The sequence below is a fragment of the Geothrix sp. SG200 genome, assembly GCF_022808935.1.
Taxonomy (GTDB): Bacteria; Acidobacteriota; Holophagae; order Holophagales; family Holophagaceae; genus Geothrix; species Geothrix alkalitolerans.
On sequence record NZ_JAKZFR010000002.1, the window covers coordinates 1 to 57,345 of the forward strand.

The 57,345-nt window shown below is 67.3% G+C and carries 50 protein-coding genes and 1 other RNA gene (1 of these 51 only partly in view); 23 read left to right on the forward strand and 28 right to left on the reverse strand.

The genetic code is table 11. From position 1 onward, the window contains the following. Positions 1–116: 116 nt before the first annotated feature. From ML539_RS05345 to ML539_RS05365, 5 genes are all read right to left on the reverse strand, one after another. Complete coding sequence (locus ML539_RS05345) at positions 117–638, reverse strand: hypothetical protein (RefSeq protein ID WP_243321384.1); 522 nt, start codon at positions 636–638, stop codon at positions 117–119. A 122-nt stretch (positions 639–760) separates the two neighbouring features. Beyond that, positions 761–1,261 (reverse strand): ankyrin repeat domain-containing protein, encoded by a 501-nt coding sequence (locus ML539_RS05350; RefSeq protein WP_243321386.1) that lies wholly within the window; start codon positions 1,259–1,261, stop codon positions 761–763. Positions 1,262–1,414: 153 nt separating this feature from the next. Further along, positions 1,415–1,921, reverse strand: coding sequence for a hypothetical protein (locus ML539_RS05355; RefSeq protein WP_243321388.1), 507 nt, complete (start codon positions 1,919–1,921; stop codon positions 1,415–1,417). Between the two features lie 144 nt (positions 1,922–2,065). Further along, positions 2,066–2,713: a hypothetical protein gene (locus tag ML539_RS05360; RefSeq protein ID WP_243321389.1), complete on the reverse strand. Its 648-nt coding sequence runs from the start codon at positions 2,711–2,713 to the stop codon at positions 2,066–2,068. Positions 2,714–2,948: 235 nt separating this feature from the next. Continuing rightward, a complete protein-coding gene (locus ML539_RS05365; RefSeq protein ID WP_243321392.1) occupies positions 2,949–4,850 on the reverse strand; it encodes a serine/threonine-protein kinase in 1,902 nt (633 codons plus the stop codon). 126 nt (positions 4,851–4,976) lie between these two features. Here ML539_RS05365 and ML539_RS05370 point away from each other — a divergent pair, with 126 nt between their 5' ends. From ML539_RS05370 to ML539_RS05390, 5 genes are all read left to right on the forward strand, one after another. After that, complete coding sequence (locus ML539_RS05370) at positions 4,977–6,500, forward strand: cellulose synthase family protein (RefSeq protein WP_243322259.1); 1,524 nt, start codon at positions 4,977–4,979, stop codon at positions 6,498–6,500. A 115-nt stretch (positions 6,501–6,615) separates the two neighbouring features. Next, the gene (locus tag ML539_RS05375) at positions 6,616–7,467 is read left to right on the forward strand and encodes a PHP domain-containing protein (protein ID WP_243321394.1); all 852 of its coding nucleotides are present in this window, start codon (positions 6,616–6,618) and stop codon (positions 7,465–7,467) included. A 31-nt stretch (positions 7,468–7,498) separates the two neighbouring features. Continuing rightward, entirely contained in the window at positions 7,499–7,897 is a 399-nt protein-coding gene (locus ML539_RS05380) for a response regulator (RefSeq protein ID WP_243321396.1), read from the forward strand. Between the two features lie 2 nt (positions 7,898–7,899). Further along, positions 7,900–8,730: a tRNA pseudouridine synthase A gene (locus ML539_RS05385; protein ID WP_243315461.1), complete on the forward strand. Its 831-nt coding sequence runs from the start codon at positions 7,900–7,902 to the stop codon at positions 8,728–8,730. A gap of 8 nt (positions 8,731–8,738) precedes the next feature. After that, positions 8,739–9,296, forward strand: a complete 558-nt coding sequence (locus ML539_RS05390; protein ID WP_243321398.1) for an HD domain-containing protein — start codon at positions 8,739–8,741, stop codon at positions 9,294–9,296. On the opposite strand, the gene ML539_RS05395 is transcribed toward ML539_RS05390, so the two are convergent. From ML539_RS05395 to sucC, 6 genes are all read right to left on the reverse strand, one after another. Next, the gene (locus ML539_RS05395) at positions 9,293–10,513 is read right to left on the reverse strand and encodes a CapA family protein (RefSeq protein WP_243321400.1); all 1,221 of its coding nucleotides are present in this window, start codon (positions 10,511–10,513) and stop codon (positions 9,293–9,295) included. The genes ML539_RS05390 and ML539_RS05395 overlap by 4 nt on opposite strands. Continuing rightward, positions 10,513–11,391 (reverse strand): hypothetical protein, encoded by an 879-nt coding sequence (locus tag ML539_RS05400; protein WP_243321402.1) that lies wholly within the window; start codon positions 11,389–11,391, stop codon positions 10,513–10,515. Before ML539_RS05400 ends, ML539_RS05395 begins: the two co-directional genes overlap by 1 nt. 18 nt (positions 11,392–11,409) lie before the next feature. Then, complete coding sequence (locus ML539_RS05405; RefSeq protein WP_243321403.1) at positions 11,410–11,826, reverse strand: hotdog domain-containing protein; 417 nt, start codon at positions 11,824–11,826, stop codon at positions 11,410–11,412. A gap of 27 nt (positions 11,827–11,853) precedes the next feature. After that, positions 11,854–12,498, reverse strand: coding sequence for a PepSY-associated TM helix domain-containing protein (locus ML539_RS05410; protein ID WP_243321405.1), 645 nt, complete (start codon positions 12,496–12,498; stop codon positions 11,854–11,856). A gap of 94 nt (positions 12,499–12,592) precedes the next feature. Next, positions 12,593–13,465 carry a succinate--CoA ligase subunit alpha gene (sucD, locus tag ML539_RS05415; RefSeq protein ID WP_243321408.1) on the reverse strand — a complete coding sequence of 291 codons (873 nt, stop codon included), beginning with the start codon at positions 13,463–13,465 and terminating at the stop codon, positions 12,593–12,595. A gap of 43 nt (positions 13,466–13,508) precedes the next feature. Further along, entirely contained in the window at positions 13,509–14,666 is a 1,158-nt protein-coding gene (gene sucC / locus ML539_RS05420; RefSeq protein ID WP_243321410.1) for an ADP-forming succinate--CoA ligase subunit beta, read from the reverse strand. Positions 14,667–14,766: 100 nt separating this feature from the next. Between sucC and ML539_RS05425 the strand changes: the two genes are divergently transcribed. Together ML539_RS05425 and ML539_RS05430 are read left to right on the forward strand one after the other, a co-directional pair. Further along, complete coding sequence (locus ML539_RS05425; RefSeq protein WP_243321412.1) at positions 14,767–16,248, forward strand: PilT/PilU family type 4a pilus ATPase; 1,482 nt, start codon at positions 14,767–14,769, stop codon at positions 16,246–16,248. Positions 16,249–16,442: 194 nt separating this feature from the next. Next, a complete protein-coding gene (locus tag ML539_RS05430; RefSeq protein ID WP_243321415.1) occupies positions 16,443–17,798 on the forward strand; it encodes a tetratricopeptide repeat protein in 1,356 nt (451 codons plus the stop codon). A gap of 10 nt (positions 17,799–17,808) precedes the next feature. Here the strand turns inward: ML539_RS05430 and ML539_RS05435 are convergent, their stop codons facing one another. The 5 genes from ML539_RS05435 to udk all read right to left on the reverse strand — a co-directional run bounded on the left by ML539_RS05435 (position 17,809) and on the right by udk (position 21,038). Continuing rightward, positions 17,809–18,804: a polyprenyl synthetase family protein gene (locus ML539_RS05435; protein WP_243321417.1), complete on the reverse strand. Its 996-nt coding sequence runs from the start codon at positions 18,802–18,804 to the stop codon at positions 17,809–17,811. Positions 18,805–18,814: 10 nt separating this feature from the next. Further along, on the reverse strand, positions 18,815–19,312 hold the full coding sequence (locus tag ML539_RS05440) for a YajQ family cyclic di-GMP-binding protein (RefSeq protein ID WP_243321418.1): 498 nt from the start codon (positions 19,310–19,312) through the stop codon (positions 18,815–18,817). Positions 19,313–19,445: 133 nt separating this feature from the next. Then, complete coding sequence (locus tag ML539_RS05445) at positions 19,446–20,075, reverse strand: NUDIX hydrolase (RefSeq protein ID WP_243321421.1); 630 nt, start codon at positions 20,073–20,075, stop codon at positions 19,446–19,448. Then, positions 20,075–20,392 carry a rhodanese-like domain-containing protein gene (locus ML539_RS05450; protein ID WP_243321424.1) on the reverse strand — a complete coding sequence of 106 codons (318 nt, stop codon included), beginning with the start codon at positions 20,390–20,392 and terminating at the stop codon, positions 20,075–20,077. The genes ML539_RS05445 and ML539_RS05450 overlap by 1 nt, the downstream gene beginning before the upstream one ends. Further along, positions 20,385–21,038 carry a uridine kinase gene (udk, locus tag ML539_RS05455; RefSeq protein ID WP_243321426.1) on the reverse strand — a complete coding sequence of 218 codons (654 nt, stop codon included), beginning with the start codon at positions 21,036–21,038 and terminating at the stop codon, positions 20,385–20,387. Before udk ends, ML539_RS05450 begins: the two co-directional genes overlap by 8 nt. 55 nt (positions 21,039–21,093) lie before the next feature. Between udk and ML539_RS05460 the strand changes: the two genes are divergently transcribed. Continuing rightward, positions 21,094–21,717, forward strand: a complete 624-nt coding sequence (locus ML539_RS05460; RefSeq protein ID WP_243293629.1) for a type II secretion system protein GspG — start codon at positions 21,094–21,096, stop codon at positions 21,715–21,717. A gap of 268 nt (positions 21,718–21,985) precedes the next feature. Here ML539_RS05460 and tdh read toward each other — a convergent pair whose 3' ends face one another. Beyond that, positions 21,986–23,017 (reverse strand): L-threonine 3-dehydrogenase, encoded by a 1,032-nt coding sequence (gene tdh, locus ML539_RS05465; RefSeq protein WP_243321428.1) that lies wholly within the window; start codon positions 23,015–23,017, stop codon positions 21,986–21,988. Between the two features lie 272 nt (positions 23,018–23,289). Here tdh and asnB point away from each other — a divergent pair, with 272 nt between their 5' ends. The 3 genes from asnB to ML539_RS05480 are packed head-to-tail and all read left to right on the forward strand — an operon-like array spanning position 23,290 to position 25,697. Next, positions 23,290–25,029 carry an asparagine synthase B gene (gene asnB / locus ML539_RS05470; RefSeq protein ID WP_243321430.1) on the forward strand — a complete coding sequence of 580 codons (1,740 nt, stop codon included), beginning with the start codon at positions 23,290–23,292 and terminating at the stop codon, positions 25,027–25,029. Beyond that, on the forward strand, positions 25,029–25,400 hold the full coding sequence (locus tag ML539_RS05475; RefSeq protein ID WP_243321432.1) for a PilZ domain-containing protein: 372 nt from the start codon (positions 25,029–25,031) through the stop codon (positions 25,398–25,400). The genes asnB and ML539_RS05475 overlap by 1 nt, the downstream gene beginning before the upstream one ends. A gap of 51 nt (positions 25,401–25,451) precedes the next feature. Further along, positions 25,452–25,697, forward strand: coding sequence for a hypothetical protein (locus tag ML539_RS05480; protein WP_243321434.1), 246 nt, complete (start codon positions 25,452–25,454; stop codon positions 25,695–25,697). Between the two features lies 1 nt (position 25,698). On the opposite strand, the gene ML539_RS05485 is transcribed toward ML539_RS05480, so the two are convergent. Next, positions 25,699–26,892: a glycine C-acetyltransferase gene (locus tag ML539_RS05485; protein ID WP_243321436.1), complete on the reverse strand. Its 1,194-nt coding sequence runs from the start codon at positions 26,890–26,892 to the stop codon at positions 25,699–25,701. Between the two features lie 100 nt (positions 26,893–26,992). On the opposite strand from ML539_RS05485, the gene ML539_RS05490 reads away from it, so the two are divergent. Together ML539_RS05490 and ML539_RS05495 are read left to right on the forward strand one after the other, a co-directional pair. Next, positions 26,993–27,538 carry a hypothetical protein gene (locus tag ML539_RS05490; protein WP_243321437.1) on the forward strand — a complete coding sequence of 182 codons (546 nt, stop codon included), beginning with the start codon at positions 26,993–26,995 and terminating at the stop codon, positions 27,536–27,538. A 69-nt stretch (positions 27,539–27,607) separates the two neighbouring features. Then, entirely contained in the window at positions 27,608–28,966 is a 1,359-nt protein-coding gene (locus tag ML539_RS05495) for an MFS transporter (RefSeq protein ID WP_243321439.1), read from the forward strand. Between the two features lie 89 nt (positions 28,967–29,055). On the opposite strand, the gene ML539_RS05500 is transcribed toward ML539_RS05495, so the two are convergent. Next, positions 29,056–30,045 (reverse strand): hypothetical protein, encoded by a 990-nt coding sequence (locus tag ML539_RS05500; protein WP_243321442.1) that lies wholly within the window; start codon positions 30,043–30,045, stop codon positions 29,056–29,058. Positions 30,046–30,113: 68 nt separating this feature from the next. On the opposite strand from ML539_RS05500, the gene dnaG reads away from it, so the two are divergent. From dnaG to ML539_RS05535, 6 genes are all read left to right on the forward strand, one after another. Further along, positions 30,114–31,853: a DNA primase gene (gene dnaG, locus ML539_RS05505; protein ID WP_243321445.1), complete on the forward strand. Its 1,740-nt coding sequence runs from the start codon at positions 30,114–30,116 to the stop codon at positions 31,851–31,853. Positions 31,854–32,000: 147 nt separating this feature from the next. Continuing rightward, positions 32,001–33,722, forward strand: coding sequence for an RNA polymerase sigma factor RpoD (rpoD, locus tag ML539_RS15645; RefSeq protein ID WP_347710740.1), 1,722 nt, complete (start codon positions 32,001–32,003; stop codon positions 33,720–33,722). Positions 33,723–33,855: 133 nt separating this feature from the next. Beyond that, positions 33,856–35,475, forward strand: a complete 1,620-nt coding sequence (locus ML539_RS05520) for an MFS transporter (protein ID WP_243321447.1) — start codon at positions 33,856–33,858, stop codon at positions 35,473–35,475. A gap of 53 nt (positions 35,476–35,528) precedes the next feature. Further along, positions 35,529–36,503, forward strand: a complete 975-nt coding sequence (locus ML539_RS05525) for a serine/threonine-protein kinase (RefSeq protein WP_243321450.1) — start codon at positions 35,529–35,531, stop codon at positions 36,501–36,503. Next, positions 36,503–40,600: a translocation/assembly module TamB domain-containing protein gene (locus ML539_RS05530; RefSeq protein WP_243321452.1), complete on the forward strand. Its 4,098-nt coding sequence runs from the start codon at positions 36,503–36,505 to the stop codon at positions 40,598–40,600. Before ML539_RS05525 ends, ML539_RS05530 begins: the two co-directional genes overlap by 1 nt. Before the next feature lie 45 nt (positions 40,601–40,645). Continuing rightward, positions 40,646–40,867, forward strand: a complete 222-nt coding sequence (locus ML539_RS05535) for a MoaD/ThiS family protein (protein WP_243321454.1) — start codon at positions 40,646–40,648, stop codon at positions 40,865–40,867. On the opposite strand, the gene dnaX is transcribed toward ML539_RS05535, so the two are convergent. Continuing rightward, positions 40,868–42,490 (reverse strand): DNA polymerase III subunit gamma/tau, encoded by a 1,623-nt coding sequence (dnaX, locus tag ML539_RS05540; protein ID WP_243321456.1) that lies wholly within the window; start codon positions 42,488–42,490, stop codon positions 40,868–40,870. 134 nt (positions 42,491–42,624) lie between these two features. Between dnaX and gltB the strand changes: the two genes are divergently transcribed. After that, entirely contained in the window at positions 42,625–47,022 is a 4,398-nt protein-coding gene (gene gltB / locus ML539_RS05545; RefSeq protein ID WP_243321458.1) for a glutamate synthase large subunit, read from the forward strand. Between the two features lie 47 nt (positions 47,023–47,069). Here gltB and ML539_RS05550 read toward each other — a convergent pair whose 3' ends face one another. The 6 genes from ML539_RS05550 to hemH form a co-directional block, all read right to left on the reverse strand. Beyond that, positions 47,070–47,957, reverse strand: coding sequence for a radical SAM protein (locus ML539_RS05550; protein WP_243321460.1), 888 nt, complete (start codon positions 47,955–47,957; stop codon positions 47,070–47,072). A gap of 30 nt (positions 47,958–47,987) precedes the next feature. Next, positions 47,988–48,509 (reverse strand): YetF domain-containing protein, encoded by a 522-nt coding sequence (locus ML539_RS05555; protein WP_243321463.1) that lies wholly within the window; start codon positions 48,507–48,509, stop codon positions 47,988–47,990. Between the two features lie 73 nt (positions 48,510–48,582). After that, positions 48,583–48,990 carry a DUF2914 domain-containing protein gene (locus ML539_RS05560; protein WP_243321466.1) on the reverse strand — a complete coding sequence of 136 codons (408 nt, stop codon included), beginning with the start codon at positions 48,988–48,990 and terminating at the stop codon, positions 48,583–48,585. Positions 48,991–49,049: 59 nt separating this feature from the next. After that, a complete protein-coding gene (locus ML539_RS05565; RefSeq protein ID WP_243321467.1) occupies positions 49,050–49,913 on the reverse strand; it encodes a DUF481 domain-containing protein in 864 nt (287 codons plus the stop codon). Positions 49,914–49,957: 44 nt separating this feature from the next. Then, positions 49,958–51,217, reverse strand: coding sequence for a protoporphyrinogen oxidase (hemG, locus tag ML539_RS05570; protein ID WP_243321469.1), 1,260 nt, complete (start codon positions 51,215–51,217; stop codon positions 49,958–49,960). Further along, positions 51,214–52,161, reverse strand: a complete 948-nt coding sequence (gene hemH / locus ML539_RS05575) for a ferrochelatase (RefSeq protein WP_243321471.1) — start codon at positions 52,159–52,161, stop codon at positions 51,214–51,216. Before hemH ends, hemG begins: the two co-directional genes overlap by 4 nt. Positions 52,162–52,272: 111 nt before the next feature. On the opposite strand from hemH, the gene ML539_RS05580 reads away from it, so the two are divergent. Continuing rightward, complete coding sequence (locus ML539_RS05580; protein ID WP_243321473.1) at positions 52,273–52,788, forward strand: hypothetical protein; 516 nt, start codon at positions 52,273–52,275, stop codon at positions 52,786–52,788. Positions 52,789–52,861: 73 nt separating this feature from the next. Here ML539_RS05580 and ML539_RS05585 read toward each other — a convergent pair whose 3' ends face one another. After that, positions 52,862–53,194, reverse strand: coding sequence for a hypothetical protein (locus ML539_RS05585; RefSeq protein ID WP_243321475.1), 333 nt, complete (start codon positions 53,192–53,194; stop codon positions 52,862–52,864). A 205-nt stretch (positions 53,195–53,399) separates the two neighbouring features. Here ML539_RS05585 and ML539_RS05590 point away from each other — a divergent pair, with 205 nt between their 5' ends. Beyond that, a complete protein-coding gene (locus ML539_RS05590) occupies positions 53,400–54,272 on the forward strand; it encodes a TIGR02757 family protein (RefSeq protein ID WP_243321477.1) in 873 nt (290 codons plus the stop codon). Positions 54,273–54,475: 203 nt separating this feature from the next. Here the strand turns inward: ML539_RS05590 and ffs are convergent. Further along, positions 54,476–54,571: signal recognition particle sRNA small type (gene ffs / locus ML539_RS05595), an RNA gene on the reverse strand. A gap of 285 nt (positions 54,572–54,856) precedes the next feature. On the opposite strand from ffs, the gene ML539_RS05600 reads away from it, so the two are divergent. Continuing rightward, on the forward strand, positions 54,857–57,345 hold the 5' portion of the coding sequence (locus ML539_RS05600; protein ID WP_243321479.1) for an adenosylcobalamin-dependent ribonucleoside-diphosphate reductase. 916 nt of this gene lie beyond the right edge of the window; only the first 2,489 of its 3,405 coding nucleotides appear in the window; the start codon lies at positions 54,857–54,859; the stop codon falls past the right edge of the window.

Consider the following 57,345-nt stretch of genomic DNA (forward strand, 5'->3'; position numbering starts at 1 on the left):
CGGGGACAGCCCCGGGGGGCTGTCCCCGGCGGTCTGGCGCAGCCGGAGGCCCGTGCGCAGCCAGCCCTGCGGCCTCCGCGTCACCCACAGGATGACGTGAAGGGAATCCTTCCTCCCTAGGCCGCGTCGTGAGGTCCGACCGGAGGGTGGAAGGACCGCGAATCGTTCCAGACTTTGATGAGATGGGGCTTGGCGTGCTGGTACCAGTAGCGGATCAGGTCGGTCCTCCGGCGATCGGATTCACCGGCCAGGAAGGCCCCGTCGGCCATGGCGAAGGAGGCGTCGACGCCCGGACCCAGGACGTGGAAGCGGGAAGCCCCGCGTTCATCCAGCCCGATCACGATCCGCAGGCCGCTCACGGCGCCCGCGGTGCCCTGCCCAGCCAACAGCAGAGGCTCCGCGCCATCGAAGAACACGCACACGCCGCTGTTCAGCACCGTGGCGAGGTGCTCCTCGAACGCCTCGAAGCTGCAGAGCTCCGGCAGCCGATCGAACCGGAGAACCCGCCTGGCCTCCTCTGCCGCGGTCCCCGCCAGGGGGACCTGCCACCCCGCCCGCTTCGGCCTGAGCCACGGGGCGTAGGCCGCCACGCGCGCGGGCGCCGGATGCGGCTGGAGGTCACTGGAAAGGAATGGCACGGGGTGGGCTCCTCGCGGGACTCACCCATGAAACCGGACCTGAGGTCGGTCAGCAGCAGAAACCGCCGAACGGTCGTTTCTGGGGGCCGAATGGTTGAAACGGCCTGAAGCCTGCCGCAGGTTCAGGCGTGCGCCCCATGTCGGCGCAGGGCGTCGACGCCCATGGAATGTCCAAACCGCTGCCCTTCCTCGAGCGGCGTGGCGTAATGATCGATGCGGGTCCGGGCGGAAGCATCCGCGCCTCGGGAAAGCAGGAGCGTCACCGCGTCCCCATCGTCGTTTGAGACGGCAAAGTGCAAGGGGGTGTAATCGTTCACCCCCCGCTGCTGGATATCTGCGCCGAAATCGAGAAGCAGCTGGATTCGACTGCATCGATCCTGGTGATTGGATGTGAGCGCGGCAAACAAGGATGGAAAACCAGAACCCGGGTAATTCGGGTCAGCCCCTAATTGTAAAAGTTCCTTCACCAGAGATATCGGTGAATGATAGAGCGCGTAATCAAGGCAGTAATCCCCACATTCACCCCATGGTGAGTTGGGGAAGTCGACAGGGTCCCCGAGCTCGCTGCGAATCGCCCGCAGGTCACCTTCAAGAAAAGCAGAATGAATTCGGTTGTGGTTCATGTCTGGGTGATGGTGGATGTCGGACGAAGGAGATTCATGGAATCGCTCGTATCAAGATTCTGAACGGAAACAAGTAAATGATTAACTTAGACAGAGTTAGGCAATACAGACAGGGGCCCTGTTGAGCGAAGGGTTAGGCCCGGTGTTCACGACTCAGAACAAGGATTGATAATCTTGTTTGATTGAAGCGATAAGGAGATCGTAGTTGCGGTGAATACTTTGTTCAATCGATCTGTCACCAGAAATATTTGCCTCGATTGCGGTCGGAACACTTTGCAGTGAAAGCAAGAAAATGTGAGCGCAATTGGATGAGTTTGTTAGGCCAAGGATGTCTAATTGAAACCCGATAGACATTGACTCTTTCCACCTAGAGTCAAAATTTGCTTCAGCGGTTGAGTAGCGGTTCATATCTTTATGAATAGGCGTGGATGAACCAACCACAAGATAGTTGACTATGGACGCGTGAAGTTTTCCAAGAATGTCTACAATTTCAAATATTTTCTTTCGATATTCTTCTTTTTTGGATTTTTGCATGAGTTGATTCTGGACATACCGTTGGGTAAAAAAACTTATGGTGCCACCGATTAAGGCACCAAGTCCGATTTTGATTGCGCTGTCTATCACCTGGATTGAGGTCAGTGGCTGAGCGTCCATCATCATCAATCACCTTTGGATAGGTTGGGTAAGGCCTAACGAAGGAAGCTAACCGGCCCCGCCTGCACCGGGGCAATGAGCGGAGTCGAGGAAGCAGGAAGCTGAGAGAGAGCGAAAGGCAATGCAGGCGGGTCCGAGTTGAGCGAAAGGTTAGGCTTCTGGCATTTGTTTTATGTATGATTTTGAAAGATGGTCTATTTCAATCCAGTTGGTAGTTAATTTAATAAGATTTACAAGATCATCAATGTCATGTGATTCCCATTTCCTCAAATAGTGAGTTTCATCATTACCGAGCCACAAAGATCGTTTGGCCACAGCCTGAATCCTTGGATCAGGAATGTAATCGTTCACTACGGCACCCGAAAATTTTGTTTTAATTTCTGCGGCCTTTTCTGGAGCGAGTGAGATTGCATAGTCCTTGATTAAAAATTCAAAAGATTTTCGGTAACCAGGGCCCGCGATCTGTGTGAGCCCAATTTGAAGAGCTTCCTCCGATTCATTAAAGATGCTTATAAAAAGCGGTGATAACTCAATAATACATTCTGGAAATGAGGATGAATTAGGTTTGATAGGTGATGTTCGAATAAGTGTCGGATCACCGATTTTGCTGTAATAGCCGAAAAAGAATTGTCGACAATTTTGATATGCACATCGATAAATGACCTGAACACCCTTTCCAGAATCAATGAGATCTGCCCGAGTAACTTCGATCTCACTGTGTCTGTGGCAGATTGGGCAGGGATCTGGTGCATCAACCTGGTACCCGTGATTGGCGAAACTGATTTGGCGTTTGATCATTCGGCTGACTCCAGATGCCTAACTGCAAATTGGACGGCGATCTTATTCAGTTTCGAAATCACCTAATTTTATTGCGAGATAACCGTTAATATCGAAATAACCACGAATTCAGGAAACAAGCATGGTGAGATGGGCACCTGAATGGCCTAGATGGTTGTGGATGACTGCAGGTTTGGAATAGCAATGCCGGTTAAAGGAGGCCAAGAGGGCCCGAGGCCCTCCCTCCTTCCCTCGTTCACAGCGGGAACCTCAACCCCTTGTCTCCCCGCACCTCCACGGTCTCGCTCTTGGTGCCTTTGGGGCCCCGGACGGTGACGGTGTGGCGGCCTTCGGCGAGCTTGACGCCGCTGCCGTCGCTTTCGATGCCGGTGTCCTGGCCGTCCACGAGGACTTTGCCGGTGCCGGGGAAGGTTTCAACGGTGAGGGTGGCGAGGGCGGGCAGGTTCAGGGGCAGGGTCTGGCCGGCGGTGACGCTGAGGTTTCGGCTGTCCCTGAAGTAGTGCCGGGCGCTGGACAGCTCCACCTTGTGGGCGCCGGGAGGCAGGGGCAGCTTGGCGCCGGGAGCCAGGTCGCCCATGTCCTTGCCATCCACCTTCACGCGCACGCCGAAGCCGCCGGCCAGCTTCAGGTTCCCGGGGGCGTTGGGGTCCAGGGCCGGCTCCTGGCGGGTATCGGCGGTGGTGGCCTCCTTCAATTCGAAGGCACGGCCGGCCGGAACCTCGCCGGGGGCGAAGTCCGAGGCGAAGCCCAGCTGCTCCTTGGTGAGGGTCAGGCGGTGGGGCTGGCCCTGGTTCCAGCGCACCTTCAGCGGCGTCACGCCCTCCTGGGCCTTCTCATCCAGCACCACCGTGGCCCCGGAAGGCACGGAATCGATGACCTCCTCGCTGATGATGGCCTCCAACGGAAAGACGGGCGGGGCCTCGCCGGGCTTGAAGGCATAGGTCAGAGGCCGGAAGCCCTTGAGCTCGAGCCGCAGGGTGTCGCCTGCCTGGAGCGGCTGGTTCATGGGCGTGGCGCCCACGGCCAGATCGTTCACGAAGACCTTGGCGCCCGTGGGCTGGGAATTGATCTGGAGGCGGGCGGCCCTCGGGCCCCGGAACAGGAGCCAGCCGCCCACGGCCAGGGCGGCCACGGCGGCTGCGGCGATCCAGATCCGGCCGGTGCCGCGGGGCTCGGGACGGGCCACCACCATGGTCTCGTCGTAGGCGGTGGAGCGGATCGCGGGAATGGGCGCCTCGCCGTTCATCTTGAGGATGCCCAGGAGCTCGCGGCGGTCCTCCTTGGCGATGTCTGTCACCGCGTCCAGCAGGTCGCGCACGAAGGCCGTGCAGGTGGGGTGGCGCTCCTCGGGGCGCTTGGCCAGCACCCTGTCGAAGACCCGGTGCCAGCCGTCGGGCAGGACGCCCAGCACCGGCGGCTGCACCTCCGCGGGCGGCTCGTTGACGATGCGGTAGAGGATGGTGTTGATGGAGGTGCCGGGGAACGGGGACTGGCCGCTCATCAGCTCGAAGGCCAGCACGCCGAAGCTGAAGATGTCCGAGCGGCTGTCCACCTTGCCTTCGCGGATCTGCTCAGGGCTGGCGTAGCTGGGCGTGCCGAGGAAGGTGCCCGTCTGGGTGAGGCTGGCGTCCTCGCGCTTGGCGATGCCGAAGTCCATGAGCTTGGTGCGTCCGTCCTCGCCCACCATGACATTCCCGGGCTTCACGTCCCGGTGGACGATGCCCTTGGCATGGGCGTGGTCGAGCGCTTCGGCGATGCCCGCGGCGATGCGGAGCTTCTCCTTGTTCGGCAGCGGGCCGCCTTCCTTCATCAGCCCGTCCAGGGGCTTGCCGGGCACGTACTCCATGGCCAGGAAGGGTCCGTGGCCCTCCTCTTCGCCCACGTCATAGATGGCCACGATGCCGGGATGGTTAAGCAGGCCGGACACCTCGGCCTCGCGCTGGAAGCGCATCAGGTGCTCGTGCTGATCGGCCTCGGTCCGCACCGCGTCCAGCTTCATGAGCTTGATGGCCACCTTGCGCTTGATGCGGGGATCCTCGGCGAGCACCACGCTGCCCATGGCCCCCGAGCCCAGGAGGCGGAGGACCTGGTAGCGACCGATGGTCCTGGGGAGGTTCAAGTTGTCGAGATCGGCCATGCCAGCATCCTACCGGACGCATCGGGATGAAGTGGTAGATTGTCATGTTTTTCGTGGTTTTTCCGACTCTCCATGGCACAATAACGGCAGGTCCGCTGGCCCGGGCCCTGGGAGGCTTATTCCGTGATGGAAGTCGTCAAGACCATCGTGCTCGGCACCTACTTCACGCTGCTCACCATCCTGAGCATCTACGGGGCGCACCGCCTCTGGATGCTGCTGCTCTACTACCGCCACAAGAAGGACGTGCCGCAGCCCGTGGGCGACGCGACCTACCTGCCGGTGGTCACGGTGCAGCTGGCGGTGTTCAACGAGATGAACGTCATCGAGCGCCTCATGGACCACGTCGTGAAGATGGACTGGCCCAAGGAGAAGCTCGAGATCCAGGTGCTGGACGACTCCACCGACGAGACCGTCAAGGTGGCCAGCGCCGTCTGTGACCGCTACAAGGCCCTGGGCTTCGACATCCACTACCTGCACCGTACGGATCGCACGGGCTTCAAGGCGGGCGCCCTCTCGGAAGGCCTGAAGGTCGCCAAGGGCGAGCTGGTGGCCATGTTCGACGCCGACTTCCTGCCCACGGAGGACTTCCTCCGCAAGGCCGTGCCCCACTTCGCCGACGGCAAGGTCGCCTTCGTCCAGGGCTGCTGGGCCCACCTGAACCGCGAATTCTCCCTGCTGACCCAGGTGCAGGCCATCCTGCTCGACGGCCACTTCGTCTTCGAACACACGGCCCGTCACCGGTCCCACGCCTTCTTCAACTTCAGCGGCACCGCCGGCATGTGGCGCGTGGCCGCCATCGCCGATGCGGGCGGCTGGGAGCACGACACCATCACCGAGGACGCCGACCTGTCCTACCGCGCCCAGCTCAAGGGCTGGAAGGGCGTCTACCTCAAGGACCTCGTCGTCCCCGCCGAGCTGCCCGTGGAGGTCAACGCCTTCAAGAGCCAGCAGCACCGCTGGGCCAAGGGCAATGCCCAGGTCATCCGCAAGCTCATGAAGACCATCTGGAAGTCCGACGAGAGCCTGCACACCAAGCTGGAGTGCTGGTTCCACCTGACCGCCAACTGCAACTACATCCTGATGGTGATCCTCAGCATCATCATGGTGCCGAGCATGATCTTCCGGGCCGGGACCCCCGTGCACGTCCTGCTGCTCACGGACGGTCCCTTCTTCCTGCTCAACGCGGTGAGCGTGGGCCTCTACTTCGGCCTCTCCCAGAAGGAACTTACCGACAACACCGGCTGGAAGACCCGCCTCAAGTACATCCCCGGCCTCATGGGCCTGGGCATCGGCCTCGCCCTGAACCAGGCCAAGGCCGTGATGGAAGGCTTCTTCACGGACGACAAGGAATTCAAGCGCACCCCCAAGTACGGCGTGGACGCCAACGGCAAGTCCGTCACCAAGCGGGCCTACAAGGTGCCCAAGAGCCTGCTGACCTTCCTGGAGCTGGGCTTCGCGGTCTACTACTTCGTCGCCCTCTTCGTGGCCATCTACATCCGCAAGTGGGCCTCGGTGCCCTTCCTCTGGCTGTTCTTCAGCGGTTTCGCCTACATGAGCATCCTGTCCCTGGCCGACGTGAAGCTGTTCCGCCGCCTGGCCATGGATGAGCCTGTGGACGACGCCCAGAGCGCCTCGAACTTCGTCCAGTAGCGCGAGCTTTCGAGCTGGGGCCCTGCCCCGCCCCGGGTCCTCGTTCCGGTCCGTGCCGGAGGCGTCCCCGGGGCGAGCCCATCCACCTGGTACCCACCCATCTCCCTGGCACCCATTGATCGATCTCCACTGCCACACCCTCCACTCGGACGGCACTGATACGCCGGAGCGCCTGGCGCTGCTTGGCGAGGAGGCCGGGCTGGCGGCCCTCTGCCTCACGGACCACGACACCCTGGGCGGCATCCCGGAGTTCCTGGCCATGCAGCCGAAGGTGAAAGTTCGCCTCCTGGTGGGCACCGAGCTGAGCTGCCGCTTCCTGGGCCGCTCGTTGCACGTGCTGGGCCTCCTGGTGGATCCCGCCGACGCCCGGTTCCAGGGGCGCCTGGACGAGCTGCGGCTGCGCCGGGATGACCGCAATCGCCGCATGCTCGCCCGCCTGGCCGAGCTGGGCTGCCCCATCACCTACGACGATGTCCAGGCCCAGGCCGAGACCCCCCTCATCTCCCGGGTCCACTTCGCCAAGGCCCTCGCGGCCCGGGGCTTCGTCAAGCGGGCGCCAGAGGCCTTCGAGCGCCTCATCGGAGACGACTGCCCGGGCTTCGTGCCCCGGGAGGAGCTGAGCCCCGCGGAGGCGGCGCGCTGGATCCGCGAGGCCGGCGGCGTGCCCGTCGTGGCCCATCCGGGACGCTTCGCGGGCGGTTCCTTCCGCTGGGACGAAGCCATGAAGGATCTCCAGCACGAAGGCATGGAGGGCCTGGAGGGCTACTACGGCGAATACCGGGCGGCGGAGCAGAAGCACTTCGTGGCCTTGGCGGCGCGGCTTGGCATGGTGGTCACCGGCGGCAGCGACTACCACGGCGCCAACAAGCCGGGTCTGCGCCTGGGTTCGGGCCGCGGCGGGCTCAAGGTGCCGGACAGCCTCCTGGACACCCTGGAAAGACAGCAAAAAGAGGGCACTTACCACTAATTGCCGATAGGCTGGTGCAAACGAGGCAGCCATGGCAGAGCGAATCCTCCTGGTGGAGGACGACCCGATCAACATCAAGTTCATCCAGACCGTGCTGATCAAGAAGGGCGGTTACGAGGTGCTGGTGTCGGAGGAGGTTGATGAGATCCTCCGGCTCGCCCGGGAGGCCGACCTGAAAGCCATCATCATGGACGTGAGCCTCTCCCGCTCGAGCTACCAGGGCCAGAAGGTGGACGGGATCTTCATCACCAAACTGCTCAAGACCGACGAAGCCACCCGTCGGATCCCCGTGCTGCTGGCCACCGCCCACGCCATGTTCGGAGACCGGGAGAAGTACCTGGAGCTGACGGGCGCGGAAGGCTACATCTCGAAGCCGATCCACGATCCCGCGACCCTCATCGAGGCGGTGAAATCCGTCGCCGGAGCCTGACGGTGGCCGCGAAACCCGTGCCCTACACCGCATTCCGCCTGCTGGTGGAATACGACGGCAGCCGCTTCCACGGCTGGCAGAAACAAGGCCCCAAGCAGACCCGCGAGGGGGTTCGCACCGTGGCGGGCAGCCTGGAGCACGCGATCCACGAGGCGGGCCTGCGGCTCGTCTACCTGGGCGGCGCGGGGCGCACGGATGCCGGCGTGCACGCCCTGGGCCAGGTCGCCCATCTGCACCTGGAGACCAAGGGCGCGCCGCGGCCCGGCGAGCTGCGCAGGATCTTCGACGCCACCCTCCCCCAGGACATCGCCATCCGTGACGTCCGATCCTGCGCGCCGCGCTTCCACGCCAGGTTCGACGCCGTCGACCGCACCTACCTCTACCAGATCAGCCGGCGGCGGAGCGCCTTCGGCAAGCCCTGGATCTGGTGGGTGAAGCGCAGCCTGGACCTGGACCGGCTGCGGAAGACCTGGACCGCCTTCGAGGGCGACCAGGACCTGGGCTCCTTCGCGGACCTGGATGCCGAGGAGGATGGGCTGAGCCGGATCCTCCGCTGCGAGGTCGCCGAATCCGGATCCCTCGTGCTGTTGCGGGTCCGCGCCACCCACTTCTTCCGTCGTCAGGTGCGGCGCATGGTCGGCGCCTCAGTGGCCTGCGCCCTGGGCGAAGAGGAACCCCGTCGGGTGCTGGAGGATCTCCATGCGCCCACCGAGGCGGCGAACCTGTACTGGGCGGCCAAGGCGGCCCCGGCCTCGGGGCTGTTCCTGGAGTCCGTGCGCTATCCCGGGGATCCCGAACCCGCGCCGCTCAGCCCGGCCATCCCCATCTACTGAGGCCTGTGATGCTCACCCGCGACGAAGCCTGGACCCTGCTCTGCCAATGGACGCCCTCCGAGAAGTTGCGGACCCACGCCCGGGCCGTGGAGCTGGTGATGCGCGACCTCGCGGAGAAGCTGGGAGATGATACCGGGCGCTTCGGCCTGGCGGGCCTGCTGCACGACGCGGACTACGACAGCTGGCCCGAGGAGCACCCCAAGCGCATCGTCGCCTGGCTCCGCGAGCGGGGCGAGACAGAGCTGGCCCACGCCATCAGCGCCCACTACACCCGCTGGAACGTCCCCTACGACCATCTGTTGGACAAGGCCCTGCTGGCCTCGGACGAGATCACGGGCTTCGTCATGGCCTGTGCCCTGGTGCGCCCCACCCGCACCGAGGGCCTGGAGCCGAAGAGCGTGAAGAAGAAGCTCAAGGACAAGGCCTTCGCCGCGGGCGTGGACCGCTTCGAGGTGGCCGAAGGTTTCCGCATGCTCCTGGAGGCCGTGGGAGGCACCGAGGAGGAGCACCTGGCCCGCATCATCGCCGTGCTGCACGAGAACCGGGCTGAACTGGGACTGGGCTAGCGGACGAACGCCTCGCCCAAGGTCTCGGTGATCCGCCGGCGCCGGAGGATGAGTGTCCTGAGGTATTCCTGCTTCTCCAGCAGCGCTGCCCGTCGAGCCTGGGCCTCCGGGCCCTCCTGAGGCGTCGAGAGGGCTTCGACCTCGGCCCGGGCCCGGGCCTCGGCCGCAGCCACGCGGATGACGCGGATCTCCCGCTTCGCGGCGGGGGCTCCCCAGTTGTTCTCGGTCCACAGAGGCTCGAAGGAGGCCTCGGACAGGGCCACATGCGTCCGCCCATCCAGGTCCCGGCGCTGCTCGAAGATGGCCTGGAGCGCCGCGCCGTCGCGGCTATCGCCCCCCGCCACCGGGAACAGGTCGGCCCGGTACATGCGGTCCTGGTTGCTGATGAAGTTGCCGAGGGAATAGGCCACCAGGGCCTTGCGGCCGCCTGCCTCCAGGATTTCCGCGGGCTGAAGAACGTGGGGGTGGTGGCCCAGCACCAGGTCGCAGCCCGCCTCCACCAGCCGCCTGGCGATGTCCCGCTGGCGCTTGGTGGGCTGGCGTTGGTACTCGTTGCCCCAGTGGACGCTCACCACCACCAGGTCGGCCCGGGAACGCGCGTCCCGCACAGCGGCCATGGCAGGTTCCAGGTCCAGGGGGCGCACCCAGGGTTCGGTGGCCTTGCGGTCGAGGTTCACGTTGAAGATGTCCGTGAAACCCAGGAACGCCACTTTCAGCCCCTGCCGTTCCACGATCTGGAGCGCCTCCGCCCTGGGCCGGTCCTCCCCGCTGCCCACCGCGAGCAGCTGCTCGGCCCGCAGTCGGTCCAGGGTCTCGCGAACGCCCTTCGCCCCCTGATCGAAGGCATGGTTGTTGGCCGTGGAGAGCACGGTGAACCCGCTCGCCCGAAGGGCGCCCGGCAGGGCCGCCGGGGCATTGAACTGGAAGGGCACGCCAGGGCGGCCGGTGGTGGGCGCCACGGGCGTCTCCAGGTTGCCGAAGGCCAGGTCCGCGTCTCGGAAGAGGGGCACAAGATCTGCCCAGAGCGCCGGAAAGCCCTGCGGCGCATGCTCTGCGGAGGCCTTGACGTCCTGGTGCATGAGGATGTCCCCCACGGCCACCAGGCGGAGGCGCGGCGGGGGTGGTGGTGGGGGGGGCGTGCGGCGGGACCGGCAGCCCACCAGGCTGCCCAGCCCCGCCGCCAGGAACGCGGCAGCGAATGGCCATCGGGAGCGCATCAGTCCCAGGCCTCCGGCCCGTAGTAGACCTCGATCGGCAGGCTGGGCAGCCGGGCGCTAACCTGCGCCGCGAGGTCGTCCATCTCCTGCCGGGACAGGGGGCGGGCCTCGGCTTCCGGCGTGGGCCGGGCCACCGTGTAGAGCTGGATGGCCCGGAGCCGGCCGCCCTGGGTCTGGATGGCCTCCAGCCGGTCGCAGTAGGCGGCCACCTCGGCGGCGGAGGGTCCCTGCCCCTTCCAGCTGAGGAAGAGGGTCTGGATGAGGATGGGCCAGCGCCGGGCCGTGGCCAGGAGGTTGTCGAGGATCTTCTGGAAGGGCACCTGGCTGCGGCAGATCTCCCGGTAGAAGGCTTCGGTGCCTGCGTCGAGCTTGGCCCAGATCTCGCCCTGGTTCGCCATGAGCGTCTCCAGGCCCTTCACCACCTCGGGGGCCTGCAGGCGGCTCGAATCCGTGATGAGCACGAGCTTCACCAGGTCGAGACCGCGCTGCTTCTTGCGGCTGGCGACCCTCGCCACCACCTCGGCGAACTCGCGGGCCGTGGTGGGTTCGCCGTCGCCGCTGAAGGCGATGTCGTTGAGCCGCCGCTGCTCCGGGCGGGCTGAATCGAAGGGCGGGATGTCATAGATCTCGCCGCTGGTGGCCAGGTCCAGCAGCAGGCCCAGCTCCTTGTCCAGCAGGTCCAGGTCCAGATCCTTCCGCTTGGGGGGCGTGAGCCGGTCCACCTCGCAGTAGACGCAATCGAAGTTGCAGACCTTGTCCGGGTTCAGGTTCACACCCAGGCTCACCCCACGGCTCCGCCGTGAAATCACAGGGTAGCAATAGTCGAAATCCCGCCAGACGCGGCGGTGGTCCAGATGGGCCTTGATGAGATCCGTCATGGCACCAGGATACGCCCTTCAGGCCTGGCCGCTCCGGGCCTGGTGGGCCTCCGCGGCGGCCAGGACCGCCTCGGGTTTCCACAGGATGGGCTCGGGATGCTGCCCTTCGTCCACGGCCACCATGACGAATTCGCCGCTGGTGACGGCCCGCCGGGCATCAGACACGGGCTGGTAGACCTGCACCTCGATCTGGAGCGTCATGCTGGTGCGGCCCTGCCGGGCGACCGCTACGTAGAACTCGATGATCTCCCCGGCCCGCACGGGGCTGTGGAAGACCAGCTCGGAGACCTTGAGGGTGAGGAATCGGCGGTTCCGGGACATGAGCGAGGCGGTGATCCCCGCCACCTTGTCCATGCGGGACATCATGTCGCCGCCAAACAGCGTGGCGTTGAGGCCGATGTCCTGGTCCAGGACCATCTCTCTGGATATCAGCATGAACCCTCCGTCCCCAGCATAGCGGCGCTACCACGCCCTGGAGGCGACGAGGATGGCCGTGGCCAGACCACCCAGGGCCAGGCTGGCGGACAGGAGGCGCGGGCCCGCCAGCCGGGTCCAGAGCAGCGTCCCGCTCAGGGCAAGGAAGACCAGCGCCCCGGCGAAACAGTCCGTGAGCAGGATCCAGCCAGCCTGTCCGGCCTCGGCCTTGTGCAGCCGCTGGAAGGTCTCGACGAGGTTCGCATCGCTCCGCTCCACCTCCACCGTCCGGTTGCCCGGCAGGTAGATGGCGCGGGAAAAGTGGGCGTGGCCGCCCACCTGGATCAGCCACTGGACGGGGGCCTTCACGTCCTGGCCGCCGAACCGCGCGGGTCTGGGAGGCAGCACCCGCGAGCGGATGCGGCTCATGGGAACCCCGAACCGGGTGGCCAGGATGCCCGCCAGGTCCTCGATGGTCGCCGGCGGCTGATCCAGCTCCAGCTGCACCTTGTGAGCCTCCACCTGCCCGGCCTCGATCCTCATGACGGCGCGGTGGTTCTGGAGGAACCCCGTCAATCCGAACAGCAGGCCGAAGGCCGCTCCGCTCAGGCCCACCCAGGCATGGAAGCGGCGGAGATGGCGCAGAAACGCGCTCCGACGGGATTCGGATCGGGAACCGGTGATTGGCGTCATGACAGTCATCATGCAGCCACCGGACCCGCTCCGTGAAGGCGCAATAACAAGGCGGCCTCCGGGAGGCCGCCTTGTTCCGGTCAGGATCGAAGGGCTACTTCAGCCGCTCGGCCAGAGCCTTGCCCATGTCGGCGGGGCTCTGCACCACGGTGATGCCCGCGGCGGTGAGGGCCTTCATCTTCTCGGCGGCGGTGCCCTTGCCCCCGGAGATGATGGCGCCGGCGTGGCCCATGCGGCGCCCCGGAGGGGCCGTCTGGCCGGCGATGAATGCCACCACCGGCTTCTTCATGTTGGCCTTCACCCAGGCAGCGGCGTCTTCCTCGGCGCTGCCGCCGATCTCGCCGATCATGATGACGGCGTGGGTGTCGGGGTCGTTGTTGAACATCTCCAGCGCGTCGATGTGACTGGTGCCGCTGACGGGATCGCCGCCGATGCCGATGCAGGTGCTCTGGCCGATGCCCAGGGCGGTGAGCTGGCCCACGGCCTCATAGGTCAGGGTGCCGGAGCGGCTGACGACGCCCACATGGCCCTGCTTGTGGATGCGGCCGGGCATGATGCCGATCTTGGCCAGGCCGGGGCTGATGATGCCGGGGCAGTTGGGGCCGATGAGGCGGCTCTTGGGGTAGTTGGGAAGTACCCGCTTGACCTTGACCATGTCGAGGACGGGGATGCCCTCGGTGATGCAGACGACCAGCTCGATGCCCGCGTCGAGGGCTTCGAGGATGGCGTCCGCCGCGGCCACGGGGGGCACGAAGATCATGGTGGCGTTGGCGCCGGTCTTGGCCACGGCATCCTTGACGGTGTTGAAGACGGGGAAGCCTTCGATCTCCGTGCCGCCCTTGCCGGGGGTCACGCCGCCGACCACGTTCGTGCCATAGTCGCGGCAGCCCTTGGCATGAAAGAGGCCTTCGCGGCCCGTGATGCCCTGGACGATGAGTTTGGTGTGGTTGCCCACGAGAACAGCCATGTCATACCTCTCGAAAATGTGATTCCGGGTTCCGTGGATGGACCTACTTGATGGAGGCGACCACCTTCTCGGCGGCATCCCTCAGGTCGGCTCCGACAATGAGGTTCAGGCCGCTTTCCGCCAGGATCTTCTTGCCCTCCTCGACGTTGGTGCCCTCGAGGCGCACAACCACCGGCACCTTGATGCCGATCTCCTTCGCGGCGTTCACGATGCCGGAGGCCACGATGTCGCAGCGCATGATGCCGCCGAAGATGTTCACCAGCACGGCCTTCACGGACTTGTCCTGGAGGATGATGCGGAAGGCGTTCTTCACCGCGTCCTCGGTGGCGCTGCCGCCCACATCCAGGAAGTTGGCCGGGGAGCTGCCGCAGTACTTGATGATGTCCATGGTGGCCATGGCCAGGCCCGCGCCGTTCACCATGCAGCCGATGCTGCCGTCCAGCTTGATGAAGTTCAGGTTGTACTTGCTGGCTTCCACTTCTTCTTCCGCTTCCTCGTTGAGGTCGCGGTAGGCCAGGACATCCGGGTGACGGACGAGGCCGTTGTCATCGAAGCCGATCTTGGCGTCGAGCGCAGTCACATCGCCCTGCTTGGTGACGACCAGGGGGTTGATCTCCACCATGGAGCAGTCCTTCTCCACGAAGAGCCGGTAGAGGTTCTGGAGGAAGACCACGCCCTTCTTGAAGGCGTCGCCTTCGAGGCCCAGGGCGAAGGCCACCTGGCGTGCCTGGAAGCCGCTGAGGCCCAGGGCCGGATCGATGGCGACCTTGACGATCTTCTCGGGAGTCTTCTCGGCCACTTCCTCGATTTCCACGCCGCCTTCGGTGGAGGCCAGGATGGTGACCCGGCTGGTGACGCGGTCCACGAGGAAGCTCAGGTAGAGTTCGCGCTCGATGTCGATGGGCTTGGAGATGAACACCGTGCGGACCTTGCGGCCTTCGGCGCCGGTCTGCTTGGTGACGAGCTGCATGCCGATCATGGCCTTGAACAGCTCCGCGGCCTTGTCGGGATCCGTCGCGAACTTCACGCCACCGCCCTTGCCACGGCCGCCCGCGTGGATCTGCGCCTTGACGACGCTGGCCCCGCCGAACTCCTTGGTGATCATGCGGGCTTCTTCAGCGTCCTGGGCGACCTTCCCATCGGGCGTGGCCACCTTGTACTGCCGCAGCAGCTCTTTGGCTTGGTATTCGTGGATATTCATGCTCACTCCCGAAAAGGTCGCCTTCCAGTCTACCGCCCGGGCCGGCGCCGCCGAACCCTGAAGGCTGTGACTCGTGGCATCCTTTAAGCAGGAGCTGTCCATGCCCCAGATCGACCGGCTGCTGTCCCACGTCATCGCTCGCGGAGGTCGCCGCCTCCACCTGGTGGCCGACCAGAAACCCCACCTCGAGCTCAAGACCGGCGAGGTCATGGACCTTCTGCCCAACGCCCTCCCCGCGCTGATGGTGGAGGTTCTGGCTGGCGAAGTGGTTCCCGGGGACCTCAAAGCCTCCTGGCAGATGGAAGGAAAGGCCCAGTTCCAGCACGAACTGGACGGCCAGATCTTCGGAATCCGGCTCGATCGGGAAGGCGGGATTCCGGTCCTCATCGCGGAATGGCAGGGCCCGGTGTCTCCCCGTCCATCCACCCCCCCGCCCGCTTCAGCGGCCTCGCCCCTGCGGACCGAGCGAGGCCAGGGCCATCCCCTGGCGGAACGCCTGTTCTCGGCGCTTCTCTCGAAGCAGGGCTCCGACCTCCACTGCACGTCCATGGAGCCCCCCCTGGTCCGCGTCCATGGGGACATGAAGGAAATCGAGGGCTTCGATCGCCTGGAACCCGCCACCCTGCTGGAGATGATGGAGGCCCTGGCCACGCCGGCGGCCTGGCATCACTTCCAGGAACACCACGATGCGGACTTCGCGTATGCCTACGAGGCGGGCGGCTGCCGCCTGCGCGTGAACTACTTCATGGATCGCGTCGGCCCTGGTCTGGTCTGCCGCGTCATCCCGAACCAGCTCCCCGACCCCGACAAGCTGGGCCTTCCGGACCCCGTGCGGCGCCTCTGCGACCTCTCCAAGGGGCTGGTGCTGGTGACCGGTCCCACAGGCAGCGGCAAGTCCACCACTCTGGCGGCCATCATCGACCTGGCCAACCAGAAGCGCCATGACCACATCCTCACCATCGAGGACCCCATCGAGTTCGTGCATCCCCGCAAGGGTTGCCTGGTGAACCAGCGCGAAGTGGGGACTCATACGGACGGGTTCAAGAACGGCCTTCGTGCGGCCCTGCGCGAGGATCCCGACATCATCCTCGTGGGCGAGATGCGCGACCTGGAGACCATCGCCATCGCCCTGGAGACCGCCATCACGGGCCACCTGGTCTTCGGCACCCTGCATACCAGCAGTGCCATCGGCACCATCGACCGCATCGTGGACCAGTTCCCGGCGGACCGGCAGCAGCAGATCCGCGTGATGCTGGCGGATGCCCTCAAGTGCGTGGTGAGCCAGACTCTGCTCAAGAAGATCGGCGGGGGCCGCATCGCCGCCCTGGAGACCCTCTTCATCAGCCCCGCCATCGCCAACCTTATCCGCGAGGGCAAGAACTTCCAGATACCCAGCGCCATGCAGACGGGCCGGAGCTACGGCCAGAGGCTCATGAACGATGCCCTGGTCGAGCTCATCAAGGACAAGAAGGTGGAGCCCATGGAGGCCTACCTCAAGTGCCCCGACAAGGAGAGCTTCATCGCGGCCTGCAAGCGGGCCGGGATCCCGTTCGATCTGCGGTTGGGGGAAGTCGAGAGCTAGAACCAGCCCCTTGCGCGGCTGACCCTGCATCCCATGCTGGATACCACCTGCGGGTGAGGGTGCGTGTGTCCATCCACCTCGACCTCCGGTTTCCGATCCCGCCGACGGGGACACGCCAAAAGTCTTTTCTATTCACAATGATGCATCCGGGAAGCCGCACCCTCACGCCATGACATCCGCCCTGGAGGTGGAACATGACCCTGCACCTGGGCAAGTCCCCCCGTTCGTATGGATCGGCCGCCGCGAAGGGCTCCCTGCTCCATCCGAAAGCGCGAAGAGGATTGGCGGTGGTCGCGGTCCTGCCCTTCCTGAATCCGCGACCGGATGGTGTCGACGACCACCTCGGCGAGGGCACCGCCGATGAGGTGCTTCAGGGCCTCAACCGGATCGAAGGTCTCCAGGTCCTGTCCCGGACCACCTCCTTCCGGTATGGAGACTCACCCTTCTCGCCCGCGGAGGTCGGCCGGCGGCTGCACGCCACCGCCATCCTGGCCGGCTCGCTCATGCAGGAAGGGACCCTCCTGACCCTGAACACGACCCTGGTGGATGTGAAATCGGGCAAGGTGGCCTGGGCCAAGCCCTATGTCTTCAGCCGCCAGGAGCTTTTCGCCACCCTCGACGATGTCATCCGGTGCGTGGCCTCGGCCCTGCATGTGCCCTCTCCCGGGCAGGCCAGGCACGCGGTGGGACTGGACGCCTACGACTACTACCTGAGGGGCCGCCAGTACTATTTCCGCTTCAGCCGCCAGGGCATGGGTTTCGCGGCGCAGATGTTCCGGCATTCCCTGGACCTGGATCCGGCCTTCCCCTCCGCCTGGGCAGGTTTGGCCAACTGCGCGGCCTACAGCTACATCTACCTCGATCGTGCCGAGACGCAGAGGGAGTTGGCAGAGTCCTGCAGCCGGAAGGCCCTGGAGCTGGATCCCGGCCTGGCTGAGGCCCATGCTTCCCGGGGAGTGGCTCTCTCGGCAGCCGGCCTGGCTGACGAGGCGGAGGAGGCCTTCGAGACGGCCCTCCGGCTGGATCCCAACCTCTACGAGGCGGCCTATTTCTACGCCCGCCACTGTTTCGCCAACGGCAAGCCGGAGCGGGCCATCGAGTTCTTCGAATGGGCGGCGGCCCTCCGCCCGGAGGACTTCCAGGCCATCCTGCTCGTGGCGCAGGTCTACCACAGCCTGGGCCTGGAGGATGAGGCGGAACGCGCCCGCAGGGCCGGCCTCGCCCTCGTGGAGGAGCGCCTGGAGCGGGTGCCCGACGATGTGCGGGCCCGCTACCTGGGGGCCAACGCCCTGGTCGCGCTGGGCGATCGGGAGAAGGGCCTGGCCTGGGCCCGGATGGCCAGGAGCCTGGACCCCGACGACCCCATGCTCCTCTACAACCTGGGCTGCATTCACGCCCTGGCTGATGCCTCGGAGGAGAGCCTGGACTGCCTTGAACGCGCGGTGGCCGGGGGGCTGACCCAGAAGGGCTGGTTCCTCCACGACGGCGACCTGGACTCCGTGCGGTCGCACCCGCGGTTCCAGGCCCTGATGGTCCGCCTCGGGAACTGAGCGGGGAGCCTCACATGCTCCGCGACAGAAGGGCTTCGGGGATCTCCCGCAGCAGGGCCCCGGTGGCCTCGTCCCCCTTCACGGCCGACACCTGGACCACGGCGTTCCGGGAGGCCTTGAGCGCCAGCTCCCTCGTTTCGGAGAGCGCGTCATGCCGCGTGATGAGATCCCGGAGCCGGGCCTCCTCGTCGGGCGGGATGGGCACTTCCTCGCCCCGATCCCAGATGGTCCGGACCAGGGATCGGGCCTCGTCCGGTGCCTTCTCCAGCAGGGTGAGCATGGGCAGGGTGAGCTTGCCCTCGCGCAGGTCGCTGAAGGCCGGCTTGCCCAGCTGCTCGCTGGTGGCGGTGTAGTCCAGGAGGTCATCCACCAGCTGGAAAGCCCGGCCCACTTCAAGGCCGTACTGGCGCATGGCGACACATTCCTCCTGGCTCCGGCCCGTGAGGACGGCGCCGGTCTCGGTGCAGCCGCTGAACAGCAAGGCGGTCTTCCGCTCCTGGATGTCGAAGTAGTCCTTGCGGCTGGTGTCGAGCTTGAAGAGCACATCGTTCTGGATCAGCTCACCCTCGATCATGCGGGTGGTGACCTCCGCGAAGATCTCCATCATCCGCCAGCTGCGCCCGGCGATGGCCTCGCTCATGGCCACCAGGTAGAGCAGGTCCCCGAAGAGCACCGTCAGCGTGTTGCCCCAGAGGCGGTTGAGGGTGGGCATGCCCCGCCGGAGCTGGGCGTGGTCGATGACGTCGTCATGCACCAGGGTGGCTGTGTGGATCAGCTCGAAGACGGCGCCGAAGCGCACGTCTTCGTCGTTGGGCACGCCGCAGAACCGGGACGACAGCATCACCAGGGCTGGCCGCAGGCGCTTCCCCTGCCCTCCCCGGACGTGGTCGGCCAGCTTCTGGACCACCTCCACGTCGCTCTGGAGGATGCGCTGGAGCTCCGCCTCCACGCCCGCCAGCTTGGGGGCGATGGGGAGGAAGTAGCGGGAGAGGTCGAGTCGGCTCAACGAAGAACTCCTAGCCCCGGTAGTTGGTGAACTGCAGGTCCAATCCCTGATCGTCCTTCTTGAAGAGGGCGATGACTTCCTGCAGGTCGTCGCGGCTCTTCCCGCTCACCCGGAGCTGGTCGCCCTGGATGCTGGCCTGGACCTTGATTTTCGAATCCTTCAGCGCCTTGATGAGCCCCTTGGCCTTCTCCACGGGAATGCCCTGCTGGATGGTGACCTCCTGGCGGACGGCGCCTTTCGCGGCGGGCTCGATCTTGCCGTAGGTCATGCTGCGAATGCTCACGCCCCGCTTGTGGAGCTTGGTCTGGAGCACGTCGATGACGGCCTTGAGCTTCACCTCGTCATCGCTGGTGAGCACCAGCACCTTGTCATCCTTGAGCTCGATCTTCGACACCGAACCCTTGAAGTCGTAGCGCTGCCCGATCTCCTTCATGGCCTGGGACACGGCGTTCTTCACCTCGTCCAGGTCCACCTTGCACACCACGTCGAAAGAGCATTCGCTGGCCATGGGCACTCCTCACAGGGATACACCTTTCAGACTAGCGCCTTGGCCGAACCCAGGAAAAGGCGGAGACCGGGTTCACCGGATGAAAAGCCGGATTAACAGGATGAGCGGGGCGCTGAACTTCGTTCGAACCCTGTTAATCCTGCCTGCGCTTTTCGGCCGAGGCCTCCAGCACCCCGAGCAGCGCGGGCCAGCCCTCCCAGAGGGACAGGAGCTGGAAGGCCGCCAGCACCAGGGCGTGGTGGATCTCCCCATGGGCCATGCGGGCGCGCCACTCAGGCCAGGCGCAGGCCCAGACCTGCAGTTCCTCGGCGGGATCCAGCGCCAGGGCTCCCTCCGGGTCGCAGTCCAGGGCCAGGAAGGTGTGGCAGCGATTGTTCTGGGTGGCCGGATTCGGGGTGCACGAGCCCAGGGAGACCCAGTGGTCGGATCGGAATCCCGTCTCCTCCCGCAGCTCCCGCCGGGCCGCCGACTCCGGGGCCTCCCCCGCATCGCAGCCCCCGCCCGGGATCTCCAGCGTCGGGGCATCGATGCCGTGCCGGAACTGCTCCACCACCAGCAGGTCGCCCTCCCGCGTGAAGGCCACCACGTTCACCCAGTCCGGGCCCTGCAGGCGGTAGAACGCATGCTGCCGCCCTGTGTGGGGACTGCGCCGCTGGGCCACGATCTGCCGGAATAGCCGGGAATCCTGACGCACGCTCTCGGACTCCTGGGTCCAGGCTGCGTTCGGATCGAACCCCTCCGGATGACGGTGAAGCAACCGCATCAGTACCTCGGCACGGAAGGATCCATGAGGCTGTAGGCGTCGATGCCTCCGGCCAGGTGCGCGATGTCCGTGAAGCCCGCTCCATGCAGGAACCGGAGCGCGTGGAGGCTGCGGGAGCCGTGGTGGCAGTAGGCGGCCACGGGACGGAACGGATCCAGCTCGCCCAGGCGGCTCGCCAGTTCGCCAAGCGGGATGAGGGTGGCGCCTGGAAGGTGGGCCAGGTCGTACTCCCACCGCTCTCGCACATCCAGGCGCTGCACGGTTTCAGGGAGGTCGCGGTAGCTCTCGGGAGAAAGGTGGATGCCGTGCTCAAACACGATGAGGGTCTCCCTGGTCCAGCACGCGGCTGAAGATGTGGTGGGTGATGACGTCCAGCGCCGTGCGGTTCTCCACCCCCGTCGGGACAATGAGATCCGCCCAGCGCTTGCTCGGTTCCACGAACTCCAGGTGCATGGGACGCACGCTCTGTTCGTACTGGTCCATGACGCTCTCAAGGCTGCGGCCCCGCTCCTTCGTGTCCCGCCGGATGCGGCGGAGAATGCGGATGTCGGCGTCCGTGTCCACGAACACCTTCATGTCTAGCTGGTCGCGCAGTTCCGGCAGGGCAAAGAGCAGTAGGCCCTCCAGGATGACCACCTGCCCCGGCGGAAGCGGGTCGCCCCAGCCGGTCCGGTCAGAGATGGTGAAGTCATAGATCGGCTTGCGGATGCTCTCCCCGCGGCGCATGGCAGACAGGTGCGCAGCCATGAGCTCCAGGTCGAAGGCATGGGGGTGGTCCCAGTTCACGGGCAGGCCATCGAATCGGGATTTCACCAGTTCCAGTGGGGCGTAGTAGGCGTCCATGTCCAGCAGGAGTGTGGCCACTGACCGGCGCTTCAGCCGCTCCACCAGCTCCGCCGCGACAGACGTCTTCCCGCTGCCTGACCCCCCTACGATGCCCACCAGCATCGGCCTGTCGATCATGTGCCCCCCATATCCTTCCATCCTACCGTCCCGCGCCTCTGCTAAGGTTCATGCCATGAACCGCGCGCGTTTCGTCCCTGCCCTGGCCCTTCTTGCCCTGCTCGCCGGATGCAGCTCCGAGGACCCCAGGCTCCCCGGGAACCTCTACGAAGAAGCCCGGAAGCTGAACCTGGAGGGCCGGAGCCTCGAAGCCCGGGCCATGATGAAGCAGCTGGTGGATCGCTACCCCGACTCGGACGCCGCCCACCAGGCCACCAAGGACCTCTTCCTCATCGAAGCCTTCGTGAGCCGCGACCTGGCCGACCGCCAGAAGCAGGTCCGCGCCGCCCTCAAGCGCATCACGGATGCCCTGATCCGTTACAAGGCCAAGACCGGCGAGTACCCCGAGACCCTGCAGGGCCTCGTGCCCGAATACCTCGACCAGGTTCCTGAGGCCCCCTGGGGCCATCCGTTCCTCTACCGCCCCTATGTCGCCCGACCCATCGAGGACGTCCAGGTGAAGCGGGGTCCTGCGCGGCAGAAGTTCAACACCAAGCTGGATGGCTACTACCTGGCCTGCCTCGGCACCGACGGCCTGCCCGGTGGCGAGGGGCTGGCGGGCGACATCCTCATCAAGGACGGCGCCCCCTGGACCGACGGCCCCTACCCGCCCATCCCCCAGCCTCAGCCCGTGCGCTGAGGTGCTTGCGCGCTTCGCGCGCAAGCACCGGAAATGCGGCGGCATGACCGCTTTTCGCCGTTATGTCGGGCCGGGAGGAGCTACTTCACACCCCAGTCCAGGATCACCTTCCCGCTCTGGCCGCTCCGCATGGCGTCGAAGCCCTTCTGGAAGTCGTCGATGTCCCGACCGCCGGGTGACGGAGCAGAGCCCGGTGGGCTCTGCGGAGTCGGGCCCCGGCGAGGAGGGAATCAGTCCCGAGTGGGTCGAAACCCAGCTCGGAGCCGTCCTACTTCACGCCCCAGTCCAGGATCACCTTCCCGCTCTGGCCGCTCCGCATGGCGTCGAAGCCCTTCTGGAAGTCGTCGATGCTGAAGCGGTGCGTGATGACGGGGGTGATGTCCAGGCCGCTCTGCACCATGGCGGCCATCTTGTACCAGGTCTCGAACATCTCGCGGCCGTAGATCCCCTTCAGAATCAGCCCCTTGAAGATCACCTGGCTCCAGTCGATGGCGCAGTCGCCGGGGAGGATGCCCAGGAGGGCCGCCCGGCCGCCGTGATGCATGGCTTCCAGCAGGGACTCGAAGGCGTTGCGATTGCCGCTCATCTCCAGGCCCACATCGAAGCCTTCGGTCATGCCCAGATCCTTCATGACCTCGGGCAGGCCCTTCTTCATGGGGTTCACGGCCACGGTGGCGCCCATCTTCCGGGCCAGGTCGAGGCGGTACTCGTTCACGTCGGTGATGACCACGTGCCGGGCGCCCACGTGCTTCGCGATGGCCACGGCCATGATGCCGATGGGGCCCGCGCCGGTGATCAGCACGTCCTCGCCCACCATGTCGAAGCTGAGGGCCGTATGCGTGGCGTTGCCGTAGGGATCGAAGATGGAGGCCACCTCGTCCGGCACGTTGTCCGGCACCTTGAACACGTTGAAAGCGGGGATGGAGAGGTACTCGGCGAAGGAGCCCGTGCGGTTCACACCCACACCCACGGTGTTCCTGCACAGGTGGCGCTTGCCGGCGCGGCAGTTCCGGCAGTGCCCGCAGGTGATGTGGCCCTCGCCGCTCACGCGGTCGCCGGGTTTGTAGCCCTCGACCTCGGCGCCCACCTTCTCGATGACGCCGTAGTACTCGTGGCCCACGACCATGGGCACAGGGATGGTCTTCTGGGCCCAGTCGTCCCAGTTGTAGATGTGCACGTCGGTGCCGCAAATGGCGCTCTTGTGGACCCTGATGAGCACGTCGTTGGGGCCCATCTCCGGCATGGGCACCTCGCCCATCCAGATGCCTTCCTCCCGCTTGGTCTTCAACAGGGCTTTCATGGCGCCTCCAACCGCACCATTTCACCATCAAGAGCAACACGGACCAACTTCCGCATCCGCCCTTGACGATTCGTGAAACCAGCCGCTAAGGTGCTTGCAGGCGGCCCATGACCTTCCCCTCTCTGCGGACCAACCGCAACTTCAATAATCCGCTCCCTCGCGCGAATCGCGCGTGGGCCGGAGAGGGTCTCACCTAGACACCTGAATTCCCGGACCACCCCCGATTCGCGACAGCGGATCGGGGGTTTTTCTTTATCCCCAACGGAGCTCCCATGTGCGGCATCCTCACCATCCTCGACATCGATCCCTCGCGCTCGAACGCGGCGGAGCTCCGGCGCCAGGCCCTGGCCATGGCCCGCAAGATCCGCCACCGGGGCCCGGACTGGAGCGGCATCTACAGCGACGGCCGGGCCATCCTCGTCCACGAGCGCCTCTCCATCGTGGACGTGGAGCACGGCGCCCAACCCCTCGTCGACACCCTCCAGGGCACCGTGCTGGCCGTGAACGGCGAGATCTACAACCACAAGGACCTGAGGCGAGGCCTGCGGGAGGCCCACGACTTCCAGACCCTTTCGGACTGCGAGGTGATCCTCTACCTGTACGACGAGCTGTCGCCCAGGGACTTCCTCAACCGCATGAACGGGATCTTCGCCTTCGTGCTCTACGATCCCAAGCGGGAGACCTACCTCATCGCCCGGGATCCCATCGGGGTCATCCCTCTCTACCTGGGCTGGGACCGGGAGGAGCGGCTCTACGTGGCCTCGGAGATGAAGGCCCTCGTGGGCCACTGCGAGCGGATCCGCGAGGTTCCCCCGGGCCACTACTACCTGGCCCATGAGGCGGACAAGGGCTTCCAGCGCTACTACGAGCCCGACTGGGCCCAGCCCGGCTATGTCCCCCAGGAGCCCTACGAGCCGGCGAAACTCCGCGGGGCCCTGGAGGCCGCGGTGCGGCGGCAGCTCATGTGCGACGTGCCCTACGGCGTGCTGATCTCCGGGGGCGTGGATTCCTCGCTGGTGGCGGCCATCGCCGCCCAGTACCGGGACGGCCGCGTGGAGGAGGGGGGCGCCACGCCCGCCTGGTGGCCCCGGATCCACAGCTTCGCCGTGGGCCTGAAGGGCGCGCCGGACCTGGCTCCCGCCCGCCTGGTGGCGGACCACATCGGCGCCATCCACCACGAGATCCACTTCACGGTCCAGGAGGGGCTGGATGCCCTCTCGGACGTCATCCACCACCTGGAGACCTTCGACATCACCACGATCCGGGCCTCGACGCCCATGTACCTCATGATGCGAAAGATCCGGGCCATGGGCATCAAGATGGTGCTGTCGGGCGAAGGTGCCGACGAGATCTTCGGCGGCTACCTCTACTTCCACAAGGCGCCGGACGGTCCGGAGCTGCATGCCGAGACCGTCCGCAAGCTCCAGAAGCTGCACCTCTACGACTGCGCCCGGGCCAACAAGTCCAGCGCGGCCTGGGGCGTGGAGGCCCGCGTGCCCTTCCTCGACCGGGAGTTCCTGGATGTGGCCATGCGGCTGGATCCCGCCGTGAAGCTCCCCCGGAACGCTCCGCGGCCCAGGCCCATCGAGAAGTACCCGCTGCGCCAGGCCTTCGACGGCCTCATCCCGGACGAGGTGCTCTGGCGGCAGAAGGAGCAGTTCTCGGATGGCGTGGGCTACGGGTGGATCGACAGCCTCAAGGCCACGGCGGAGCGCGAGATCAGCGACGCCATGATGCGCGGGGCGGCGGAGCGCTTCCCGGTCAAGACTCCGGAGACCAAGGAGGCCTACTTCTACCGCCAGATCTTCGAGCACCACTTCCCCAGCGCCACGGCCGTGAACTGCGTGCCCTTCGAGCGCAGCGTGGCCTGCAGCACGGAAACCGCCCTGCGGTGGGATGCATCATTCGCCAACCAGGCTGACCCCTCCGGGAGGGCCGTGACCGATGTCCACCTTCAGGGCCATGGCTCCGCGCTATCATCACCGGGCCAGCCGAACCCGGAAGCCCATTGATGAGCACGACTCCCGACCAGCGACAATACCCCCGCGTTCCCATCGCCTATCGCGTGAAGGTGGTGACCCCCGAACGCATCATCGCGTTTCCGTCCGCCATCAACATCAGCATGGGCGGCATCCTGATCGGCGGCCCGGATCGGCTGCCCGTGGGCACAGCCTGCGGCGTGGCCATTCTGCTCGAGGAGGCGGAGGCCGGCAGGCGGGTGGTGACCCGGGGAACCGTCGTCCGCTCCGATCCCAATGGGATGGCCATCCAGTTCTCGCGGGAGCTCGAGCCGAGTGGCGTCGACGCGCTGAGGGCCCTGATCCGGTCCGTCTCCCCCGAGGCCGACCAGGCCTTCGAAGCCCGGAACCATCCCCAGGGATAGCCGTTCCGCCTCGAACCGCCCTCCTGTCCGAACTGATCGCCCGGAGCCTCCATGTCGACACCCGAAGCCGCGTTGGCGCGCCTGCTGGAGTACATCAAGCCAGGATCCGCCGCCCGGGGGGCCGGAGGCGAAACCTGGGCGCCGCCCGCCTTCGAGCGCTACGAAGACATCCGGGAGTGGCTGAAAGAGTCTGTGCTGAGCGCCACGATGTACGAACGCTACCCGGACGGCCGCTGGACCATCCAGCTCCTGCTGAAGGAGCAGGAGCCGGGGATCTACCGGTACATCGTGCTGTAGGTCAGGCGATCACCTTCAATTCGCGCCCCACCTTGGTGAAGGCGGCGATGGCGTGGTCCAGATCGGCCTTCGTGTGGGCGGCGCTCATCTGGGTGCGGATGCGGGCCTGGCCCTTGGGCACCACGGGGAAGAAGAAGCCGATGACGTAGACGCCTTCGTCCAGCAGCCGCTTGGCAAACTCCTGGGCCAGAGGCGCGTCGTAGAGCATGACGGGCACGATGGGGTGCTCGCCCGGAAGCAGCTTGAAGCCGGCCTTCTCCATGCCGGCGCGGAAGTAGCGGGCGTTCTCGTGGACCTGCTTGATGAGGCCCTGGCTGTTCTTGAGCAGATCGAGCACCTTCAGCGTGGCGGCCACGATGGCGGGAGCCACGGAGTTGGAGAACAGGTAGGGACGGGCCTTCTGCCGCAGCCAGTCGATGGCCACCTGCTTGCCGGCGATGTAGCCGCCCGAGGCACCACCCAGGGCCTTGCCGAACGTTCCCGTCATGAAGTCCACGCGGCCCATGGCACCGCAGTGCTCATGGGTACCCCGGCCATTGGCGCCCATGAAGCCCACGGCGTGGCTGTCGTCCACCATCACCATGGCGCCGTACGTCTCGGCCAGATCGCAGATCTCCGCGAGCTTGGCGATGTAGCCGTCCATGCTGAAGACGCCATCGGTCACCACCAGCTTGAACCGCGCCCCGGCAGCGTCGGCGGCCTTGAGCTGGGCCTCCAGGTCGGCCATGTCGGAATTGGCGTAGCGGAAGCGCTGGGCCTTGCAGAGGCGGATGCCGTCGATGATGGAGGCGTGGTTCAGCGCGTCGCTGATGATGGCGTCCTCCTCGCCCAGGAGCCCTTCGAAGATGGCGCCGTTGGCGTCGAAGCATGAGGAATAGAGCTGGGTGTCCTCGAAGCCGAGGAAGGCCGCCAGCTTCTGCTCCAGCTCCCGGTGGATGTCCTGGGTGCCGCAGATGAATCGCACCGAGGCCATGCCGAAGCCGTGGCCGTCCATCACGGCCTTGCCGGCCGCGATCACCTCGGGATGATTCGCCAGGCCCAGGTAGTTGTTGGCGCAGAGGCAGACCACATCCTTGCCGTTCGCCTTCATCTGCGGCTGCTGGGGCGAGGTGATGACGCGCTCGGTCTTGTAGAGCCCAGCCTCCTTCAGCTGCTCGATCTCGCGGGTCAGGTGGGCCAGGTAGGCAGGGTTCACGGCGGTCTCCTCAGCATTCAGAGCCCCATAGGATACTGCGAGGTTGCGTGACAGGCGCCCGGTTGTGTCACCATCCTTGCGAACTGGAAAGGATCCATCCATGCGCCCTGCCCTGCTCCTGCCCGTTCTCCTCCTGACGCTGGCCTGCAGCTCCAGGCTGGAGCGGGCGAAGGCCGAAGACCTGATCCGCAAGGGCTACCCCGTGGTGGTGCCTGTCACGGTGCCCGAGAAGGCCTCCGCCGAGAAGGGCAGCCCCGAGCACCTGCGCCTGGTGACGTTGAAGGAGAATCTGGACAAGACCGGCTGGTTTGACAGCGCTGTCCAGGCCGAGGGTGGCCGGGAGACCTTCACCTTCCGCCTGAAACCATCCGCTCCGAAGGACATCAAGGCGGCGCCCAAGGGCTTTTCCATGCCCGCGGCCGAGGCTGTCTTCGTGCGCGCGGTCCGCATGGAGCCCACCCGCGAGGGCGCCCGCGTGACCTACGAGATCCGCCTGGACAAGCCCACCGCCCAGTTCCCGATCTTCCAGTCCCTGCACCCGGACGCCCCGATCGGCCAGACGAAGCAGCGCCACGCCACCTTCGAGCGGCGCCGGGGAGGCTGGGAGCTGACGGGCACCGACGAGGCCTTCCGAAAGGCGGAGTGATCCCCGTTACATCCTCGTTGCTTGGGTCCCGGTGGGCCCTCCATTACCCTTGAAGGCATCGAGGTTCCCTTGGATCACAGTCCCGCCTTCCGCTTCCGCCGGTTCCTGAACTGGTTCCCCCTGGGACTGACCTACGCGGCCATGTACATGGGCCGCTACAACTTCAACATCGTGAAGAACGACATCGGCGCCTGGTACCACCTGGACAAGGCGCAGATGGGCCTCATCGCCTCGGCCGGCTTCTGGACCTACGGCCTGGCCGTGGCCTTCAACGGGCCGCTGGCCGACCGCATCGGCGGACGCAAGGCCATCCTGGTGGGCGCTATCGGCGCGGCCCTCCTGAACCTGATGATCGGGTTCATGTTCCTGAACAACCATGTCACGCAGATCCTGCTGAGCATGAGCCTGCTCTGGAGCCTGAACATGTACTTCCAGAGCTTCGGCGCCCTCTCCGTGGTCAAGGTGAACAGCACCTGGTTCCACGTCAGCGAGCGCGGGGTCTTCGGCGGCATCTTCGGCATCATGATCAGCTCGGGCTACTTCCTGGCGACGACCATCGGCGCCTGGCTGCTGGCCAGCTTCCGCAGCTGGACGGTCATCTGGTTCGTGCCCGCCGCCGCGATGGCCTTCATGTTCTGCGTGGACTGGTTCCTCGTCAGGAACCGCCCCAGCCACGCCGGCCACGCGGACTTCGACACTGGCGACGGCTCCAATGCCGGCTCCGCTGACGAGACGCCCCTGCCCCTCGGGGACCTCATGCGGAAGGTCTTCCACAATCCCATCGTCGTCTCCCTCATCTTCGCGGAGTTCTGCACGGGGTTCGTCCGCCAGGGCGTCATGCTCTACTTCACCGAGTACCTGCAGGAGGTCTACCACCTCGGGAAAAAGGACCACCTCTTCTGGTGGACGGGCATCGCCTTCATGGGAGGCGGCATCCTGGGCGGCCTGCTCTGCGGCTGGATGAGCGACAAGCTGTTCCAGTCGCGCCGCCCGCCGGTGGCCTTCCTCTTCTACCTGGTGCAGGTGGTGATGCTGGGGCTGCTTGGCATGGCGCTGGGCCAGGGCACCTGGGGCGGCCAGGTCTGGGCGGTGGTGCTGCTGGGACTCACGGCCATGTTCATCTTCGGCGTCCACGGCATGCTCAGCGGCACGGCCAGCATGGACTTCGGCGGGCGCAAGGCCGCAGCTTCGGTGGCCGGCGCCCTGGACGGCATCCAGTACATCGGCTCGGGCCTCACGGGTTTCGGCCTGGGGTGGATCCTCAAGACCTACGGCTGGGACGGGACGCCGCTGGTCCTCGCAGGGGCGGGCGCCGCCGGCCACCAGCCCGGCCACGCCTGGGTGTGGGTCGGCTCCATCATCCCCTTCAGCCTCATCGGCGCCTTCATCATGACCCGCATCTGGCACGCCAAGGCCGGCGCACACTGAAACGAGTTCACCGCAGAGGACACAGAGGGCACAGAGAAAAAATACAGATCTCCTCCGCGCCCTCAGTGTCCTCTGCGGTTAGAGCCTTTTCACTTCTTCGCCAGCTGATCGAAGGCTGATTTGAGGCCGCCATGGATGGCCTGGACGTCCTCGGGCTTCCAGAGCTTCTGGTCTTCGCGGACGAAGGTGGTCAGGTCACTCCGGTTGTCGAAGCGGGCCACGGGCAGGTGGTAGACCTTGGTCTCGTGGCGGTCGCCGGCGGGAATGACTCGCTCCACGCGGATGGTGCCGGGCCGGTCGCTCTGCTCCATGAGCCAGGCCATGTCGTCCGTGCCGTACTGGCCCAGCATGACCTCCATGGGGACGCTGTGGTGCAGGATGCTGCCCTGGCCGTTCGGCCGCCCGCGCTCGATGTTCTTGCGGCGGCTCTCGGAGGGATCCACCCACACATAGAGCACGGCGGCCTTCTCGAGGATGGCGGGATCCAGGGTCTGGAAGGCGGTCTCGTAGCCGTGGGGTGGGCACAGGGGGAAGGCCGAGCCATGGGCTCCGCCCCGGGCGGCCTCGATCACCAGGGTGCGGCCGGCCTTGTCCTGGGCGTTCTGGCGATTGAGGGCGTCCAGCTCGGCTCGGCACTCGGCCTCGAGGGCCTCGGCCATGCGCACGCGGATGCGGTGGGGGAGGTCGCCCAGGTACTCGGGCAGGCCCACCTTGGCGTGGGCGGCGTCCAGGCGGTCGAAGAGGTGCTGGGCCGCGCTGGCCGCTTCGATCTGGCGGCTGGCCATGAGGTTCGCGTGGTCCTCGTTCAGCAGCTCGATGAGGACGGCCCAGGTCCAGTTGTCGCGGAAGGGGCGGCTGGGCCCGTGGTAGTAGGCGTAACCCAGGCCATTCGCCTTCAGCTCGTCGTCGATCCGGTGCATGAGGTGGACGTAGGGGTAGTCGTCCAGCTGCAGGGTGGGGCCCATGCGGAAGTCGTTCCGGCACTGGTCCGGCGTCAGGCTGGCCAGGTAGCGGCGCACCTCCGACTTGCCGGAGGCCGGCAGGCTGAAGAGGAGAATCGTGTCGAGGAGCTGGCTCATGGGATTCACCGTGCGAATCCTCAAGCATGCCACGCCATTTTCCGCCGTGCTCGTGATATGCCTGGTACATGCGTGACCGCGAGATCGTCGAGCGCGTCCGGGACGCGACGGACCTGCTGGCCCTGGTGGGCCAGGCGGTGAAGCTGCGCAAGCAGGGCTCAGCCTTCGTGGGCCTCTGCCCCTTCCACGCCGAGCGCAGCCCCAGCTTCCAGGTGGTGCCCAACCGCGGCTTCTACCACTGCTTCGGCTGCGGCAAACACGGGGATGCCTTCGCCTGGCTCATGGAGCGCGAGGGCATGACCTTCCCCGAGGCCCTGGAGCAGCTCGCCCGGGCCGCGGGCATCGACCTGCCCCAGCGCCGAGAGCGACCGGCAGCCGAGGTGGACCTGGAGACCCGGCTTCGAGCTGCCCTGGAAGCCGCCCAGGCCTTCTACGAGCGGCAGCTGGACCGCCACGAGGCGGCCCGGGCCTACCTGCGCCAGCGGGGCTACGAGGGGCCCTTCGTGACGGAGGCCGGCTTCGGGATGGCGCCGGACGGCTGGGACCCCCTGGTGACCCACCTGCGCGGCCTGAACTTCTCCGGCGAGCTGCTGGAGCAGGCGGGTCTGGCCAGCCGCAGTGAGCGCGGCACCCAGATCGACTTCCTCCGCAACCGACTGACCATCCCCATCCACGATGCGCGGGGCCGGCTGGTGGCCTTCGGCGGCCGGATCATGGGGGAGGGCCAGCCCAAGTACCTCAACACCCGAGACACGGCCCTCTTCCACAAGGGCGAGACCCTCTTCGGCTTCCATCGGGCCAAGGGCGCCATGAAGGAAGGGGCCCTGGTGGTGGAGGGCTACTTCGACGTGCTGCAGCTCCACCAGCACGGCATCCACCAGGCCGTGGCGCCTCTGGGCACGGCCCTCACCGAAGAGCACCTCAAGGCCCTGGGCCGCTTCACCCGTCGGGTCATCCTCTGCTTCGATGGCGACGCCGCCGGCCGCCGGGCCATGGAGAAGAGCCTGCGCCTGGCCCTGCCTCTGGGCTTCGAGGTGCGCCTGCTCGAGCTGCCCCAGGGCGAGGACCCCGACACCTGGTGCCTCAAGCTGGGCGGCGAGGCCTTCCAGGACCTGCTGCGGACCGCGCCGGACTGGACGGCCTTCATGATCGACCGGGCCATGGAAGGCAAGGACCTGCGCCGCATCTCTGATCGCATGGGTGCCTTCAAGGATCTGCTGGACTTCCTGCCCTACCTGCCCCGCACCACCGAGAGCCGAGACCTCTTCTCCAGCCTGGCCCACCAGCTCCAGGTGCCCCTCCAGGAACTGGATCGGGCGGTGCGTGGCCGGCAGGCTTCGGCGGGAGAAACGGAGCAGGCCCCAGCTGGCGCCGCCCCCCTGCCCGTGATGGACGACCTGATCCGCAGCTTGCTGCTCCTCAGCACCGCCGGCCACTGGCACCGGGTGCAGGAGCTGCCACCCACGTGGTGGGAAGGATTGGACGGGGCCCCCCTGCTCCAGGCTCTGCTGGATGCCGAGGGGGACCCGGCCCGCCTTCCCGAGGGGGCGTTGGCGGCGATCCGGCACCTGGAAGCTCAGGCCAGCCGGCAGGACGAGGCTGGTCGTGACGTCGATGCGCTCTTTACCAGGCTGGAGACCCGGTACGTCGATCGGGAGCTCCAGGCCAACAACCGCCTGCTGCAGGATCCACGCACCCTGGTGGATGCCGCCCTCACCAATCGGATCATGGCTCGCCAGAACGAGCTGCTGGCCCGCCAGAAGGACCTCGCGCGCCGCCGGCGGGGGGCGATGGGGGGACAGCCCTGAAGATCCGGGCCTTGCCTGAACGTACAGATCTCCTATACTGAAAAGTTCCGGACTCGGCCCGGTACATTGGCCGTGTTCTGTTTTCCCCTCGGCCCCGGGTTCCCCCGCCCCACTGGCCCGATGCATGCAGCGCTCTTTGAGGTCCGAATGGTTCCGACGCCACCACGCGATGCCTACTACGCCCTGACCAAAGCCCTGATCTCCATCGGAAGGAAAAACGGATTCCTGCTGGTCGACCAGCTCAATGACTTCCTCCCCGATACCGCTTCCAGCCCCACGGACCTGGAACAGGTCATGGGTCTGTTCGCCCGTCTGGGCGTCGGCATCGGCGCCACGGAGGAGGAGGCCCAGGCCGCCCGCGAGGCCATCGAGCCCGAATTCGTCATGGTCGAGGGCGGCAAGGGCGACAAGGACCTCGAGATCGAGATCGACAGCCCCGACAGCGACAAGTTCAATGACCCGGTCCGCATGTACCTCAAGGAGATGGGCACGGTGCCCCTCCTCAAGCGCGAGGACGAAGTCGAGATCGCCAAGCGCATCGAAGTCGGCGTCCGCAGCGTCATGCGCGCCCTCTCCCGCAGCCGCCTGGCCGCCAGCCTGCTGATCGACATCGGCAAGATGCTGAAGGAGAACCCCGGCAAGATCCGCGAGGTGGTGGGCCTTTCCGACGAGGTGGATGACGACGAGGATGCCGAGAGCACCTCCGCCACCCAGCACGTGCACCACCAGTTCGAGAAGCTGCTGGTCTACGACCAGGCGCTCCAGGACCTGCTGGAGGTGAAGTCCCAGGTGGACGCCGGGACCAAGACCCTGCCCAAGAAGCGCAAGCTCGACCGCGAGATCCTCCAGGCCCGCGGCCGCCTGTCCCGCCAGATCCGCAAGCTGGGGCTCAACAGCCTGGCCGTCACGCGGCTCATCGACAAGATCACCCACCAGCACAGCCAGGTGATGGCCGGCGAGCGGAAATGCCGCGAGCTGAGGGACCGCCTCAAGAACCCCGCCTTCGCCAAGCTCAAGGACCGCTACAAGGACGAGCTGGCCCACATCGAGAAGACGCTGGAGGATTTCTTCGCCAAGTACGAGACCACCAGCGACAACTTCCACAAGGACTTCAACGGGCTCAAGGCCGCGGAGAGCATCAGCCGCGCCGCCAAGGCCGAGCTCATCGAAGCCAACCTCCGCCTCGTGGTCAGCATCGCCAAGCGCTACACCAACCGCGGCCTGCAGTTCCTGGACCTCATCCAGGAGGGCAATATTGGCCTCATGAAGGCCGTGGACAAGTTCGAGTACAGCCGCGGCTTCAAGTTCTCGACCTACGCCACCTGGTGGATCCGGCAGGCCATCACCCGCGCCATCGCGGACCAGGCCCGCACCATCCGCATCCCCGTCCACATGATCGAGACCATCAACAAGCTCATCCGCACCCAGCGCGAGCTGGTGCAGAAGCTGGGCCGCGAGCCCTCCAGCGAGGAGATCGCCCACGCCATGGACATGCCCGTGGGCAAGGTCCGCAAGGTGATGAAGATCGCGCAGGAACCCATCTCCCTCGAAACGCCCATCGGCGAGGAGGAGGATTCCCACCTGGGCGACTTCATCGAGGACAAGACCGTCGTCTCCCCCGTGGAGCAGGTCGTCCAGCAGCGCCTCAAGGAGACCGTCCGCAACGTGCTCAACACACTCAGCGAGCGCGAAGAGCGCGTCCTTCGCATGCGCTTCGGGGTGGGCGACGACGGTTCGGAGCACACCCTGGAAGAGGTGGGCAGCGAGTTCGCCGTCACCCGCGAGCGCATCCGCCAGATCGAGTCCAAGGCTCTGAGAAAGATCCGCCACCCGCGGTATTCCAAGACCCTGAAAGCCTTCTTGGGTTAAGAACACACGCCGAGGGCGCGGAGACAGCGGAGGGTCGCAGAGGAAGAAAACATGTCGTTTTCCTCTGCGACCCTCCCCTTTCCCTGCAGCCTCTGCGAGTGTTTTCCCTTCATTCTGTGAGCAGCCTTAGCCCGTGACCGAGTCCAAAAGCGCCTTCGCCCCGCTCCGCAGCCGCATCTTCTTCGCGATCTGGATCGCGGCCATGGCCTCGAACGTGGGCACCTGGGTGCAGAGCGTCGGCGAAAAATGGCTCATGGGAGAGATCACACGGTCTCCCCTGCTCATGAGCCTCATCGAGACGGGCGCCACCCTGCCCATGCTGGTCCTCTCCATGCCGGGCGGCGCCATCGCCGACATCGTGGACCGGCGCCGGATGCTCCTGGCCACCCAGGCCTGGATGCTGCTGGCCGCGGCTGCCATGGCGGTCCTGTCGGCCCTCCACCTGGTCACGCCCGGCGTGCTCATCGGCATGTCCCTGCTGCTGGGGGTGGGGGCGGCCCTCAACTCGCCCGCCTGGCAGGCCTCGGTGCCCGACCTGGTGCCGAAGGAGCAGATCGCGGCGGGCGTCGCGCTCAACAGCGCCGGGTTCAATGTGAGCCGGGCCGTGGGTCCGGCTCTCGGGGGCCTGGTGGTGGGGTGGCTGGGGGCCACCTGGGCCTTCGCCCTCAACGCCGTCTCCTTCGTCGGGGTCCTCCTGGTCCTCAAGGGATGGAAGCGCCAACCCGTCACCACGGATCTGCCCGCGGAGCGGTTCAGCGCGGCCATGAAGGTGGGCCTGCGCTACGCCTGGCACAGCAAGCCGCTCCAGGTGATCCTCCTGCGGGGCGGCGGTTTCGTGTTCTTCGGCGGCCCGATCTTCTCGCTGCTGCCGACACTGGCCATCCACCGGCTCAACCTCGGTTCCACGGCGTTCGGCCTCCTGCTGGGCTGCACCGGGGCCGGGGCCGTGGGCATCACCCTGGTCCTCCCCGGGCTCCGCCGGCGCTTCACTCCCAACAAGCTGATGGCCCTCGCCACGGCGACCTTCGCGGCGGGGCTCCTCGCCCTCGCCTTCCTCAACCATGCCCCCGCCGTCGGCCTGGTGCTCCTGGTGGGCGGGGCCGGCTGGCTGACCGTGCTGAGCACCTGCAACACCGGCGTCCAGCTCTCGGTGCCGTCCTGGGTGCGGGCCCGGGCACTCGGGGTTTACATCACCGTCTGGGGCGGGGCCATGGCCGGAGGGGCCGCTTTCTGGGGCGCCGTGGGCGAGCGCTGGGGCATCCACGTCGCCTTCGCCGGCGCGGGCATCGGCATGCTGCTGATGCTGCTGGCCACGGCCCGCCTGAAGATCCAGGCCCTCCACCAGCCCCTGGACTTGAGCCCCCACCACCTCCAGCCCCATTCCCCCGGCCCCATTGACCCCCACGAGGGCCCCATCCTCACGGTGCTCGAGTACCGGGTCCCCGAGCCGAACAAGGTCGCCTTCCGTGAGGCCATGCGCGAGGTTCGCCGCATCCGCAACCGGGATGGCGCCGTGCGGTGGTCGCTCTTCCAGGATCTCGTGCCGCCCGATCCGGGCCAGGTGCGGTTCGTGGAGAGCTTCCTCAGCTCCAACTGGGGCGAACACCTGCGCCAGCACCACCGTGCCACCGTGGAGGACCGTGCCTTCCTGCGCAGAGCCTACAGCCTATGCGTGGAGCCGAAGCCGAGAGTCCGCCACCTCACCGCCGCCTGGGAAGGGCGGGACTCCATCCTGGACCGCATCCTGGAATAGGATTCGCAGTCCATTTCGGTCATGCTGGTTCCATCGCTTCGGAGCCCGCGCCCGTGCTTTCCAAGGACCAGACCCTGGGGAAATACCAGATCCTGGACCGCCTCGGCTCGGGCGGTTTCGGAGCTGTCTATCTGGCCATGGACACCTGGGTGAACCGCAAGGTGGCCCTGAAGGTGCCGCACCAGCAGCAGGACGAGATCGTGGACCTGCTCAAGGAACCGCGCATCATGGCGGGCCTGAAGCATCCGAACATCGTCGAGCTCATCACCGTGGAGCGGAAGAACGGGATCTTCTTCATGGTCCTGGAATACGTCGAAGGCGAGAGCCTCGACCGCATGATCCGGCGGGAACGCACGCTGCCGCCCACCCGGGCCCTGGAGATCGGCCTCGATGTCTGCAGCGCCATCGCCTTTGCCCACGGCCACCAGATCCTGCACCGGGACCTCCGCCCCGCCAACATCCTGGTGAACCGCGAGGGTGTGGCCAAGGTCACCGACTTCGGCACCTCCCGCGTGCTGGAGCTGCAGCACGTGCCCTACGCGCCCACGCGCATCGGCTCTCCCCCCTACATGGCGCCCGAGCACTTCCGCGGCCGGGCTGTGTTCCAGTCCGACCTCTGGTCTCTGGGCATCACCCTCTACGAGATGCTCACGGGCACCGTGCCCTTCTACGACGCGGATCCCCTCAAGATCGCCCAGGCCTTCACCAGCCAGCAGATCACGGCCCCCCACCTGCGCAACCCCGTGGTCCCCAAGGCCTTCTCCGAAGTCGTCATGAAGGCCCTGGCTGTGAACCTCGGCGAGCGCTACCTGTCGGCCCAGGCCTTCCTGGAGGCGCTGCGCCGGCTCCGGGACAGTGTGGCCAGAGAGACCCGGCCCCTGGGCACCGCCGTGCTCTCCACAAACAGCTCCGGCCCGCATCCGACCCTTCGCGCCACCACCCAGGCCCAGCTCTGCCCCTACTGCTTCCGCCAGCTGCCCCGCATGGCCAAGAGCTGCCCCAGCTGTCGCGAAAAGATTGAACGCTGATGGTGTGGCATCCCACCAAGGAAGCCGTGCAGCGACTCTGGGGTCGCCGCTGGGTACGGAGGATCTCCTACGTCCTGGTGGCCGGCGTCGCCACCGTGACCATCGTCCCCTGGGTGGCCACCCGGCCCGTGGTGCTGCGCTGGGCCATCTCGAAGCTGGATGGGCTGGTGCGAGAGGAGACAGGGCTCTCCCTGGAAGTGGGCCAGCTGGAGCTGCATCCGCTATTCGGATCCGCCTCCATGCGGGACGTGCGCCTGGGTGGAGACCTCCTGACGGTCCAGCGCGTGGAGGTCCAGGCGAACCTCACCTCCCTCCTCGCCCCCACGCACCGCATCTTCTCGATCCGGGTGGAACATCCCCACCTGCGCCTGACGGAGGCCGGTCTGGCGGCCATCCACCTCAAGGAGCACCCGCCCCGCAAAGGTCCCCTGCCCCAGGTGCGTCTGGACCTGCTCAGCATCACCGGGGGCGAGATCGACATTCCTGAACCGCTCCGGGGCCTGCCACCCATGCAGTACCGGTTCGAGGTGAAGGCCACTGGGACGGCTCCCAACCAGCTCCGCGTGGACGTGGCGGGTCCGCAGTGGATGGTGAAGGGTCCGAACGGATGGGAGAAGGGGCGCCTGGACCTGAACGGCGAAGTCGCCGAACAGTTCGTGGTCCTGAAGGAGGGCTACTTCCGCCTGGGGGAGAGCCAGATCCGGCTGCATGGCCGCTTCGACGTGAAGAAGCCCGGCTCCCCAGAGCGCCTGGACGCCCGGGCGACCGGCGTCATGGCCCTGGCCCAGGCGGCCCACTGGGGCGGCATGAAGCGCCCCCCGCTCACCGGCGACCTCGACCTGGACGTCTCCGCGCGAGGAACCTTCTCGGACCTCCGTTGGACCGTGAGCGCCGACGGCGCGGGGCTGCGGCCCTCGGATGGCGCCCTGGCGCCAGGCAACCTCGATCTTCGCGGCAGCGGAAACCTCGAGGGTTTCCAGCTGAGCCACCTCCGCTGGCTGTCATCCCAGGGCGACCTCTCCCTGGAAGGCGGCTGGTCCCGGAAACAGCCAGCCAAGGGCACGTTCACGGGACAGGACCTGGACCTGGAAGTTCTGGGGCGGCTCCTTCGGCTGCCGGAGCTCCAGGGGCTCCGTGGCAACCTCAAGGCCCAGGTGGAGGGGCCTGCGGATCCCGAGGTGCTCCGCCGGCCGGATCGCTGGCAGGGAACGGTCCAGCTCGGCCTAGCCCAGCACGGCCTCGAGGCCGGTAACCTGCACGCCACCCTCCGGAACGGCCAGGCCACATTGGACCAGCTCCACCTGGACCTGGAAGCCCTCAAGGCCGATGGCGCTGGATGGGCGCAGCTCGGGCCTCGTGGCCTGATCCAGCTGGAGGCCGATGGCACGGTGGAGGTCGGGGCGGGCCAGGTGGCCCAGGCCCTCCGCGCCTGGAAGGTGGTGGACCTCGACATGGAAGGCCAGACCCGGGCCAAGGCCAAGGTGCGCTGGAGCCGCGGCACCGGCCTGGAGCTGGACGGTTCCGGGGAGGTCACCCATCCGCGCTGGCACGGGGCCCGGGCCGACAGTGTCGAGGCGAAGATCCAGATCCGGGACACGGAGCTGCGCGTCACGGACATCGACCTGAAGAAGGACGAAGGCCGCGGAGGCGGCGACTTATGGCTCACCTGGGCCCGGACCGCCCCGGGCCAGAAGCAGATGGACATGTGCTACACGGCCTTCCGCCTCCCCGTGGCCGAAGGCCTCCGGGCGGCGGATGTGAAGGACGCCGACGGCCGGGAGCTGCCCATCACAGGGCTCGGCGGGGGGTGGGTCCGCCTCCAGGGCCCGTTCGATCACATCACCATGAACGGATCCGCCCAAGTCGAGTCAGGTGAAGTTTATGGGATTAAAGTTCCAGCGGCTTCCTCGGACTTCTCCATGGACCTCGACCGCCTTCGGCTGCGGCTCGATGATGTGCGCATCGGCGAACGGCTGGACCTGCTGGGCGGGCCCGGCGCCGAGCCTGAGGGAGCCCTCGCCCTGGCGGGCAAGGCCGACATGGACTTCAAGCGCTGGACCTGGTGGGTGGACCTGGCCGGGCGCCTGGACTCGCAGCTCCTGAATCTGCCCGGACCCCGGGTGCAGGCCCAGGTGGAGTCGCGCCTGCTGGGTCCCATCACAAGCCCCTTCGGCTCCCTGGATCTGCCCGAGGGCCGGGTCACGGTGAGCCGGGGCCGCATGTTCTTCGGCGGCCGCAGCCTGGAGGGCCTCGAGGGCTCCCTGAAGCTGGAGCGGGGCCACCTGGAGGGCCGGCTCGGCATCGAGGGCATGGCCCGTCCCGTGGTGGAGGCCCAGGTCCGGCGGGACGGCCCGAATCTGGCGGGCCACCTGGCCCTGACCATCGCCTCGGACAGCGCCCGCACGGACACCCTTGCGCGGAGCCTCACGGAGGATCTGCTGGAGGACCTGACCCTCGAGGCCACGGCTGATGGGCGCTGGGATGGGCGCGCCCTGGCGTGGACGGGCACCCTGAACCGGCTGGCGGCCCAGTTCAACGTCTTCGAGCTGCATCAGGCGCAGCCTTCAGCCCTTCGTGGCGATGCGGCCGGGGCAGAAGTGGACATCAGCCTGGAGGGCGGCGCACGGATGCCCGCGGACGCCTCCCAAGCCCAGGCCGCGGGGCTGCGCCTATCGGGCACCCTGCCCTTCTCCGTGGCCTCGCCTCTCGGTCTCCGGGCCCAGGGCGGGGCGAACCTGGCCCACCTCAAGACCATCTTCGATCGCGTCATGGAGGTCGACGAGTACAGCCTGCTTTCCGAAGTCCGGATCCAGGGGACGAGCCGCTTCGACCTCCTGGTCCATGGGACCTATGGCGACCCCCTGATGGATGGCCGGCTCGCTCTGGAGAAGGGGCGGCTGAACCTGAGGGGCTACCAGGGTGTCGAGGACCTCTCGGCCGAGGTGATGTTCAAGGATCACACCATCTCCATCCCGGCCGAGAAGCCCCTGCAGGGCACCCTCGCCCACGGCGACCTGAAGGTATCCGGCGGGGTCACCTGGAAGCTGGGCGGCCTGGACACTTATGCCCTGAAGGCTTCCCTGGCCAATTTCCAGCTCCGCGATGTGCCCGAGGGCCTGGAGATCCAAGGCACCCTGCGCGCCACCCTGGATGGCGACGAGGACGGGGGCGTCCTCAAGGGCCGGCTGCGCGCGGACCGGCTGAACTACCAGACCGAGGTGAAGCTGGCGGACCTCATCCTCCGCAGCGCCCTCAGCGACAGCGGTGGGCTGACGGGTCTGGACCTGGACGATCCCCTGGACCGCATCCGCCTGGACCTGGACCTGGACCTCCGGAACCCGTGGAGCTTCAACACCAACCTCCTGAAGCTCGACGGGCGCACCGAGGGCCCCTTCCAGGTGGTGGGTACCCTGGCGCACCCCATCCCCAAGGGCATCCTGCTCTTCCAGCCCGGGGGACGGGTCACCAACATCTTCCCCGCCGGCGACATGGTGGTGGACCGGGGCTCGCTGACCTTCTCCGAACTGCGCCCGCTGGACCCCGTCATCAGCCTCCAGGGCAGCGTGACCTCCATTCCCGGGTATACGGTGAACCTGGACATCCACGGCACCCTCAGCAACCTGGCCATCGTGCCCAGCTCCACGCCGAGCCTGCGCCAGGACGAGATCGTGGCCATCCTCATCAACCCCGGCAACGCCGCGAACGTGGGCACCGCCAGCGCGTCGTCCGGCGCCACCCAGGGCGCCATCACCTCGGGCCTGGCCAGTGCGGGCTCGGGCCTCATCTCCACCCTGGCCTTCGCGCCCTTCCAGGAGCAGCTGCGCCGCACCCTGGGCCTGGATCGCGTCAACGTGGCCGTGCGCACCACCAGCCTCGGCACCACGGAGACCGAGGTCACCATGGGCAAGAGCATCAACCTGTTCGGCCAGCGCAGCGCCTTCGTGGTCTCCCACAAGAAGAGCGGGAACCTGAGCATCACCTCGGGCCAGGTGGAGTGGCGCTTCGGCAACTTCATCCTCCAGCTGGGCGCCAGCAAAGGCGGCGGCGCCGGCCTGACTCCCTCGGGCGAGATCCGGCATTCCTGGAGTCCGAACTAGCTGGAGGCGAGCGGCTGGAGGCGCTAGCGTGGAGGTGGAGGCTCCATGATCACGGTGAAGTGCTTCGCCCGGTACCGCGCCCTGCTGGGCTTCAGCGACCTCAGCCTGCCCGCGCCGTCCACCCTGGGCGACCTGCTGGCGGATCCGCGCTTCGCGGCCCTGCCCAAGGACGCCCTCCTGGCGGTGAACCAGAGCTTCGCGGACCGGAGCACCGTCCTGGCGGACGGTGACGAAGTGGCCCTCATGCCCCCCGTGTCGGGCGGCTGATCACCCCTCGCGCCGGATCTCCAGCACTTCGCCCCCACTGAGCCGCAGCAGGTCCTGGAAGCCGGGCTCGCGCCGCAGCCGGTCCTCGGGGCGCTCGGGCTGGGCTTCCGCCGGCTCCTCGTCGAAACGGATCTCCAGTTCCCGCAGCCCCGGAAGCACGGCCGCCAGCGCGGCGAGCACATGGGGATTCGCCCGCTCGCGCTCCAGGTCCTGGAGGGTCTGCCGCACGTTGCCGGGGAAGCGGAGGCGCAGGACCGGCGGATCCCAGCGCAAATCCGTGGCCATCTGCGGGGCGGTGCCAAGGGAACGCAGCCCGGGCAATCCCCGCAGCGCCTCGCTGCAGGCCATGCGCAGCTGGGGCGGAGCAGACGGGTCCTGGGCCAAGGCAGCGGCCGGGCCCGGGGATGCGGCCCGGACGCGTGCAGAGGCAGGGATCTGCGGGGAGGCCGGCGTGGGCCTGCGGGGCCCCTCAGGCGCCGGCGCGGCCTGGGGACCCTTGGAAGGGACCGGCGGCGGCCCAGCCGCTGGGGTCGAAGGGCGGGCTGGAGCGCCCGACACGAGGGCATCGAGGGGCGCCAGGTGGGGCAGCTGGGCCGCGGTCACCAGGGCCAGCTCCACCACCACCCGCGGCAGGCTGCTATCCCGCAGGTCTCGCTCCCGGCTCAGCAGCAGCTGGAGCATGCGGGCCCAGCGCAGCAGGTCCTGGGGGCCGCGGGCAGCGCGAGCCTCCTGCTCCAGCCGGTCCCGGAAGGCCAGCACCAGCTCGCGCCAGAACGTGGCCCAGTCGGCGCCTTGCTCGTTCAGCTCACGGCAGGCCTCCACCAGGGCCGCCGTGTCGCCGATGGCCAGGGCGGACATCACGCCCTGAACCAGGTGAGCGCTGACGATACCCAGCTGCTCGCGGACGGACTCCTCCAGCACCTTCCCATCCCCGGCGGCGATCACGCGGTCGAGGATGGTGAGCGCATCGCGCATGGAGCCCTGCCCTGCCTCGGCCACCAGCCGCAGGCTGCCGCCCTCGGCCTCGACGCCCTCCTGCTCGCAGACGTGCTTGAGGCGGCCCTCGATGAGCCCCACGGGGATCAGCCGGAAGGGGAAGATCTGGACGCGGCTCTTGATGGTGTCCGGAACGTCCTGCAGCTCCGTCGTGGCCAGCACGAAGATGGCGTGGGGCGGCGGTTCCTCGATGACCTTCAGCAGGGCGTTGAAGGCCTCGGTGCTGAGCATGTGCACTTCGTCGATGATGTAGACCCGGTAGCGGCAGAAGGCGGGGCGCGTTTGCACCTGCTCCCGCAGCGCCCGGGCATCGGCCACGGAGGCCCGGCTGGCCGCGTCGATCTCGACGATGTCCAGGTTCTGGTCCGGCTGCTCCGCGGCCCGGCAGGGGTCGCAGACGCCGCAGGGCGTGGCCGTGGGGCCCTCCACGCAGTTCAGCGCCCGGGCCAGGATGCGGGCCGTGCTGGTCTTGCCCGTGCCCCGCACCCCGGCGAACAGGTAGGCCTGGTGGATCCGCCCGCTCTCCTTCGCCCGCTTCAGGGCATTGGCGAGCGCCTTCACGCTCCCCTCCTGCCCCACCAGGTCGGAGAGCAGGCGCGGGCGGTACTTGAGGGCGAGGGTGGTCATGGGACGTCCAGTCTCCCACAACGTCCAGGGGACCGTCAGGGGCTATAAGCGCGCCTGATAACTCCATACGGCGTTTCAAAGGCACAGGCGTTCTGATTCTCGTTAGGATGGCTTGATCCCGAAAGGAAAAGATGATGCTTGAGGGATCGCGATCCGAGCACAGCGCATGCGGGGTTGGCTTCATCGCCAGCCGGACCGGCACGGCCAGCCGCGACATCCTGGAGGACGCCCTCCACGCGCTGAAGTGCGTGGAGCATCGCGGCGGCTGCGCGGCGGACCAGGTCAGCAGCGACGGGGCTGGCGTCATGGCCGACATCCCCTTCGAGATGCTGGGCCACCAGCCTGGCGACATCGCCGTGGCCAGCCTCTTCATGCCCCAGGATCCGGACCGCCTGCGCCGGTCCATGGAGATCTTCGAATCCACCCTCGCTTTCTTCGACCTGGATGTCCTGGCCTACCGCGAGCTGCCCGTGGATCCCTCCGTCCTCGGCGAGGAGGCCCGGCGGTCCATGCCCTCCATGCGCCAGGCCGTTCTCCGACGCCCGGTGCAGTGCCGGACGGATGCCTCCTTCGACAAGCTGCTCTACTCGGCCAAGCAGGTCCTCCGGACCAAGCTGGTGGAGCAGGGCATCCAGAACGAGTTCTTCTTTGCCTCCCTCTCGGCGCGCACCATCGTCTACAAGGCCCTGACTCGCGCCGCAGACCTGGATCGCTTCTACCTGGACTTGCAGGATCCCCGGTTCGTCACGCGCTTCGCCATGATCCACCGGCGCTTCAGCACCAACACCCGGACGTCCTGGGACAAGGCTCAGCCCTTCCGCCTCATCGCCCACAATGGCGAGATCAACACCATCGCGGGCAACCGGTCCCGCGCCATCTCGCGCGAGATGTCCATCGGCCTCAAGGCCGATCAGCTCGTGACCCACGGCTCCATCAGCGATTCCGGCAGCCTGAACGAGATCGCCGAGGCCCTGCACTACCGCAGCAGCATCCCGCACATGGAGGACATCCTCGCGATCATGATGCCTCCCGCCGAGGGGCAGAGCGCCTTCTACACGTTCTGGAGCCGCGCCATGGAGCCCTGGGACGGCCCGGCGTTCCTGGTCTTCTCCGACGGAAGCAGCGTGGGGGCGCGCCTGGACCGCAACGGCTTCCGTCCGGCCCGGTGGGCCATGACGGACGACCGCTTCTACCTGGCTTCCGAGGCCGGCTCCTTCCCCGTGGACGAAGCCGCCGTCCGCCGCAAGGGCATCCTCTACGCCGGAACCGGCGTGTCGCTCGACCTGGCCAGCGGCAGGATCCACTTCCGCGACCCGGGCCGCTCCCGCGAGCACCGGGACGCCACCTTCGACGCCCGCACCCGGCCCATCGGATCGCTCCCGGGAACCGATGTGCCCGGCCCGGTCAGCGCCTTCAAGAAGACCCTCTTCACCTGCTCCCGCGAGGAGCTGGAGAAGATCCTCTATCCCATGGCCGTCACCGGCAAGGAGGCCATCGGTTCCATGGGCGACACCGCCCGGCCCAACGTGTTCTCCTCCGAGCCGCGGCCCTTCTTCGACTACTTCTACCAGCACTTCGCGCAGGTCACGAACCCGCCCCTGGACTACATCCGGGAGGGCAACATCACCGACCTCCGGGTGTTCCTCGGCCGGGCGCCGAACATCTTCTTCCCCAAGGACCTGGTGCCCCTGAACGAGGCCCTGGAGCTGCCGCGGCCCATCCTCGACCTGGGCCAGATGCGCTTCCTGGAGCGGATGCAGAGCCTGCGTCCCTCGGAATCCCACATCATCCCCCGCACCTTCCCCATGGTCTTCCGGCGGGAGGACGGCGTGGCCGGGTTCCATGCGGCCATCGAGCAGCTGGCCGCCGACGTGCGGAAGGCCGTCGAACAAGGCACCAGCGTCATCATCCTCAGCGACCGGGAGGCCAGCGTCGAGCGGCCGCCCATCCCGGGCCTCATCGCCCTGCGGGCCGTGGTGCACACCCTCAACGAATCGGGGCTGCGCCTCAACGCCTCCATCGTGATGCACACCGGCGAGGCCCGCACCTCCCACCACCTGGCCGCCCTCATCAGCTTCGGCGCCTCGGCGGTCTGCCCCTACCTGGCTCTGGAGATCGCCCGCCAGGACCAGCACCCCAGCTTCGGGAGCCTGACGCCGGACCAGCGCGAGAAGCATTTCGTCGGAGCCCTGGAATCGGGCCTCCTCAAGATCATGGCCAAGAGCGGGATCTCGGTGGTGCAGAGCTACATGAGCGCCAAGCTCTTCACCGCCATCGGCCTGGGGCCCGAGCTGATGGAGACCTTCTTCCCGGGCCACGCGAGCCCGCTGGGCGGCATCGGCTACGAAGAGCTGGCCGGCGACGTGCTTCGGAAGACCAGCCTGGCGGCCCAGGCCGGCTTCATGGACCGCCTGCTCCACACCCACCAGTTCCGGGAATCACCCCGGCCCGGCGAGGGCGAACACCATGGGCTCACCTCCGCGCGCGCGAGGCTGCTCCATCGCCTGGTGGAGCTCGATCCCGGGACGGAGGAAGCCGGGAAGCTCTACAGCGAGTACCTCGCCTCCCTGAAGGCCGATGAGCCCATCAACCCGAGGCACCTGCTGGCCTTCCGGATCGCCGCGACGCCCCTGCCCCTGGAGGCGGTGGAGGATGCCTCGGCCATCCTGCACCGCTTCGGCGCAGGCGCCATGTCCTTCGGGGCCGTCAGCGCGGAAAGCCAGCGCGACCTGATCCTGGCCATGGAGGCCGTCGGCGGACGCAGCAACAGCGGTGAAGGCGGCGAGAATCCCTTCTACTGGACCGACGGCATCACCGCCTCCACCAAGCAGGTGGCCTCCGCCCGCTTCGGCGTCACGGCGGAGTACCTCGTCTCCGGCGAGGAGATCCAGATCAAGGTGGCCCAGGGCGCCAAGCCTGGTGAGGGCGGCCAGCTCATGCGGGTGAAGGTGGACGCCACCATCGCGAAGGCCCGGTTCTCGCTGCCTGACGTGGACCTCATCTCCCCGCCGCCCCTGCACGACATCTACAGCATCGAGGATCTCAAGGAGCTCATCCACGAGCTGCGGCAGGTCCATCCCGGCGCGAAGATCAGCGTGAAGCTGGTGTCCGGCACGGGCATCGGCACCATCGCCGTCGGCGTCGCCAAGGCCGGGGCGGACATCATCTACGTGGCCGGCGGCGACGGCGGCACGGGCGCCGCCACGCTGGGCTCCATGAAGCATGCGGGCCTCCCCTGGGAGTTCGGCCTCATCGAGGCCCACCAGGCCCTGCGGGAGAATCAGCTCCGCGGCCAGGTGGAGCTGCGCGTGGACGGCGGCCTCCTCACGGGCAAGGACCTGGTGACCGCGGCCATCCTGGGCGCCGAGGGGTTCGAGTTCGGCAAGCTCCTGCTCGTGGCCGAAGGCTGCATGATGGCCCGCATCTGCGAGAAGAACACCTGCCCCGCGGGCATCGCCACCCACGACCCGAAGTTCAAGGCCCGCTACACGGGAAGTCCCGAGGCGGTCCAGCGCATGCTCGTCCACCTGGCGGAGGATGCGCGCCGCCACCTCGCCTCCCTGGGCGTCCGCTCCCTTTCCGAGCTGCAGGACCGCGTGGAGCTGTTCCAGGTGGCCCCCGAGCATGCGACCTTCGTCAGGGATCGCAAGCTGGACTTGTCGGGCTTCCTGGAGCCCCGCCCCGCGACGAACGGGGCCTCCCCGATCCCCTTCAACCAGGAGGGAGTCGCCCCTCTGAACCAGCAGGTCCTGGCGGCTGCGGAGCCCTTCCTCGCCGGAGGGGGCGCCCACCACCACCGCTACGCCATCACCACCGGCGATCGGGGCATCCTGGCAACCCTGGCCGGAGCCATCGCCCGCCAGGTGCGCGAGCGGCGCCGGCAGGGCGAGGATCCGACAGTTCCCGGCCAGCTGCGGCTCGACTTCACCGGCAGCGCAGGCCAGGGGTTCGGCGCCTTCCTCACCGAGGGGCTCGACGTCCGCCTGCAGGGCGAGGCCAACGATTCCGTCTGCAAGTCCATGTCCGGCGGCCGGGTCATCCTCGTGCCTCATCCGGAAGCCTCCTATACCCCCGAGACCAACGCCATCGTGGGCAACGGCGCCCTCTACGGCGCCACGGGCGGAACGCTGCTGGTGCTCGGCCTGGCTGGCGACCGCTTCGCGGTGCGCAACAGCGGCGCCTCGGCCGTGGTCGAAGGCGCGGGCCACCACGCCTGCGAGTACATGACCCGCGGGGCCGTGGCCATCCTCGGCCCCGTCCTCACCAATGCCGGAGCCGGCATGACCGGCGGCTGCCTGTTCCTGCGGCGGGAGCGCGGCGACCAGGTGAACCGCGACTACCTCGCCCCCATCGCCTGGCGGCCCGAAGAGGAAGCCCTCTTCCGCGACCTCCTCGAAGCCCACGCCGCCGGTACCGGGAGCCGCACCGCCGAGGCCCTGCTCGAGGATTGGCCCGCGGCTCTTGCCGCCTTCTCGCCCTTCGTGCCCGTGGCTGTGGCGAAGGCCGCCAGCCCCCAGGCCCAGGTTCTCTAGAGGGTCGCCTTGGAACGGAGATCCCCGTCCGTCCGCCCCATACCGCCTTAGCCCACCCGGTCGAACAGCCCGGGCTGGCGGATGGGTGGCGGCGGGGGCGGCGCAGGCTTCACGGGCCGCTCGCGAACGCGCCGCCTGGCCGGGAACGCCGCCTGGAACGCCTCCCGGATGCCTTCCGCATAGGTCGGATCCAGCACCTTCAGCCAGCCATGATCCGCCAGCACCTTGTAGAAAGGATCCTGCTTCAGGAGCCGGAGGCCGCCAACCCAGGCGCCGGAAGCTCCGCTGGCCTTGGCCCGCCGGGCGAAGGCCTGGGCATCGTGCACCGCCATGAGGGGGGTCACGGCCACGGTCACCCCGATGCCCGCGGCGGCCAGGCGCTCGACGGCGGCCCATCGGCTGGGGATGGCGGGAGCATGGGGTTCCACCGCCTGTCGCACGGTATCGTCATCCGTGGGGATGGACAGGCCCACGGTCAGCCGGTCACCGAAGGCCCGCAGCAGGTCGAGATCCTGAAGCACCAGGGGCGACCGGGTGTGGACGATCACATCGGTGGTGGGGCAGAGCAGCAGCACCTCCAGGCAGCGGCGACTGAGGCGGTATTGCCGCTCCAGCGGCTGATAGGGATCGGTGGCTGAGGCCATGAAGACCCGCTCGCCGTGCAACCGGTGCCGCTGGGACCAGAGCAGCTCCGGGGCGTTCAGCTTGGGCGTCACCCAGTTGCCCCAGTCCTCGGGCCGGTGCAAGGCATTGGGGTACTCGCGGACATAGCAGTAGCGGCAGCCATGGCTGCAGCCGCGGTAGGGACTGAGCGCGAAGCCGAAGCCGTAGCGCTCATCCTTCTGGGGCCGCAGGATGGATCGCGCTTCTTCGGGCTCCACCAGCAGGCCCTGGAAGAGAGGGGGCGGTTCCGAAGGCAGCGGCAGCGGCGTCATGCCTTCAGTTTTCGCTTTTTATTCGTCAAGTCAAGGGGTGCCTGGCGGTTTGGGGATCACGTTGATGCGGCCGTTGGTTTCGAGGATGGCCACCCGCACGTCCGCGAGATCCGCCACGCCTGCCTGCCGGACCGCCGCCATGAGCTCATGGTGGGTGATCCGCTCGGCGGCGAGCATGGCCTCGTCCGGGACGCCGTGATGCACGAGGATCTGGGGCCTGCCTTCCAGGAAGGTCTCCGCCCGCTTGCTGCGCCAGGTGAGCCAGGCCATCAGGGCGTTCAGCACCAGGAGGGTGCCCACCAGGATGAAGCCCGCCGACACGGTGTTGTCGCCGGCGTTCATGCTGTTCTGGACGGCATTGCTCAGGACCAGCAGCATCACGAAGTCGAAGGGGGCCAGCTGGCCCACCTGGCGCTTGCCCGTGAGGCGCAGCATCACCATCAGGAATCCGTAGACCAGCAGGGCCCGGAGGACGAATTCCCACCAAGGCTGCGCGAGGCGCCACATGGAAGAGCCCACAGGCAGGGCGTCGATGAGCGCGGCGACGGGCATGGCTCCTCCCACACGAAGGGGCGGTGCCAGGCACGGCACCGCCCTCGTCGGATCTCAGGATCGAGGCTGCTTCCTACTGGATCTCGACGGTGAACTCCGCCTTGCCCAGTTCCGCCCCGTCCGCACCCAGCACTTTCACCGTCCAATCACCGGCATCGCCGGCCCGGAACGTGCGATAGGCGTTGGTCCGATAGGGCGAGCGGGGCACCTTAAGCTCCTGCTTCGAGGTGCGCTCGCCCTTGCTGAACACCACCGTGACCGTACTTTCGGCGGCGCCGGCGACCTTCGTCCAGGCATAGATCTTCGTGCCGGCGGGCACCTTGAACGAGGTGGACTCGCCCTGGATCTCCATCTTCTCCACGCCGGTGCCGACCTTGACCTCGGCGCTGGCCTTGGCTTCGGCCCTGGTTTCGGCCTTGGGGGCGGGCGCCTGGGCGACCAGGGCCGCACAGGCAAGCAGGGGGAGGAGGACCTTGCGCATGGGAAAGCTCCTTGGAAAGGAAAGACGCCCCATTCTGCTCCCGGCCGCCGCGGATGTCATCAGAAGGTGATGACCAGGGAGGTGGTGAACACGGTGTCGGTCTTCTTCAACTGGAAGGGCACCTCGCCCAGGATCACCGGCGGTGTGGACACCGGTGTCTGGACCACGGGCACCCCCACGAAGGCCGGCTTGTTCTTGTAGGTCATGTCGTAGCCCACTTTCAGGGCCAGCCTCGAGGAGAGGCTGGTGGTCAGGGCGTTCCGCCACACGCCAAGGTAGTTCTGCGAGTCCTTGAAGCTGTCGGAGATGCTCAGCTCGGAGGTGAACGTCGAGGTGTCGAAGAGTTTCTTCTCGAACTTCGCCCCCACCCGGAACGTGGCGAAGCGGTCATCCGTGCCCGCCGGGCGGAACACCAGGTTCTCCTTGGTGTAGCCCACGCCCGCGTCCGTGAAGAACTTCGTCCGGTCCGCCTTGATCCACCAGTAGCCCAGCCCGCCCAGCCCGGTCATGCGGGCCTCCAGCCCGGCGGGGATGTTCCGCTCCCAGCCCGCCGCTCCGAACCACTGAAGCCGGTCCGTGATGTTGTGGTCGTAGCGGAGGTTCGCGTAGTACGTCTCCGTGCTCGTCTTGGTGGTTCGGGTCTCGACGACCGTGGCGGCGCCGAGGCTGGGCCCCGAAGCCGTGCGGTCGATGGTGGTGGTGGACACGCGGACGCCTCCCGCGTTGAAGGCGAAGGTCGCGTCGGTCCAGAGGTACTTGTACTCGTTCGAGAATCCCAAGCTCTGACTGGAGGCGTTGCCGCCCACGGCCACGTAGCTCAGGGCCGCCTTATCCGACCAGGGTCGCTTGGGAGCCGCCTCCTGGGCCCAGGAAGGGACGAGAAGGCTCGACGCCAGAAAGACCGGGAGACAGGCATGACGCATACTTCCTCCTGGAAATAAGCGACCATACCACCCTTCTGGACCTCTTAGCCGATCCAGGCCTCCAGCCCCTCCAGGATGTCACGCACCCCGGGTCCGAAGCGGGCGTTGCTCAGCCAGTCCACGCCGGCGGGCAGGCCCTCCAGGGCCGTCCGGACCCGCGCGCGGTGGCCCAGTTCGGGGCGCGGAATGGCCCGCTCGGCCCGTTCGTGGCGCACGGCCGCGGGGTCGCTGAGGGTGGGGACCCAGTGCTTGAGGCGGGCGTATACACCCTCCCAGGCCTCCAGGTCCGCCGGCTTGCCGAAGGCTCCGCCGATGAAGCTGCGGAGCTGCATGGCGCCTTCCGGTGCGCTCTGGGGATCCATCCAGGAGGGCACGAGGGAGCCCAGGTAGCCGCGCCCTTCGGGTGGATGGATGAGGAAGCCGAAGCTGTCCTTCAGGGCGGGCAGCGGCGCGTGGCGGCTGTGCCAGAGGTCCACGGAGGTGTAGGGGATGGCCGCCAGCGCCTCGGCGCTCGTCGGCGCCACGGGCCCAAGGAGGGCCGCCGCCTCGTAGGCAGGCAGCGCCAGCACCACGCGATCCGCCTCGCGCACCTCGCCCCCGCCGCTCACGCGCCAGCGGCCTTCCGGCAGGGCCTCCAGGCGCTCGGCCCGCAGGCCGGCCCGCACGGCGGCGAGCTTCGAAGCCAGCCGGATGGGCAGCTGCCCCATGCCGCCCTCGGGCACCACCATGTGGCTCACGCCGCCCTTGCGGATGCCGTTCACCAGGCTGCCGGTGGCCTCCCACTGGCGCAGCTTGGGGATGGCGTCCACGGAGAGGATCTCCGCGGGCGCGGCCAGGACGCCCGCGATCATGGACGGCAGCAGCTCCGTGGCCACGCCCTTGCCCAGGCGGCGCTCGATGAAGGCCGACAGCCCTTCCTCGGGCTCACCTTGGCGCACGGGCTGGAAGGGTTCCAGCATCATCCGCAGCTTGGCGCCGATGGACATCAGCGGCGAGGTCATCAAGCCTACGGGTGAAGCAGGTACAGGAATGAGGCGCCCGCCCTTCCCCACCCAGCGGGCGCCAGTGCCCGGCGACTTGAAGGGCAGGTCGATGGCGCTGAAGAGGCGGTCCACGGCCGTGCCCTTCTGCCACAGCACGCCCTGCGGCCCCGTCTCGAAGTGGCCGCCCTCCCAGGGCAGGGTCTTCATCCAGCCGCCCACAGAGGCCGCGGCTTCCCACACTTCGACGGACTCGCCCTTCCGCTGCAGATGCCAGGCCGCGGCCAGGCCCGTCACGCCGCCGCCGAGAATGAGGGTGCTCATGGGAGGATCTCCAGGACGCGCCGCGTCAGGCAGCGGATGTAGGCCGGATCGGTACCCGGCGTGGGCACGCGCCGGTAGGTGCGGATGCCCGCCTGGTCGGCCACGTGGCGGTATTCGATGTCGAGCTCGTGCAGGGTCTCGATGTGCTCGCTCACGAAGCTCATGGGCACGACGATCACGTCCTTGCCGCCCATGGTCTCCAGGACGTCCTTCAGCGGCGGCTCCAGCCAGCGCACGGGGCCCGTGCGGCTCTGGTAGGCCTGGAGGTAGCCGCCGGGGATGGGGCCGATGCGGGCGATCAGGGCTTCGCGGGTGGCCGCGATCTCCTTCTCGTAGGGATCGCCGGCTTCGATCTGGCGCACGGGCAGACTGTGGGCGCTGAAGATCACGGTGGCTTCGGGCAGGTCCTCCAGCGCCGCGCGCAGGGGCCGTTCCAGAGCGTCCAGGTAGTCGGGGTCCGTGGCGTAGTGCTCAATCCCCGGCAGGATCTCGATCCCCGCCTTCGCCGCTTCCACAACCAGCTCGCGCAGGCTGGAACCCGTGGTGGCGCGGCAGTCGTGGGGATACAGGGTCACAGGCACCACCTTGCGGACGCCATCGCGCTTCAGGGCCTTCAGCAGGCCCTCGGCCCGTGGGGCGGCATAGCGGAAGCACAGCTTCACCAGCTCGGGACGGCCGGCGGCGCGGAGGGCGGCGCGGAGCTCCGCGGCCTGGAGGGCGCTCTCCCGGAGCAGCGGCGAGCCGCCCCCGATCTGCCCGTAGCGGACCTTCGCGCCGGGAGCCCGGAGCCGGGCGATGAGTCTCGACAAGGGGCCCTGGAGCCAGGCCGGCCCGGGCAGCCGGATCAGGTCCCGGTCGCCGAACAGGGCTGCGAGGAAGGGTTCGACCTGGTCCAGGTTCACTGGACCGCCGAGGTTCAGGAGCAGGATCGCGGTATCTCGCATCACCTTCCACCTTACGCGAGACATGGAGGAACTTTCGTCACGGAAACCCGGACTCGGCATGACGACGGCATGGCCGGCATCCCATAAACTGTTCTGACACTGGAGTCCGCCATGGCCACCCCCGCCTCCCTGTCCGCCTTCGCCGCCCTGCCCGACGAGGCCCGGCTCTGGCTCGTGGCCTTCGACCGGCCGGTGGACGCGGCGCTCCTGGCCCCGGACATGGACGCGCTCATGGGTCGTTGGCGCCACAAGGGCGTCCAGTACCAGGGAATCTGGACCCTGCTGGAGGATCGCATCCTGGCCATCGCAGAACCGACCCTGGCTTCGAACCCCTCGGGCTGCGCCATCGACGGCATGCTCCGGAGCGTTGGACAGGCGGCTGGGCGCCTGGGGCTGGGCCTCCTCGACCCCCAGACCGTCGTCGCCCGCGTGTCAGGCGACGTGCGCACCTTCGCTCGCACGGACCTGGAAGCCCGCCTGGCGGACGGCACCCTGGACGCAGGCACGCCCATCCTGGACCTCGCCCTGCTCACCCTCGGTGACCTCCGGAGCGGTCGCTTCGAGCGCCCCCTGGCCGCCACCTGGATCGGACGGAAACACCTGCGGACTGCCTCTGCACAGGCTTGAGACTCGGGGCGACCGCCCCGCGGTACGAAAACGAGGCGGCAGAGCCGCCTCGTTTTTCATGAATGGATTGAGCCTAGAAGATCGATTCGCCCGGCTTGCGGCGCCAGGCTTCGGAGCGCTTGGGACTGTCGGTCTTGGGCTTGGCGTCCTTGGCGGCAGCCAAGGTCTGCAGCAGAGAGCCGCCCACCTTGGAGGCCACGCTCTTGGCCAGGGCCGGAGCGGCGGGGACCGCCGGGGCGCTCACCGGGCCAGCGGCGGGGGCTTCAGGAGCGGCGGCCTTCGCCGTGATCTCCTTCAGGCGCTTCTCGTACCAGACCTTCCGCTTGGGATCGATGGTCCGGGTGTTCGCGGCCTTCTCTCCCTTCTTGAGAACCTTGGGCTTGGGCTTCTCGCGGTCTTCACGCAATACGGAATCGGGCTTTGCTGCTTCTTCGAGGATTTTCGCCAGGTTTCCAAGGCCACGCAGGTTCATCATGTGCGGTTGCTTCTCCAAATGGGGCCACGGGCCACCGTTCATCAGGATAACGGCAACGCATTTGCTTACATAGTGATTTTAGACACGTGGTGCGGTTTTTTGCCGCCAACGGCCGCCTGCTGGGACACTGGACGGAATGGGAACCTCGCGAGCCACCCTGAAAGCCCGCCTCGACGGCCTGTGCGAGCGATATGACACGGCAGGGGCCCTGGCCAAGGATCCCCTCTCCGTGGCCCTGGCCTATGACGCGCCGCTGGACCAGGAAGTGGCCGCGTTCGTGGCGGCCCATCTCGCCTACGGTCGGGTCGCCCCCATGATCCGGGCCGTGCAGGCCGCGTTGGCGCCTCTTGGCCGTGAGCCGGCCGCCTGGCTCCGCGAGCGGTCGGAGGCCGAGCTCGGGCGGAGCCTGAACGGCTCGCTGGCCGGTTGGGCCTGGCGGTTCCATACGGCCGACGACCTCGCGGCCTGGCTGTTGGCCTGGAAGCGGCTGGACGCGCAGAGCGGGAGCGGCCTGGAGGCCCACCTCCAGCCCCAGCCCAGCGAAGATCCCGACCTCGCGCTCTCTCGACTGGTGCAGCGCCTCCGGACCGAGCTGCCGGATTCCTACGGATCCCGGTTCTCCCTGCCCGACCCATTGGAAGGCGCCGCCTGCAAGCGCTGGCGCATGTTCCTGCGCTGGATGGTCCGCCCAGGCTGGCCCGACCTCGGCCTCTGGACCCGCTATCCGGCCCACCAGCTGGTCATCCCGCTGGACACCCACGTGGCCCGCGTGTCGCGGTTCATCGGCCTCACCCGCCGCGCCACCCCCGACGGCAGAATGGCCCGGGAGATCACCGAGGCCCTGCGCCGCCTTGATCCCGTCGACCCTCTCCGCTACGACTTCGCCCTCAGCCACCTTGGCATCCTGGGCGATTGCCCCGGGGTGCGCCACCGGAGCACGTGCGCGGAGTGTCCGCTGTACACGGTGTGTCGTGCCGGCTCGGAATCCGCTGCGCGGATTCCGAGATGATAAAAACATAAGTTATCTTTTTATAGGCTCTTGCGATCGTTGGAACCGAAGGCCGGGCTTGCCATGTGCGCGACCCAAGTGGGTCGCGGAGCAGAGCCCTGGGGGCTCTGCGGAGCGGGGAGCCACTGGAAGCGTAGGCCAGTGTCGATTCGCGAAGGCGCAGCCTGAGCGATGGCAAGCCCGGCCCTTTTGCGCAGGCGCAAAAGGGCCGGGCTTGCCACGGCACTCGGGGGAACGACTTAGGGCTGCTTCTTCCGACCTGACCCGGTTCATCGCACCCCGATGCATGGGGCCCGGCTTGGGTACAGGGTAGTCCGGAAGGGGGAGGTCGCGCCAGGGAAAGGGGCCACCGCGGAGGCGCACCGGCCCTCGAAGTGACGGATTTCATGGGGTTTTTTAATTGCTGGAAAAATCCGGTGGGGCGCCCTTGACACCCCCACATGTTGGGGCCATCCTTTTCTCCCGGCACAACCCATAGAGGTCACCCCCCAAAGCGCCCCGGTACAGGGGACGGCTCTGCGCGCCTCCGGGAAAGCCTTCTCCTCGAACCGCTCCCCCCCCCACCCCGACCCCCAGGACCGACCATGAAGATCTCCCGCCATTTCACCAAGGCTGCCCACGACCCCCTGGAAGGCTTCCGCTTCGTCCCCCGGACGAGCCGGATCTCCAAGCTCGACGGCACCGTGGTCTTCGAGGCCAAGGACGTGATGGTGCCGGAGGCCTGGTCCCAGGTGGCCGTGGACATCCTGGCCCAGAAGTACTTCCGCCGGAAGGGCATCGACGCCCAGAACGGCGGGGAGAAGGACGCGCGCCAGGTCTTCCACCGGCTGGCGGGCTGCTGGCGCCACTGGGGCGAGACCCACGGCTACTTCGATTCCGCCGACGACGCCCAGGCGTTCTACGACGAGCTGACCTACATGCTCGCCGACCAGATGTGCGCCCCCAATTCCCCGCAGTGGTTCAACACGGGCCTCCACTTCGCCTACGGCATCTCGGGCCCCGCCCAGGGCCACAGCTACGTGGACCCGCGGACCGGCGAGATGACCCGCTCCACCTCAGCCTACGAGCGCCCCCAACCCCACGCCTGCTTCATCCAGAGCGTGGCCGACGACCTCGTCAACGAGGGCGGCATCATGGACCTGTGGACCCGCGAGGCCCGCATCTTCAAGTACGGCTCCGGCACGGGCACCAACTTCTCCAAGGTGCGCGGCTCGGAGGAACCCCTCTCCGGCGGCGGCCGCAGCTCGGGCCTCATGAGCTTCCTGGCCGTGGGCGACCGCGCCGCGGGCGCCATCAAGAGCGGCGGCACCACCCGCCGCGCCGCGAAGATGGTCTGCCTCGACCTGGACCACCCCGACATCGAGGCCTTCATCGACTGGAAGGTGACCGAGGAGCGCAAGGTCGCCATGCTGGCCGCCGGCAGCGCCGTCGTGCGCCGCCACTGGGACGCCCTCTGCCAGTCCGTGGAGGGCTCCACCAGCAAGGATGCCGATCCCAAGACCAACGAGGCCCTGCGCAAGGCCCTGGCCCGCGCCAAGCGCGAGGGCGTGCCGCCGGCCTTCCTCACCCAGTGCCTGGGCCGCCTGGCCGACGGCGACTTCGACCGCGACCTCAAGGGCTACGACACCTCCTGGGATGGCGACGCCTACTACACCGTGGGCGGCATGAACTCCAACAACTCGGTCCGCGTGCCCGACGCCTTCATGCGCGCCATGGAGATCGATGGCGACTGGGACCTGAAGCGGCGCATCGACGGCAAGACCAGCAAGAAGCTCCGGGCCAGGGACCTCTGGGAGAAGGTGAACAAGGCCGCCTGGGCCTGCGCCGACCCCGGCATCCAGTTCAACACCACCATCAACGACTGGCACACCTGCCCCGAGGACGGGCCCATCAACGCGAGCAACCCCTGCTCCGAGTACATGTTCCTGGATGACACCGCCTGCAACCTGGCCTCCCTGAACCTGTGCACCTTCCTCACGGACGACGGCGGCTTCGACCTGGCGGGCTACCGCCACGCCATCCGCCTCTGGACCGTGGTCCTCGAGATCAGCGTGCTCATGGCCCAGTTCCCCAGCGAAGCTATCGCCCAGCGCAGCTACGACTTCCGCACCCTGGGCCTCGGCTACGCCAACCTGGGCGCCATGCTCATGCGCATGGGCATCCCCTACGACAGCGCCGAGGGCACCCAGTGGTGCGCGGCCCTGACGGCCATCCTCACGGGCGACGCCTACGCCGCCAGCGCGGAGATGTCGCGGGAGCTGGGCCCCTTCCCCGGCTACCAGAAGAACGCCCAGCACATGCTGCGCGTCATCCGCAACCACCGCCGCGCCGCCTACAACGCCCCGGACTCCGAGTACGAGCAGCTCTCCATCGTGCCCCAGGGCCTCACGGGCGCCGGCGTGCCCAAGAGCCTCGTCGAGGCCGCCCGCGAAAGCTGGGACACCGCCCTCGCCTACGGCGAGCAGTGGGGCTACCGCAACGCCCAGGTGACCGTGCTGGCGCCCACAGGCACCATCGGCCTGCTCATGGACTGCGACACCACCGGCGTCGAGCCCGACTTCGCCCTCGTGAAGTTCAAGAAGCTGGCCGGCGGCGGTTACTTCAAGCTGGTGAACCGCGCCATCCCCGAGGCCCTGGCCCGTCTGGGCTACGCCCCCGCGCAGATCCACGAGATCGAGCGCCACGTGGTGGGCTGGCTCCAGATCACCGACGAGACTCCCGGCATCACCCGCTCCATGCTGAAGGGTGCCGGCTGGGCGGAGGAGGAGATCGCCGTCGTGGAGCAGAAGCTCCCCACGGCCTTCGATCCCGCCTACGCCATCGACGTCGAACGCCTGAAGAAGGACTTCAGCGCCGAGCAGGTGGAGACCTTCCTGCTGGCCCTGGCCGGCACCATGACCGTGGAGGGCGCGCCTCACCTCAAGGACGAGCACCTGCCCATCTTCGACTGCGCCAACCGCTGCGGCCGCACGGGCAAGCGCTACATCGCGCCCCTGGGCCACCTGCGCATGATGGGCGCCGCCCAGCCCTTCCTCAGCGGCGCCATCAGCAAGACCATCAACCTGCCCGCCGA

Excerpts from the sequence above, each read along its gene's own strand:
- ML539_RS05350 (WP_243321386.1), bottom strand. The coding sequence starts at position 1,261 with ATGAACCACAACCGAATTCATTCTGCTTTTCTTGAAGGTGACCTGCGG.
- ML539_RS05355 (WP_243321388.1), bottom strand. The coding sequence starts at position 1,921 with ATGATGATGGACGCTCAGCCACTGACCTCAATCCAGGTGATAGACAGC.
- ML539_RS05360 (WP_243321389.1), bottom strand. The coding sequence starts at position 2,713 with ATGATCAAACGCCAAATCAGTTTCGCCAATCACGGGTACCAGGTTGAT.
- ML539_RS05365 (WP_243321392.1), bottom strand. The coding sequence starts at position 4,850 with ATGGCCGATCTCGACAACTTGAACCTCCCCAGGACCATCGGTCGCTAC.
- ML539_RS05370 (WP_243322259.1), top strand. The coding sequence starts at position 4,977 with ATGGAAGTCGTCAAGACCATCGTGCTCGGCACCTACTTCACGCTGCTC.
- ML539_RS05380 (WP_243321396.1), top strand. The coding sequence starts at position 7,499 with ATGGCAGAGCGAATCCTCCTGGTGGAGGACGACCCGATCAACATCAAG.
- ML539_RS05390 (WP_243321398.1), top strand. The coding sequence starts at position 8,739 with ATGCTCACCCGCGACGAAGCCTGGACCCTGCTCTGCCAATGGACGCCC.
- ML539_RS05395 (WP_243321400.1), bottom strand. The coding sequence starts at position 10,513 with ATGCGCTCCCGATGGCCATTCGCTGCCGCGTTCCTGGCGGCGGGGCTG.
- ML539_RS05400 (WP_243321402.1), bottom strand. The coding sequence starts at position 11,391 with ATGACGGATCTCATCAAGGCCCATCTGGACCACCGCCGCGTCTGGCGG.
- ML539_RS05405 (WP_243321403.1), bottom strand. The coding sequence starts at position 11,826 with ATGCTGATATCCAGAGAGATGGTCCTGGACCAGGACATCGGCCTCAAC.
- ML539_RS05410 (WP_243321405.1), bottom strand. The coding sequence starts at position 12,498 with ATGACGCCAATCACCGGTTCCCGATCCGAATCCCGTCGGAGCGCGTTT.
- sucD (WP_243321408.1), bottom strand. The coding sequence starts at position 13,465 with ATGGCTGTTCTCGTGGGCAACCACACCAAACTCATCGTCCAGGGCATC.
- sucC (WP_243321410.1), bottom strand. The coding sequence starts at position 14,666 with ATGAATATCCACGAATACCAAGCCAAAGAGCTGCTGCGGCAGTACAAG.
- ML539_RS05425 (WP_243321412.1), top strand. The coding sequence starts at position 14,767 with ATGCCCCAGATCGACCGGCTGCTGTCCCACGTCATCGCTCGCGGAGGT.
- ML539_RS05430 (WP_243321415.1), top strand. The coding sequence starts at position 16,443 with ATGACCCTGCACCTGGGCAAGTCCCCCCGTTCGTATGGATCGGCCGCC.
- ML539_RS05440 (WP_243321418.1), bottom strand. The coding sequence starts at position 19,312 with ATGGCCAGCGAATGCTCTTTCGACGTGGTGTGCAAGGTGGACCTGGAC.
- ML539_RS05445 (WP_243321421.1), bottom strand. The coding sequence starts at position 20,075 with ATGCGGTTGCTTCACCGTCATCCGGAGGGGTTCGATCCGAACGCAGCC.
- udk (WP_243321426.1), bottom strand. The coding sequence starts at position 21,038 with ATGATCGACAGGCCGATGCTGGTGGGCATCGTAGGGGGGTCAGGCAGC.
- ML539_RS05460 (WP_243293629.1), top strand. The coding sequence starts at position 21,094 with ATGAACCGCGCGCGTTTCGTCCCTGCCCTGGCCCTTCTTGCCCTGCTC.
- tdh (WP_243321428.1), bottom strand. The coding sequence starts at position 23,017 with ATGAAAGCCCTGTTGAAGACCAAGCGGGAGGAAGGCATCTGGATGGGC.
- asnB (WP_243321430.1), top strand. The coding sequence starts at position 23,290 with ATGTGCGGCATCCTCACCATCCTCGACATCGATCCCTCGCGCTCGAAC.
- ML539_RS05475 (WP_243321432.1), top strand. The coding sequence starts at position 25,029 with ATGAGCACGACTCCCGACCAGCGACAATACCCCCGCGTTCCCATCGCC.
- ML539_RS05480 (WP_243321434.1), top strand. The coding sequence starts at position 25,452 with ATGTCGACACCCGAAGCCGCGTTGGCGCGCCTGCTGGAGTACATCAAG.
- ML539_RS05490 (WP_243321437.1), top strand. The coding sequence starts at position 26,993 with ATGCGCCCTGCCCTGCTCCTGCCCGTTCTCCTCCTGACGCTGGCCTGC.
- ML539_RS05500 (WP_243321442.1), bottom strand. The coding sequence starts at position 30,045 with ATGAGCCAGCTCCTCGACACGATTCTCCTCTTCAGCCTGCCGGCCTCC.
- dnaG (WP_243321445.1), top strand. The coding sequence starts at position 30,114 with ATGCGTGACCGCGAGATCGTCGAGCGCGTCCGGGACGCGACGGACCTG.
- rpoD (WP_347710740.1), top strand. The coding sequence starts at position 32,001 with ATGGTTCCGACGCCACCACGCGATGCCTACTACGCCCTGACCAAAGCC.
- ML539_RS05530 (WP_243321452.1), top strand. The coding sequence starts at position 36,503 with ATGGTGTGGCATCCCACCAAGGAAGCCGTGCAGCGACTCTGGGGTCGC.
- ML539_RS05535 (WP_243321454.1), top strand. The coding sequence starts at position 40,646 with ATGATCACGGTGAAGTGCTTCGCCCGGTACCGCGCCCTGCTGGGCTTC.
- dnaX (WP_243321456.1), bottom strand. The coding sequence starts at position 42,490 with ATGACCACCCTCGCCCTCAAGTACCGCCCGCGCCTGCTCTCCGACCTG.
- gltB (WP_243321458.1), top strand. The coding sequence starts at position 42,625 with ATGCTTGAGGGATCGCGATCCGAGCACAGCGCATGCGGGGTTGGCTTC.
- ML539_RS05550 (WP_243321460.1), bottom strand. The coding sequence starts at position 47,957 with ATGACGCCGCTGCCGCTGCCTTCGGAACCGCCCCCTCTCTTCCAGGGC.
- ML539_RS05555 (WP_243321463.1), bottom strand. The coding sequence starts at position 48,509 with ATGCCCGTCGCCGCGCTCATCGACGCCCTGCCTGTGGGCTCTTCCATG.
- ML539_RS05560 (WP_243321466.1), bottom strand. The coding sequence starts at position 48,990 with ATGCGCAAGGTCCTCCTCCCCCTGCTTGCCTGTGCGGCCCTGGTCGCC.
- ML539_RS05565 (WP_243321467.1), bottom strand. The coding sequence starts at position 49,913 with ATGCGTCATGCCTGTCTCCCGGTCTTTCTGGCGTCGAGCCTTCTCGTC.
- hemG (WP_243321469.1), bottom strand. The coding sequence starts at position 51,217 with ATGAGCACCCTCATTCTCGGCGGCGGCGTGACGGGCCTGGCCGCGGCC.
- hemH (WP_243321471.1), bottom strand. The coding sequence starts at position 52,161 with ATGCGAGATACCGCGATCCTGCTCCTGAACCTCGGCGGTCCAGTGAAC.
- ML539_RS05580 (WP_243321473.1), top strand. The coding sequence starts at position 52,273 with ATGGCCACCCCCGCCTCCCTGTCCGCCTTCGCCGCCCTGCCCGACGAG.
- ML539_RS05590 (WP_243321477.1), top strand. The coding sequence starts at position 53,400 with ATGGGAACCTCGCGAGCCACCCTGAAAGCCCGCCTCGACGGCCTGTGC.